Annotated in this window: 45 protein-coding genes, 1 pseudogene and 1 riboswitch (1 of these 47 only partly in view); of the genes and pseudogenes, 31 read left to right on the top strand and 15 right to left on the bottom strand. The window is 62.2% G+C overall.

Going from position 1 to position 43,948, the window contains the following annotated elements:
• The 4 genes from P3T43_RS17405 to P3T43_RS17420 all read right to left on the bottom strand — a co-directional run.
• Window positions 1–535, bottom strand: partial view of a hypothetical protein gene (locus P3T43_RS17405; RefSeq protein ID WP_429282277.1) — the 5' portion only. Its footprint begins 677 nt before the window's first position; the window shows 535 of its 1,212 coding nt (coding positions 1–535); it begins with the start codon at window positions 533–535; its stop codon lies off the left edge, out of view.
• A gap of 189 nt (window positions 536–724) precedes the next feature.
• A complete protein-coding gene (locus tag P3T43_RS17410; RefSeq protein WP_429282278.1) occupies window positions 725–1,300 on the bottom strand; it encodes a recombinase family protein in 576 nt (191 codons plus the stop codon).
• A gap of 616 nt (window positions 1,301–1,916) precedes the next feature.
• Complete coding sequence (locus P3T43_RS17415) at window positions 1,917–3,101, bottom strand: type I restriction endonuclease (protein ID WP_429282279.1); 1,185 nt, start codon at window positions 3,099–3,101, stop codon at window positions 1,917–1,919.
• A gap of 379 nt (window positions 3,102–3,480) precedes the next feature.
• Entirely contained in the window at window positions 3,481–3,843 is a 363-nt protein-coding gene (locus P3T43_RS17420; protein WP_429282280.1) for a hypothetical protein, read from the bottom strand.
• 458 nt (window positions 3,844–4,301) lie between these two features.
• Here P3T43_RS17420 and P3T43_RS17425 point away from each other — a divergent pair, with 458 nt between their 5' ends.
• On the top strand, window positions 4,302–4,625 hold the full coding sequence (locus P3T43_RS17425) for a hypothetical protein (protein ID WP_429282281.1): 324 nt from the start codon (window positions 4,302–4,304) through the stop codon (window positions 4,623–4,625).
• 131 nt (window positions 4,626–4,756) lie between these two features.
• On the opposite strand, the gene P3T43_RS17430 is transcribed toward P3T43_RS17425, so the two are convergent.
• A complete protein-coding gene (locus P3T43_RS17430; protein WP_429282282.1) occupies window positions 4,757–5,974 on the bottom strand; it encodes a sensor histidine kinase in 1,218 nt (405 codons plus the stop codon).
• A 200-nt stretch (window positions 5,975–6,174) separates the two neighbouring features.
• On the opposite strand from P3T43_RS17430, the gene P3T43_RS17435 reads away from it, so the two are divergent.
• The 4 genes from P3T43_RS17435 (at window position 6,175) to P3T43_RS17450 (ending at window position 8,155) form a co-directional block, all read left to right on the top strand.
• On the top strand, window positions 6,175–6,621 hold the full coding sequence (locus tag P3T43_RS17435; RefSeq protein ID WP_429282283.1) for a response regulator: 447 nt from the start codon (window positions 6,175–6,177) through the stop codon (window positions 6,619–6,621).
• Window positions 6,622–6,835: 214 nt separating this feature from the next.
• Window positions 6,836–7,219, top strand: coding sequence for a response regulator (locus P3T43_RS17440; protein WP_429282321.1), 384 nt, complete (start codon window positions 6,836–6,838; stop codon window positions 7,217–7,219).
• Between the two features lie 33 nt (window positions 7,220–7,252).
• Window positions 7,253–7,624, top strand: a complete 372-nt coding sequence (locus P3T43_RS17445) for a response regulator (RefSeq protein ID WP_429282284.1) — start codon at window positions 7,253–7,255, stop codon at window positions 7,622–7,624.
• Between the two features lie 93 nt (window positions 7,625–7,717).
• Window positions 7,718–8,155, top strand: coding sequence for a response regulator (locus P3T43_RS17450; RefSeq protein ID WP_429282285.1), 438 nt, complete (start codon window positions 7,718–7,720; stop codon window positions 8,153–8,155).
• Window positions 8,156–8,230: 75 nt separating this feature from the next.
• Here P3T43_RS17450 and P3T43_RS17455 read toward each other — a convergent pair whose 3' ends face one another.
• Window positions 8,231–8,674, bottom strand: a complete 444-nt coding sequence (locus P3T43_RS17455; protein ID WP_429282286.1) for a MarR family winged helix-turn-helix transcriptional regulator — start codon at window positions 8,672–8,674, stop codon at window positions 8,231–8,233.
• Between the two features lie 182 nt (window positions 8,675–8,856).
• Between P3T43_RS17455 and P3T43_RS17460 the strand changes: the two genes are divergently transcribed.
• Complete coding sequence (locus P3T43_RS17460; RefSeq protein WP_429282287.1) at window positions 8,857–10,395, top strand: DHA2 family efflux MFS transporter permease subunit; 1,539 nt, start codon at window positions 8,857–8,859, stop codon at window positions 10,393–10,395.
• Between the two features lie 28 nt (window positions 10,396–10,423).
• On the opposite strand, the gene P3T43_RS17465 is transcribed toward P3T43_RS17460, so the two are convergent.
• Window positions 10,424–11,164 carry a FadR/GntR family transcriptional regulator gene (locus P3T43_RS17465; protein WP_429282288.1) on the bottom strand — a complete coding sequence of 247 codons (741 nt, stop codon included), beginning with the start codon at window positions 11,162–11,164 and terminating at the stop codon, window positions 10,424–10,426.
• Between the two features lie 183 nt (window positions 11,165–11,347).
• Here P3T43_RS17465 and dgoD point away from each other — a divergent pair, with 183 nt between their 5' ends.
• The 4 genes from dgoD to P3T43_RS17485 all read left to right on the top strand — a co-directional run bounded on the left by dgoD (window position 11,348) and on the right by P3T43_RS17485 (window position 14,781).
• Complete coding sequence (gene dgoD, locus P3T43_RS17470; RefSeq protein ID WP_429282289.1) at window positions 11,348–12,496, top strand: galactonate dehydratase; 1,149 nt, start codon at window positions 11,348–11,350, stop codon at window positions 12,494–12,496.
• Window positions 12,497–12,657: 161 nt separating this feature from the next.
• On the top strand, window positions 12,658–13,893 hold the full coding sequence (locus P3T43_RS17475; RefSeq protein WP_429282322.1) for an MFS transporter: 1,236 nt from the start codon (window positions 12,658–12,660) through the stop codon (window positions 13,891–13,893).
• A gap of 232 nt (window positions 13,894–14,125) precedes the next feature.
• Window positions 14,126–14,428: a hypothetical protein gene (locus P3T43_RS17480; protein WP_429282290.1), complete on the top strand. Its 303-nt coding sequence runs from the start codon at window positions 14,126–14,128 to the stop codon at window positions 14,426–14,428.
• Between the two features lie 119 nt (window positions 14,429–14,547).
• Window positions 14,548–14,781, top strand: a complete 234-nt coding sequence (locus P3T43_RS17485) for a YodC family protein (RefSeq protein ID WP_429282291.1) — start codon at window positions 14,548–14,550, stop codon at window positions 14,779–14,781.
• 140 nt (window positions 14,782–14,921) lie between these two features.
• Here P3T43_RS17485 and P3T43_RS17490 read toward each other — a convergent pair whose 3' ends face one another.
• Window positions 14,922–15,851, bottom strand: coding sequence for a CopD family protein (locus P3T43_RS17490; RefSeq protein ID WP_429282292.1), 930 nt, complete (start codon window positions 15,849–15,851; stop codon window positions 14,922–14,924).
• Between the two features lie 453 nt (window positions 15,852–16,304).
• Here P3T43_RS17490 and P3T43_RS17495 point away from each other — a divergent pair, with 453 nt between their 5' ends.
• The 4 genes from P3T43_RS17495 to P3T43_RS17510 all read left to right on the top strand — a co-directional run bounded on the left by P3T43_RS17495 (window position 16,305) and on the right by P3T43_RS17510 (window position 20,869).
• Window positions 16,305–17,036: a c-type cytochrome gene (locus P3T43_RS17495; protein WP_429282293.1), complete on the top strand. Its 732-nt coding sequence runs from the start codon at window positions 16,305–16,307 to the stop codon at window positions 17,034–17,036.
• A gap of 21 nt (window positions 17,037–17,057) precedes the next feature.
• Entirely contained in the window at window positions 17,058–18,356 is a 1,299-nt protein-coding gene (locus P3T43_RS17500; RefSeq protein ID WP_429282294.1) for a c-type cytochrome, read from the top strand.
• Window positions 18,357–18,478: 122 nt separating this feature from the next.
• The gene (gene trhA / locus P3T43_RS17505) at window positions 18,479–19,099 is read left to right on the top strand and encodes a PAQR family membrane homeostasis protein TrhA (protein ID WP_429282295.1); all 621 of its coding nucleotides are present in this window, start codon (window positions 18,479–18,481) and stop codon (window positions 19,097–19,099) included.
• Between the two features lie 183 nt (window positions 19,100–19,282).
• The gene (locus P3T43_RS17510; protein WP_429282296.1) at window positions 19,283–20,869 is read left to right on the top strand and encodes a DEAD/DEAH box helicase; all 1,587 of its coding nucleotides are present in this window, start codon (window positions 19,283–19,285) and stop codon (window positions 20,867–20,869) included.
• A gap of 37 nt (window positions 20,870–20,906) precedes the next feature.
• On the opposite strand, the gene P3T43_RS17515 is transcribed toward P3T43_RS17510, so the two are convergent.
• From P3T43_RS17515 to P3T43_RS17525, 3 genes are all read right to left on the bottom strand, one after another.
• On the bottom strand, window positions 20,907–21,431 hold the full coding sequence (locus P3T43_RS17515) for a hypothetical protein (RefSeq protein WP_429282297.1): 525 nt from the start codon (window positions 21,429–21,431) through the stop codon (window positions 20,907–20,909).
• Between the two features lie 158 nt (window positions 21,432–21,589).
• Window positions 21,590–22,417, bottom strand: a complete 828-nt coding sequence (locus P3T43_RS17520; RefSeq protein WP_429282298.1) for a ferritin-like domain-containing protein — start codon at window positions 22,415–22,417, stop codon at window positions 21,590–21,592.
• Between the two features lie 285 nt (window positions 22,418–22,702).
• Window positions 22,703–24,340 carry a gamma-glutamyltransferase family protein gene (locus P3T43_RS17525; protein WP_429282299.1) on the bottom strand — a complete coding sequence of 546 codons (1,638 nt, stop codon included), beginning with the start codon at window positions 24,338–24,340 and terminating at the stop codon, window positions 22,703–22,705.
• Between the two features lie 322 nt (window positions 24,341–24,662).
• Between P3T43_RS17525 and P3T43_RS17530 the strand changes: the two genes are divergently transcribed.
• The 3 genes from P3T43_RS17530 (at window position 24,663) to P3T43_RS17540 (ending at window position 26,503) form a co-directional block, all read left to right on the top strand.
• Window positions 24,663–25,442, top strand: a complete 780-nt coding sequence (locus tag P3T43_RS17530; protein ID WP_429282300.1) for a DeoR/GlpR family DNA-binding transcription regulator — start codon at window positions 24,663–24,665, stop codon at window positions 25,440–25,442.
• Between the two features lie 347 nt (window positions 25,443–25,789).
• Window positions 25,790–25,987 carry a hypothetical protein gene (locus P3T43_RS17535; protein ID WP_429282301.1) on the top strand — a complete coding sequence of 66 codons (198 nt, stop codon included), beginning with the start codon at window positions 25,790–25,792 and terminating at the stop codon, window positions 25,985–25,987.
• A 141-nt stretch (window positions 25,988–26,128) separates the two neighbouring features.
• Window positions 26,129–26,503 carry a TetR-like C-terminal domain-containing protein gene (locus P3T43_RS17540; RefSeq protein WP_429282323.1) on the top strand — a complete coding sequence of 125 codons (375 nt, stop codon included), beginning with the start codon at window positions 26,129–26,131 and terminating at the stop codon, window positions 26,501–26,503.
• Here P3T43_RS17540 and P3T43_RS17545 read toward each other — a convergent pair.
• Window positions 26,500–26,874: a hypothetical protein gene (locus P3T43_RS17545; RefSeq protein ID WP_429282302.1), complete on the bottom strand. Its 375-nt coding sequence runs from the start codon at window positions 26,872–26,874 to the stop codon at window positions 26,500–26,502. The genes P3T43_RS17540 and P3T43_RS17545 overlap by 4 nt on opposite strands.
• 178 nt (window positions 26,875–27,052) lie before the next feature.
• Here P3T43_RS17545 and glpD point away from each other — a divergent pair, with 178 nt between their 5' ends.
• The 4 genes from glpD (at window position 27,053) to P3T43_RS17565 (ending at window position 32,068) form a co-directional block, all read left to right on the top strand.
• Complete coding sequence (glpD, locus tag P3T43_RS17550; RefSeq protein ID WP_429282303.1) at window positions 27,053–28,612, top strand: glycerol-3-phosphate dehydrogenase; 1,560 nt, start codon at window positions 27,053–27,055, stop codon at window positions 28,610–28,612.
• A 320-nt stretch (window positions 28,613–28,932) separates the two neighbouring features.
• Window positions 28,933–30,432 carry a glycerol kinase GlpK gene (gene glpK, locus P3T43_RS17555; RefSeq protein ID WP_429282304.1) on the top strand — a complete coding sequence of 500 codons (1,500 nt, stop codon included), beginning with the start codon at window positions 28,933–28,935 and terminating at the stop codon, window positions 30,430–30,432.
• 124 nt (window positions 30,433–30,556) lie between these two features.
• A complete protein-coding gene (locus P3T43_RS17560) occupies window positions 30,557–31,264 on the top strand; it encodes an MIP/aquaporin family protein (protein WP_074300737.1) in 708 nt (235 codons plus the stop codon).
• 117 nt (window positions 31,265–31,381) lie between these two features.
• Window positions 31,382–32,068: an HAD family hydrolase gene (locus P3T43_RS17565; RefSeq protein WP_429282324.1), complete on the top strand. Its 687-nt coding sequence runs from the start codon at window positions 31,382–31,384 to the stop codon at window positions 32,066–32,068.
• Between the two features lie 88 nt (window positions 32,069–32,156).
• Here the strand turns inward: P3T43_RS17565 and ribB are convergent, their stop codons facing one another.
• The 3 genes from ribB to P3T43_RS17580 form a co-directional block, all read right to left on the bottom strand.
• Window positions 32,157–32,876, bottom strand: coding sequence for a 3,4-dihydroxy-2-butanone-4-phosphate synthase (gene ribB, locus P3T43_RS17570; RefSeq protein ID WP_429282305.1), 720 nt, complete (start codon window positions 32,874–32,876; stop codon window positions 32,157–32,159).
• Between the two features lie 143 nt (window positions 32,877–33,019).
• Window positions 33,020–33,209, bottom strand: a riboswitch (FMN riboswitch).
• A 107-nt stretch (window positions 33,210–33,316) separates the two neighbouring features.
• The gene (locus P3T43_RS17575) at window positions 33,317–34,000 is read right to left on the bottom strand and encodes a helix-turn-helix domain-containing protein (RefSeq protein ID WP_429282306.1); all 684 of its coding nucleotides are present in this window, start codon (window positions 33,998–34,000) and stop codon (window positions 33,317–33,319) included.
• Window positions 34,001–34,145: 145 nt separating this feature from the next.
• Window positions 34,146–35,318 (bottom strand): MFS transporter, encoded by a 1,173-nt coding sequence (locus P3T43_RS17580; protein ID WP_429282307.1) that lies wholly within the window; start codon window positions 35,316–35,318, stop codon window positions 34,146–34,148.
• Window positions 35,319–35,476: 158 nt separating this feature from the next.
• On the opposite strand from P3T43_RS17580, the gene P3T43_RS17585 reads away from it, so the two are divergent.
• From P3T43_RS17585 to P3T43_RS17630, 10 genes and pseudogenes are all read left to right on the top strand, one after another.
• A complete protein-coding gene (locus P3T43_RS17585; RefSeq protein WP_429282308.1) occupies window positions 35,477–36,448 on the top strand; it encodes a LysR family transcriptional regulator in 972 nt (323 codons plus the stop codon).
• Between the two features lie 152 nt (window positions 36,449–36,600).
• Window positions 36,601–37,974 (top strand): tRNA (N6-isopentenyl adenosine(37)-C2)-methylthiotransferase MiaB, encoded by a 1,374-nt coding sequence (gene miaB, locus P3T43_RS17590; RefSeq protein ID WP_429282309.1) that lies wholly within the window; start codon window positions 36,601–36,603, stop codon window positions 37,972–37,974.
• Window positions 37,975–38,008: 34 nt separating this feature from the next.
• Window positions 38,009–39,070 (top strand): PhoH family protein, encoded by a 1,062-nt coding sequence (locus P3T43_RS17595; protein ID WP_429282310.1) that lies wholly within the window; start codon window positions 38,009–38,011, stop codon window positions 39,068–39,070.
• A 36-nt stretch (window positions 39,071–39,106) separates the two neighbouring features.
• Window positions 39,107–39,568, top strand: a complete 462-nt coding sequence (gene ybeY / locus P3T43_RS17600; RefSeq protein WP_429282311.1) for an rRNA maturation RNase YbeY — start codon at window positions 39,107–39,109, stop codon at window positions 39,566–39,568.
• Window positions 39,569–39,593: 25 nt separating this feature from the next.
• Window positions 39,594–40,265: a gamma-glutamylcyclotransferase gene (locus tag P3T43_RS17605; RefSeq protein ID WP_429282312.1), complete on the top strand. Its 672-nt coding sequence runs from the start codon at window positions 39,594–39,596 to the stop codon at window positions 40,263–40,265.
• A 255-nt stretch (window positions 40,266–40,520) separates the two neighbouring features.
• Window positions 40,521–41,417: an HlyC/CorC family transporter gene (locus P3T43_RS17610; RefSeq protein WP_429282313.1), complete on the top strand. Its 897-nt coding sequence runs from the start codon at window positions 40,521–40,523 to the stop codon at window positions 41,415–41,417.
• A gap of 34 nt (window positions 41,418–41,451) precedes the next feature.
• A complete protein-coding gene (lnt, locus tag P3T43_RS17615; RefSeq protein WP_429282314.1) occupies window positions 41,452–43,122 on the top strand; it encodes an apolipoprotein N-acyltransferase in 1,671 nt (556 codons plus the stop codon).
• A gap of 89 nt (window positions 43,123–43,211) precedes the next feature.
• Window positions 43,212–43,529: pseudogene (locus P3T43_RS17620) on the top strand (helix-turn-helix domain-containing protein); the annotation flags it as partial.
• 80 nt (window positions 43,530–43,609) lie between these two features.
• The gene (locus P3T43_RS17625) at window positions 43,610–43,762 is read left to right on the top strand and encodes a hypothetical protein (RefSeq protein ID WP_429282315.1); all 153 of its coding nucleotides are present in this window, start codon (window positions 43,610–43,612) and stop codon (window positions 43,760–43,762) included.
• Window positions 43,763–43,798: 36 nt separating this feature from the next.
• Entirely contained in the window at window positions 43,799–43,846 is a 48-nt protein-coding gene (locus tag P3T43_RS17630) for a hypothetical protein (protein ID WP_429282325.1), read from the top strand.
• The last annotated feature ends 102 nt before the right edge of the window (window positions 43,847–43,948 follow it).

Genomic DNA, 43,948 nt, shown 5'->3' on the forward strand with positions numbered 1-43,948 from the left:
TACTAGCCGCGCTTGGGCTAAATTTGATTGCTGATCGCTCAGCCACTTCGTTATAGATCGCTCTCGTTTGCTTGACGATTTTTCTGTATTGCTTTTGAATGTCTTTTGGCTGCAGCGGTGCAAACGAGGGCATGTGATGCGCTGATAATGCTGTGTATTTTTCCCCATCTGCCTCGTTGCCAAGTATGTTGTGAATAAAGGCGAGCGACGAAAAGTAGATTGCCAGAACACGTTGAATGTCCGAGTTCTGTTCGCACTGGATAATAAGCTTGCCTGTTAGTGATTGTCGTTCGAGTGCAGCATCAAATTGCGCTTCTGAACAGGGCGTCATGATCAATTTGTTGATTATGTATCCTATCAATGCGTCATCCTCTACCCGCTTCCCATATATAAGAAAATTCCCATTCATTGTTCTTATCTTTCGATCTAGAAATACGATGCAAATGCTTCGTAAGTCGTTCGCTTTTTTTCCAACCTTGACTCGCGCAAGATTCCAGACTTTATAGAGCCATCCGGCAATCTGGATGCGGACCATCTGGAATCGTGGTGTAGGGGCTGTGTTCATGTCGCTTTGGGGTGAGCGTAGAGCGGTGCGCATAGGATACTATGCAGCATAAGGCCAGCGCGACGCCCTCGGCAGCCACTTCTTCGGTCTGCCGAGCCACTCGTCAAGATACAAAAATGGCGCAGCGCAACCGATCGGGCATGAATAAAGGCACTTGCATTAACTTCCCGCATGCGTTTGTTTTTCCGTGGAATTGGCGAGGATCCGGTAGACGGACGCCACGCCAATCCCCAGCCGGGTAGCGACGTCCTTGCGAGTAAGTCCCTCTGCAATCAGTCGCGTCACGTCTTTTGCCTTCGCTTGGGCGGTAGGTTTGCGCCCCTTGTATCGCCCTGCTGCTTTAGCGGCAGCGATCCCATCAAGCTGACGCTCCAGCATCATTTCCCGTTCGAACTGCGCAATCGCCCCGAGCATGTTCAACATCAGGGTTCCGGTCGGTGAGCTGCTATCGAGGCCCATGGACAGAATCTTCAAGGTGACGTCCTTGGTCTTCAACACCTCCACAAGCTCGCACAGATGGGTCATCGAGCGAGCCAAGCGGTCCAGCTTGGTCACAACGAACGTGTCCCCGTCTCGAACGAATTCAAGCGCTGTAGCGAGCTGCAGGCGACTCTTGAGAGCACTAACCTGCTCACGGTAGACCCGCTCACAACCAGCGGCCTCTAACGCTCGTATTTGCGCTTCAAATCCGGCAACCTGCTCGCGAGTCGACGTGCGTGCGTAGCCAACGATCATGTAAACCTCCCGATGATGTGTAAGAGGTTGTGATCGTAGGACTACCAAATAAGCAGGCCAAGGCTACTGATAGCCTTTCCGGGGTTTCCGCAACACTCTCACTGGAGCAGGGCTTAACGATAGATTGAGGCTAGAGTGAATCCTCTAAAATACTTCTCGCGTAAGTGATAGTTACTCCGGGACATGGCGTTGAGCTTTCATTGCGTCGCATGTTATAACGTTGCGTCGCGCTTTATCGGCATCCATACGTTCGGGCGCGGCTGCAGTTCAACTGCATCGGGATAGAAGGAATCTGACGCAATCCCAACGGCGGAGCTGGCTCGAAAGGGTCGCCGCAGGCCGTGTCAGTGAGAGCGATCGACGGGCGCCGGACCTCAGTCCACTCGACCGCTCAACACACAGCTGTGGCTATGACTGAGGAAGAACGGAACCTATACCGAAGGCTTGCCTTCGGGTCGGTCAGGCGCACCATCTAACCCCAACGCTCTCGCCTGGGGTTAGGGGGAGCTTTGCACCTCACCTACCCGAAGGATTTAAATGCATTAAACACAAGAGGAGAAAGAAGCAGACTGCAAGTCGGATCGTCACGAGCGAAGGTCTTCGCAGAGCGCGTCACTTATTCACCCAAATTGACGGCTAGATCAGAGCCGAATCGCAAGCCGACTACGTCGCATGCCATTTCGATAATTCGGCTGATCGTAGCGCGGCTGTGATTCGTGCTTACCCACCAACCGGTTTTCAACTTGATTGAATGCTCCCGGCAAAGGTCTGGACGCCCCGGGTAAAGTTCGTCCGCCGTGCGCGCCAGATATCGACGAGTCCGCCCGTGCTTCGGCAACGCCGCGAACCTTTCGGCAAATGACACGTCCTTCAGCACCATTGCCTCGAATACCTGAACCATCACGTCGCACGCGTTTCGGCCTGGATAGTGCCGCCCATCAAGCACAAAACCGACGGAGGACGAAGGCGATGCGGGTTGACGAGTTACTCGGTTGCCTGAAGCGCTCGTAGTCGGCGGGGCAAAAGCCAGTGTTTTGGTCGATTTTTGAGGAAACGAAGGCTGCTCACGAACTGCCCCGATCTCCCTTCGCGGCGCTGCGCTCGCTAACCGTTGCTTCAGCCACTTTGCCACGGTATCCGGGTCGGGTTTGAACCCACAAAGATTCTCCACACGGTCAGCGACTATTTCCAGAAGCAATTCATCTTCGTCGGACACGAGTCGTTCCCATGCGTCCGGCAGTGCGGCGACGATCTGCCGCTCCTTGGCAACGTTGCGGTAGTCTTCTCTCGCTGCATCTAGAGCCGCCCCGGAGGCGACGAATTCGTGTTTCAAGTAGCGTTCGAGCCGAGCTACGCATGTCGGAATGTCACGCTCGACTATGTCCAACTTATATACGCGCCGCTCCCCATAATCTCCCTGTTCACCGGGCAAGAAGAAGTTCCACTCTTGTCCATCCGTCAGGATTGCCATCGGAACTCCAACGTGGAACGCATATTCGAATAGCTGACGCTCCGCTCGATCGCTCTGCCCGATCTGCTTGACCTCGATGAACGCAATCGGTCTTCCGGCTGGATGACAAAGCGCGTAGTCAACGCGGCGACCGGACAGTGAATATTCTGGACATACCACGCGAGTATCGTATGTCTGCCACGAAAGCGAATTTAACAATCGAAGGACTATGCCTTGGGAAACTGACGCCTCGTTAGTGAATCTCCCTGCTTTGATGCCGCTGCGAACGTCCTCGATATCGTTTGCCAACCCCATTTGCGCATCCCCGTCATGAGCGTAATCGCTACGCAACGAGCGCTCCCGATGTTCGTCTGAAAACGCTCTCGCGACATAGCGGACCAAGCCGCCCCACTCTTATTGGACGCGGTTGAACCGAAATGATCCCGCCATGATACCGGCGGAGCGCTCTCGCCGGGATCATTTCGCGCATCGATCCGTGCTCGGTTGTGCAGTGAAATCAGCTGTAGTCTGGTCCCGGGGAATTGATGTGACCACCCGACCAAGAACGCGTGGATTTCTTTGGTCACAACCGAGCTTGACGCCGTCGTGGAACTATCCTTGGAGAACGGATGTCCTAGACCCCGCCTAGAGCGGTGGTGGCATAGGCTGTCTCAATTGGGTGAAAAAACCTGCACTCCTTATAGCTCCGCTTCCCTTTCAACGCTAGGTTTTATTGCCGGACCTCGTCCTCGGTCATGTAGTTACCCGGACTGCGACGTGCAGCGTGCTCTATGTTGTCTATGCACTTGCCGAATGCAACCATGTGAGCGTCTCGCTGATCAGCGGCCTCGTCGTGGCCATAGTCGTATGCGAACTCCATAATTCCACCAATGCCACTCTGTTTGATCTCTTCATCGAGTGGGCTTGGGTTATAGGTGCCGCGATTCTGGTAGCCAGTTTCGGCCAAGTTACCAGCTGCGCGACAAAGCTCCAGCTTTCGCGACTCTTGAGCGGTATCGAACGCATGCGCAACTGAGCCGGTGCCGATAAGCATCGAAAGAGCGACCACTTTACTGACCATTGGTTTTTTCATTATGTCCTTTCATCACAGAACCGGCGGAGCGCCATTGCTCCGCGATCGAGAGTCTAGGACGCCAATGCAGTTTTGTCGGCAATGACGATGTCAGCTAATATGAACCAACATCCATTCACAAAGGTGCAGCACATTCGCCACCGGCGCGTCAGCAAGACACAGTCGACGTCTTTTAAATCAAAGGCTTAGCGATGAACCGGGCTCGATTCTGTCGAATCCCTGATTCGCCACCAGTTTCAAGAGAAAGCCGCTGTTCCGAAAGGACAGCGGCTTTTTTGTTTTCCCCGCCGGCAACCCGTTCATGGTCCATCTCATGAACCGGCAACCCGCGCTTCTTCAAGAACCGTTCCGGTATCGATTACCGCCGTCTGATGTAGACCGGCCGGCTCGCTTCAAAGTGAACCTTCGCCCCGCCCCATCTGTCGACTATGAACACCTTACTTGGATAAAACCCACGAATGAAGAATCTCGCCGCCACTGCCGTTCTCTCCCTCGCCGCCCTATCCGCCTACGCGGCGCCGGACATGCAATGGAAAGAGACCTCGACTACATTCGCGACCCTGATCCAGAGTGGCTACAAACTTGTTGCGGTGGACCACGCCGCGTCATCAGGCAGTCCGAGCCAACTGACTACCGTCTACTACCTGCAAAAGGATGCGAGCGTGTTTGCCTGCCATGAGACCCACCCTGTCGTGGATGCAAAAACAGGTTCGGCAAGCGGCGAGTTCCCATGTTCAGAGCTGGTACAGCCGTATGACTCGACGGTGCCGCCCCAGCAGTAACCGCATCGAGAACAGACATTCATACCCCGAGCCGTCCTACCTCAATAACGGCGCCGCAAGTTCGAATCCATTTCGGATTCCTATCCACGATGCTGCCGTCATCCAGTTAAGCGGGAAGCGTTTTTCGCCCCCTATCTAGCCACTCCAGGCTCACGCGGAAAGCGAATCTCAAACGTCGTACCGCTGCCTTCACGCGACTCGAAGCGGATCTGCCCATGCAGAACCCGGCAGAGTTCCTTGACGATCGCAAGACCCAGCCCGGTTCCCGGTATATCGTCGCCAGCCGCGCGCTCGAACTCATCGAACACCCGCTCCGCATCGGAAGCCGCAATCCCGGTACCGGTATCGGAGACGCGCATCGACCACTCGTCGTCTCCCGCACTGCTGATGGCCAACTCGATTTCGCCCGCGTCCGTGTACTTGGTCGCGTTCGACAGCAGATTGAGCGCAACCTGCTTCACCTTGAGGCGATTCGAGGTCACCGAGACGAGGCGGGTGTCGAAATCCGCTTTCAGACGCAAGCCCTTCGCTTCGATAGCGGGCCGGCACGAAGTGACCAGTTCATCGAACAGCGTCTTCACATCGAACGGCTCCACTACCGGCGACGTGTTATCGCCCAGCACGACCGAATACTCCACCATCTGATCGACCAGTTGCTTCATATCCGTGGCCTGCCGGTTTGCCAGCGTCAACGCGGTCTCCGCCTTGGCCGGCGCACGTGCGACCAGCGCCAAAGCCACCGAGAACGCATTCAGGAAATTGCGCAGGTCATGCACGACGCTGCGGGTGATCTGCATGCGCGACTCATGGAGATCGCTGACGAGGCGTTGGTTCAGCTTCAATTCGTGATTGGCGCGTTCGAGCTTGCCGGTGTACTCGTCGATTTTCCGGTCGCGCTCGCTCACCACCTCGCGTATCGACGTCAAGGTGACAAAGCTCAGCGCTTCGGCAATCAGACGCCGCGCCCGTTTCTCGTGGCGACGCGTGAACCCGCTTTCGTTGTCGGCGAATGCGTCGAGGGCGTCGGCCAACGTCTGATGAAACAGATCGAGCTCACGCACCAGTTCCTCGATCCGGTAACCCTGCCGCCAGCGCACCAGCCCGTGCATGCGCGCGTTGCGCTCGATGGCCGGTTCGACCTGCTCGAGATCCTCCGCGTCGAGCGCCGCGCACAGTCCATGGAGAATCTCCGGGAGATGATCCGCGAGCTGCTCGTACGTGAGCTTGTCGGCCTCGATCAGGTCTTCGTCGCCGAAAACCTGTCTCATCCATTGCCCGGTCAAACGGACCTGCTCATTGCGGAGAAAATCGGCGAACCCGCGCAGGGGCCCTTTGGGTGTGTCGGTCATAACGGCCACTTTGTGAGTAACGTTTTTACAACAGGGATCGACATTGCGCGTATCGAATACAGCCCGCGCCGCCCGAAAATCACGCCTCCGTCCGGCAATCCGCGAGCCATCCGGTCGGGCCAGGCTCTCGCACAATCCTGTGCAGCATGGGTTCGGCAGCCACTCGCAGGTCTCGCGGGGGCCGCCCGAAAGACGTCATTATGGTCGAACCCATCGCAGTGGAACGGCTTTTGCATGTCATTAACGGTTGGACGACGCTTACGAACTGGCCATTGCAAATGCACTCGATTCTGCTTGTGGATGACGAACCGGAAATTCTCGCGGCCTGGCAGATCATTCTGCTCGACGCAGGTTATACGGTCTGTTGTGCACGCAACGGTTTCGAAGCGCTGGAGCGTCTAAAGCAAAACGTCCCGGATCTGGTAATCACGGACTGGATGATGCCCTTGATGGGCGGCGCCGAATTATGCCGCCAACTGAAGGCCCACCCCGATCTCGCCCGCGTACCGATCCTCGTCCATTCAGCCGCGCCGCCCTGTGCCGAAGAGGTGCAAACGTGGAATGCCTGCCTGCAAAAGCCCGCGCCGATGACAATGTTTCTGACTACGATCGAACAACTCTGCAAAGGTAACCGATCTCCAGTTTGAGCGCTTACGCGCCCCTGAATCGGCCCGGTACGCTGTGCGCGGCCAGCACCAGACGGCGAAGTGCCGGACGTTCTAGACACCGTCCTGCGCGTTCGTGCCGTCGTGGCATGCGGCTTGCTGCCCCTGCGATATGCCCGCTTACGGCCCTGCACTACGAGGTGTTCACGAATTGAGCCAAGTCCAGTCCCTCTGTCAAACCTGGAGCGCACGCAAGATTCGCGTGCTGAATGCGCATCCTCGCGTGCTGGTGGTCGACGACAACGCTAACGCCGCCGAAGCGCTTGCGACCTATCTATCGTACGAAGGCGTGGAAACGCGCACCGCCATCGGCTGCGGCGAAGCGCTGCGCTGCGTACGGGACTGGGTTCCGGATGTAGTCGTGCTCGACATCATGATGCCCGAGCGCGACGGCTTCGAAACCGCGCAGGCATTGCGCGCGTATCTGCCTACGAAGAATCTCGCCATCGTGGCCTTCACATCGCTCGACGACGACCATGTCCGCGAAACCGGCACCGCGCGCCATAACTTCGACGGTTACTGCCGTAAAGGCACACCGCCGGTCGCACTCCTCGCACTGATGCAAAAACTCTGGCGCTAGCGCCTCTCCATCCGACTGATCTACTCCTACGGAATGACGCAAATCATCAAACAGATCCTCCTCGTCGACGATCAGGCCGATGCCATTGACGCCCTCGCCATGTTGCTGGAGATGGACGGGCATACTGTCCGGACCGCGTATAGCGGCGCGGACGCGTTGGCCACGATTGAAAATTTTGTCCCGGACCTCGCGTTGATCGACGTCTCCATGCCGGACATGAGCGGCATGCAACTCGCACGCCTCCTGCGCAGCAACGCGGCTCTCGCCAAGACCCGCCTGATCGCGCTGACCGGCTACGCAAGCGAGGCCGACAGGCAAGCCGCCACGGAAGCCGGTTTCGACGGTCACGTGGCCAAACCGGTGTCGGGAGATCAATTGGCACGCCTGATTGCGCAGACGGACTGACGATCAGCGCGCCGCAAGCGGACGGTCCGCCTGGCGGCATGGTTGTTGCGGAATCGCGGGTAGACACCCCGGTAGGCATCCCAGGTCGCAATCATGTCCACTATCCTGCTCGTCGACGACGAGATCGATTCGCTCTGGCTGTTCAGGCTCGTGCTGCAAGAGCGCGGCTATCACGTGATCGTCGCGGCAGACGGCAACGCAGCACTCGTGCAGGCGAGCCGATATCTCCCTGATCTGATCGTCACCGACTGGAATATGCCCGGCACCGACGGCGTGGAATTGTGCCAGCGGCTGAAATGCTATCCGGCGCTCGCCCAGATTCCGGTGGTGATGGCGTCGGGCCGGACGCCGCCCGCGGAACAATCGGCGCTCTGGAATGTGTTCATGAGCAAGCCGGTCGAACTTGAAAAGCTGGAGTCCGTCATCGATTCATTACTGATGAAGCGTCTGGCGGCTCCCCGACACGGAACGAACGTGCCTGCGCCGCCGGCTGCACGGTGGCTGCCCGTCCCGCGCAAACTCTGGATGTAGCAGGGACGCTTCCCTCCTGCGTGGACGAACGCGCAAGAAATTAGTCCGCCGCCCGCACCGCGCCCGCCCTCTCTCTCAGCGATCCACAATCTTGCTGAGATTGCCTCGCACCCGTTGCAGCAAGGCGATCAACTGTTTCGCCTCGTCGTCAGTGAAGCCGCTCAAGCCCTCCGCGGCCACTTCGTCACCGACCTTGCGCGCCTTGCCGAGCGCGCGCTCCGCTTTGGGCGTCATGCGCACCTGCCGCTCGCGGCGGTCCTCCGGATTACTTCCGCGCTCGATCCACCCGCCTTCCTCCATGCGGTCCAGCAGACGTCCGGCCGAAATCGGCGCGACTTCCAGCAGGTCCGCCAGACGCGCCTGATTGACGTCGCCGTAGTGCGCGAGATAAGCCAGCACGCGACATTGCGCGCGCGTCAAAGCGACCGTTGATCTGGCGAGATCGTCGAAGCGCTTGCCGGTCAGGCGGCCCACGTCCGAAATCAGGAAGCCGAAGCGCTCTTCGAATTGGGTTGTCATCGGGTGATTATACGAAAGCCCTTGCTAAGCAGGCACCGAACAAAAGCCGCGACCCACGCCAGTTCACCTTGCGTCGTACCCGTACAGTTCCTGGTATTCGCGCGGCGCCGTCATCTATATACTAAGCATGCTTATTATCCATTCAGACCACAATTCCCACTCGCCGCCTGCGCGGTTTGCCCATGTCGTCGCCCTCAATGTCCGGGAATTCCGCTGTCGCGCTGAACCGGCCCATGATCACCGTGTCGATCATGCTCGCCACCTTGATGCAGACGCTCGACAGCACCATCGCGAACGTGGCGCTGCCGCACATGCAGGGCACACTGTCCGCGTCGCAGGACGAAATCACCTGGGTGTTGACGTCGTATATCGTCGCCGCCGCGATCGCCACGCCGCTCACCGGCTGGCTGTCCGACCGTGTCAGCGTCAAGCGGCTGCTGGCGTTTTCAATTGCCGGCTTCACCATCGCCTCGGCACTGTGCGGTCTGTCTGAAACGCTGACCCAGATCGTCGCGTCGCGCCTGTTGCAGGGGATTTTTGGAGCGTCGCTGGTGCCGCTGTCCCAGTCCATCCTGCTCGACATCAATCCGCGCGAGAAGCAGGGCCAGGCCATGGCCGTGTGGGGCATGGGCGTGATGGTCGGGCCGATTCTCGGGCCGACGCTCGGAGGCTGGCTCACTGACAGCTATAACTGGCGCTGGGTGTTCTTCATCAACCTGCCGATCGGCGCGTTCGCGCTCTTCGGGGTCCTGACGTTTCTGCCGAGCAAGGCACCGCGTCATGACGTCAAGTTCGACGCCTTCGGTTTTGCGACGCTGGCTCTGGCGATCGGCGCATTGCAGGCCATGCTCGACCGCGGCGAGCAGCTCGACTGGTTCGGCTCGAACGAGATCGTGATCGAGGCGCTGCTGGCGTCCATCAGCTTCGCGTTCTTTCTCGCGCATACGGCGACGGTCGGCAAGCTCTCGTTCTTCAAATACGAGCTGCTGAAAGACCCTAATTTCGCCACCGGCACGTTCTTCATCTTCGTGATCGGCGCGGTGATGTACGCGACGCGGGCGCTCCTGCCGCCGATGTTGCAGACCCTGATGAACTATCCTGTCGCGACGACCGGTCTGGTCACGGCACCCAGCGGCGCCGGCACGATGATCGCCATGCTGTGCGCGGGACGTCTGCTGAAGCACATCGACGCACGCCTGATGTTGCTCGCGGGGTTCCTGATCTCCGCATTCGCCCTGTGGCAGATGATGAACTACACGATCGTGCTGTCCGCCTCGGATATCGTGTGGCCGGGCGTGATCCAGGGCTTCGGACTCGGTCTTGTCTTCGTGCCGCTGAGCGCATTGACGTTTTCCACCCTCTCGCCCGCGCTGCGCGCCGACGGCACCGCAACCTACAGCCTGATGCGCAATATCGGCAGCAGTATCGGCATTTCTATCGTGCAGACGCTCATGACGCGCGGCACCCAGGTCGCCCATGCGGACCTGGCCGCGAACGTCAATATTTTCAATCCGCTCATGCAGCCCATGCTGGAGCACGGATCGCGCTACGACATCGCGGTGATGAACGCTTCCATCACTCAACAGGCTGCGATGATCGCGTATCTCAACGACTTCAAGCTGATGTTCGTGGCCACGCTGCTGGTGGTGCCGCTGTTGCTGTTGATTCGTCCGTCGCACAAAGCGCCGGACGCTTCGGTCGCCCACGCGGCGATGGACTAGCCGGATAGCCCGCCGGCACACCGCGCGGTCAGCTTTCGATCCGCCGCCGCGTCACGCCGAGCAAGCCGGCCATGGCTTGCTGCGCGCCTGCCGCGTCGCGGGCGCGGATGGCTTCGAACACCGCCGTATGTTCGGCGAGCGATGCGTTGTAGACCTCCGCGCGCCGCGCGTTGAGGCGCAACTGGGCTTCGAGCGTGCGCTCGATCAACGTGCCCAGCGGAATCAGCAATTCGTTGCTGCACGCCGTCAGCACGCTCAGATGAAAGCGCAGATCGGCACGCACCCACTCGTCGACATTGCGCGCCGCCACCATCGCCGCATGCGCCGCTTCGAGCGCGGCGAACGTCTCGCTGCCATGCGAGGCCGCCGCCAGTCCCGCCGCGTACGGCTCGATCATCTCGCGCATTTCCTGCAGCTTGAGGGCGAAGGCCATCGGTTCGGCCACGCGCGAGTACCAGTCAAGCACGTCCACATCGAGCAGGTTCCATGCTTCGCGCGAACGCACCCGCGTGCCGACCCGTGGACGCGACTCGATCAACCCCTTGGATGTCAGCGTGCGTAGCGCCTCCCTGAGCACGGTGCGGCTCACGCCGAAGGTCTCCATGAGTTCGGCTTCGCGCGGCAGGATAGTCTCCGGCGCGTAGTCGCCGCGCAGAATGGCGGTGGCCAGCAGATGGGCGACGCGCCCGTGCAGATCGTGCTGAATAAGTGCTCTCCCCGCCGTCTTCCGGCGCTCTTCATTGTCGAAACGACCGCGATTATCCGGCATCCCGGTCACAACTCCTATCCGGAGTTCGTCATGCGATCCATCACCAATAGTACTATTAATAGTATTTAAAGGCGATTTTGTTGTAGCATGTGTCTCCTCAGATATCGCGCCGCTGGATGCATTCGCGTCCTGCGGCATCCGCCACTCAAGGAATGGCCTCGCAGGGTCAAGGAGAGACGCACCATGAAAATCACCAAGCTCGAAACCTTCATCGTTCCGCCGCGCTGGTGTTTCCTCAAGATTGAAACCGACGAGGGCATCGTCGGCTGGGGCGAGCCGGTCGTCGAAGGCCGCGCGCATACGGTCGCGGCGGCGGTCGAAGAGCTGTCCGACTATCTGATCGGCAAAGACCCGCTGCTGATCGAAGACCACTGGCAGGTGATGTACCGCGCGGGCTTCTATCGCGGCGGCCCGATCACGATGAGCGCGATTGCCGGGGTCGACCAGGCGCTGTGGGACATCAAGGGCAAGCATCATGGCGTGCCCGTCCATGCGCTGCTGGGCGGGCAGGTGCGTGACCGGATCAAGGTGTATTCGTGGATTGGCGGCGACCGTCCGAGCGACGTCGCCAACAATGCGCGCGCCGTGGTGGAGCGCGGCTTCAAGGCGGTGAAGATGAACGGCTCGGAAGAGCTGCAGATCATCGATACCTTCGACAAGGTGCAGGGGGTCATCAACAACGTCGCGGCCGTGCGTGAAGCGGTTGGACCGAATATCGGCATTGGCGTGGACTTCCACGGCCGCGTGCACAAGCCGATGGCCAAGGTGCTCGCCAAGGAACTCGATCCGTACAAGCTGCTCTTCATCGAAGAGCCGGTGCTGTCGGAGAACGCCGAGGCGCTGCGCGACATCGTCAATCAGACCAATACGCCAATCGCCCTGGGCGAGCGCCTGTATTCGCGCTGGGACTTCAAGCACATCCTCGCGGGTGGCTACGTCGACATCATCCAGCCGGACGCCTCCCACGCGGGCGGTATTACCGAGTGCCGCAAGATCGCGTCGATGGCTGAAGCCTACGACGTGGCGCTCGCGCTGCACTGCCCGCTCGGCCCGATTGCATTGGCGACCTGCCTGCAGATCGACGCCGTCAGCTACAACGCGTTCATCCAGGAACAGAGCCTGGGCATCCACTACAACCAGGGCAACGACCTGCTCGACTACATCAAGAACCCCGAAGTCTTCAAATACGAAGACGGCTTCGTGTCGATTCCGCAAGGCCCGGGGCTTGGCATCGAAGTCAACGAGGAGAAAGTTCGCGAAATGGCGAAGATCGGCCATCGCTGGCGCAATCCGGTGTGGCGCCATACGGACGGCAGCGTCGCCGAATGGTAAATCTGTGATGAAACGCCGCCTGCGGGCGGCGTTTTTGCGTCGGGCTGAAGCGTCACGCCTGGCGCGCAAGCCTGTCGCGCAACACAAAGCAGGAGTGGTGAGTGCAGACAAGTACGTTTGAAGTACAAGGCGCAACCGGCAAACGCCACCGCCTGCTGGTCATGTTGTTCATCACCGTCGTCGTCACCTATCTGGACCGCAGCAACCTGTCGATTGCCGCCACCGCCATCGCGCAGGACCTGCAACTCGATCCGGCCCACATGGGTCTGGTGTTTTCCGCCTTCGGCTGGTCGTACGCGTTGCTGCAGATTCCCGGCGGCATGCTGGTGGACCGGACGCGACCGCGCCGGATGATGGCGCTGATCATTGGACTGTGGTCGCTGGCCACTCTCCTGCAAGGTTTTGCCAGCGCCTTTGTGCTGCTGCTGTCCTTGCGCGTGTTGCTCGGCGTGCTCGAAGCGCCGGCCTATCCGACGCTCAACCGGATCGTCACCACATGGTTCCCCGATAGCGAGCGAGCCCGCGCCATTGCCGTCTATACCTCCGGGCAGTACGTGGGCCTCGCCTTCCTGACGCCTGCGCTCGTCCTCACCCAGCAGCATTTCGGCTGGCATGGCGTGTTTATCCTCACGGGCTTGATCGGCGTGGTGTGGGCGCTGGTCTGGTACGCGCTGTATCGCGAGCCGTCCGAGGCGGCGGGCATCAACCAGGCGGAACTCGACACGATTCGCCGCGGCGGCGGCCTCGTCGAACTCAGTACGAACCGCGCGGCGTCTCAAATACGCTACAGTGCCGCCGACTGGCGCGCCGTGCTCGGCAACCGCAAGCTCTGGGGCATTTACATCGGCCAGATCGCCGTGACCTCGACGCTTTGGTTCTTTCTGACGTGGTTTCCCACCTACCTCGTCAAGTACCGCCACATGGACTTTCTGAAGGCCGGCTTCATGGCGGCCGTGCCGTTTCTGGCCGCTTTTGTCGGCATTCTGGCCTCAGGACTGATCTCCGATACGATGATCCGGCGCGGCGTCTCAGCGACGGTCGCGCGCAAAGTGCCGATCGTCACAGGGCTGCTGCTGTCTACGGCCATCGTGGGCGCCAACTTTGTCGACAGTCCCTCGATGGTGATCCTGTTCATGGCCATCGCGTTTTTCGGCAGCGGCTTTTCGTCGATCACCTGGGTGCTTGTTTCGTCCATGGCGAAAGAAGAACTGCTCGGTCTCACGGGCGGCATGTTCAACCTGATGGGCAACCTGTCGTCGATCTGCGTACCCATCGTGATCGGCCTGCTGGTCAAGGGCAACGACTTCGCGCCGGCCCTCGTGTTCATGAGCTCGGTCGGCGTGGTGGGCGCGTTGTCGTATCTGTTTCTGGTCGGCCGGATCGAACGGATCCGCTAGGCCAGCGAGATTTATCCGCGGATGTTACGGCCCGTCGAGGCTCTCGCGTCTCAGTTACGTAACATCCCGGACCGAATCCGCCGAAAAACGCTGTTCCGGCATCCTCCGCATCCCTCGCATCACGTCTGAAAGCCTTACCAGACAAGGCTTTCAGCGTACCACTCAGGCACTCGCCATTTGCTTGGCCCAGTCTTTGCTTCTACGCATACAAAAGACGATGCGAGAGGCAATCATGGGCGAATTTCTCCCTGACTATCTGATCCGCGAACAGGCGGCCGTTGGCGCGCTGGTGGTGTTCGGCGTACTGCGCGTGATCGGTGCGGTGATGGCGTTTCAACGCGGCTGGCGCATCTCCACGGTGGAGAAGTGTTTCCTCGCGGCCGCCGTGATTTATTGCGCACCGCAACTGTTCGACCTGCTGACCCAGTTGTACGGCTCGCACGCCGCTGCCGCCGAGTTCGAAGGCAAGGTCAGCGGCTGCGCGATCGCGCTGTTTTGCGCGCCGATCCTTGGCCACAAGCTGGGCTTCGAATAAATCGCGCGAAGCGGGTGGAGTGCTTTTGACGGCTTTCGACTGCGTCTGATTGCGCCTGACTGCGCGGGCGCTTCAGGCGGCCGGACGCGCCGGGCGAGCCACGCAAACGAATTGGATAGATGACCGAACGGATGGATACGATGTTTCTGTCAAAACGAACAACATACCGAGGCGGCGACTTGCTGACGCTCAAATCGGGTGGCCGCCAGATGACGGCCACATGGGTCGGCCCGGTGGTGTTTGCGCCGGGGACCTGGCTAATCTGTCAATGGTTCGACGACGGCGGCGAACTACACCAGGAGATGTTTCCTGAAACGATGCTGGAGCGAGTGCCCAACGCACTCGCGGCTTAACGGGCAGTACCCGGGCAACCGGCTCCTGCCGGGCGACCGCGTGTGTTCGCGCTGCACAGTCATGCTGTGCAGCGCTTTTTTGCGTGGCAACGAGGGGGCGGGTGCGGTCGGGCGTTCGCCGCTCGTCTCAAGCCGCGCACTCAGCCGAGCGCGACGTACGCCGGCACGCTGTGCGACAGCGCGGCGGCCGCAATGAACACGCCAATCATCGCCAGCGCTTCGAGGTAGAGCACGTTGGTGAAGGTGTGCGCGTCCATGGTCGACGCGGTGCGGCGTAGGCGCGGCAGCGCCAGGAAACGGTTCAACCCGCCGAGCACCACCGCCAGCGCAACCAGCGCAAGCTTGAGGATCAGCACGTGTCCCCACGTGCTGATCTGGATCGCCTCGAACGAGCCGCCCGAACCCCGCACTGCGTTGAAGATCCCCGTCAGCAGCACCGCCAGCACCGCGACCAGCGACACGTTCGAAACCTGCATGGCCGTGCGGATCAGGATGCCGCGCGCGGTCGACGTGCCGAGCGCCGGCAGCACCGTGAAGCCGGCCGTCACGACGAGCCCGCCCCACACGCTGATGGCCAGCACGTGCAAGGTGTGCACACCGATCGCGGCGGACGCCGGGCCGGCATCGGCCGCATGTCCGAGCGATGCCTTGCCCGCGCCGATCGCGATCACCGCCAGCCACAGCAGCGCATTGCGCGCGGTGCTCCCATGAGACGACATCGCGGTCAGCAGCAACACCAGCGCGCCGACGAAGGCCACGCTCCACGCATAGCCGACATGCGTCTGCGCGAGCACCGTCGGGATGACGCCGAACGCCTGCGGCAAGGTGCTGCCGCTCATCGCCGCGGCCTGATACAGCAGCCAGCCGAGATCGGCGAGCACCAGCACGACAGTGGCCGTGAGCATCGAGCGTTGCGCACGCAACCATGCGGGCCGCGCAGGCGCGGCCTTAGCCTGGGCATCTTTGGCGAGCCACGCGCCAAGCAGCGCCGAACCGACGGCAAACGCAAATGCGACATTCATGAGCGCGGCCATGGCGACCTGCCCGATCCACAATCCGTCGACTCTCATTGGACAGTGAACGCCTGAATGCCTTGCGTACGATGACCGGCGGTCGCGGCCGCGGTCCACTGGAAGGTATAGCGTCCCGCAGCGAGTGGCTGCGGCGTTGAACGGGAGAAATCGGATAGCTTCATGAAAGGCGGTTGATTGTTGAAAGAACGGAGATGAGAGTTGCGCGCGGCGCAGCAAGACACCGGCGCCCCGGGAGTGTACGCTTCGATGGTCCACGTGCGCGCCGGTTCAATCCGATTGTCCGTCTACGGCATTCAGGACCGACCCGGGACGCATCTGGGACATGCTCGAACACACTGTGCGAAACTGTCACATCGGCGTTTACGAGGGGAACCATGCAGCCTGTGGCAAATAGTCACCATCAGTCAGCGATGATAGAATGCTGCGTCGCCGCAGCCCCCGTTGCCCTCAAGCCGAGCCGCTCGAAGTTCGGTCGGGTCCCCGAATTTGATGGAGTTACGCGTGTCTTCTAGACGCATTTTCCGCCCGCTGCTTGCCCTGCTGCTGATCTCAGCCGCAGGCGTCTTTAGCACTGCGAAAGCGCAGACTCAACCCAAGACTCCGGACACCATGGAAGCGCGCGTGCAGGCTTGCGCGGCCTGCCACGGCACGCACGGTCAGGGCACGGACAACGATTACTTCCCACGCCTCGCGGGCAAGCCGGCTGACTACCTGTACAACCAGCTCAAGAATTTCCGCGAAGGGCGTCGCAAGTACCCGCCCATGAACTACCTCGTCACGTATCTCTCGGACGACTACCTTCATCAGATCGCGGCGTACTTCTCGCAGCAGCGCCCGCCCTACCCGCCGCCGGCCAAGCCGACGGTGTCGGCGGATACGCTGGCGCGCGGCCAGGACATCGTGCTGCATGGCGACGCATCGAAGCAGGTTCCGGCTTGCGCCGCTTGCCACGGCAAGTCGCTGACCGGCATGGAACCGGCGATCCCGGGGCTCGTCGGTCTGCATGCTGATTACATCAGCGCGCAGCTCGGCGGCTGGCGTTCGGGTTCACGGCACGCCATCGCCCCTGACTGCATGCACACCATCGCCACCCGCTTGACCGATGACGACGTGAATGCCGTCGCTTCATGGTTGTCCACCCAGACGGCTCCGCAGAATCCGGTGCCGGCTCCGGCCCGTTCGATGAAGACTCCGCTTGCCTGCGGCAGCGAACCGCAATAAGGCACCGGGAGAGATGACCAAATGAAACGCAAGTCTTTGTTCGCCCTTTCGGCAGTTGTCGTAGCTGCGGCTGCTGCCCTCGTTCCCGTCCTGTGGTCGGGCGGCGACCACCTGCATAACGGCAGCGCCATGGCGGCCACGCCCGCGGACCAGGCTGCCCTGATCCAGCGGGGCGAGTACCTCGCCCGCGCCGGCGACTGTATTGCCTGCCACACGGTGCGCGGCGGCAAGGAATTCGCCGGCGGCCTGCCCATGCTTACGCCGTTCGGCACGATGTTCACGCCGAACATCACGCCTGACGACCAGTACGGCATCGGCAAGTGGACCCAGGACGACTTCTACCGCGCCCTGCACACCGGCCGCTCGAAGGACGGCAGCCTGCTCTACCCGGGCTTCCCCTTCACGAGCTATACGAAGGTCACGCGCGCCGATTCGGATGCGATCTACGCGTACCTGCGCTCGGTCACGCCGGTCAATGTGCCGAGCCGTCCGCACGAACTGAAATTCCCGTTCAACAACCGCAACCTGCTGATCGGCTGGCGCACGCTGTTCTTCCGTGAAGGCGAGTACAAGGCGGATCCGACCAAATCGGTCGAATGGAACCGTGGCGCGTACCTGATCGAAGGCCTCGGCCACTGCGGCATGTGCCACACCTCGATCAACGCCATGGGCGGCCCGGTGAACTCCGCAGCCTTCGCGGGCGGCCTGATACCGTTGCAGAACTGGTACGCGCCGTCGCTCACGTCGAACAAGGAAGCGGGTCTCGGCGACTGGGACATCAAGGACATCCAGGATCTGCTGAAGAATGGCGTGTCGCAACGCGGCGCGGTGTTCGGTCCGATGGCCGAAGTGGTTCACAACAGCCTGCAGTACATGTCGGATGACGACATCCAGGCCATGGCCACGTATCTGAAGACCATTCCGCAGAAGAGCGAAGCGCCGGAAAACCTGCAGCTGGAAACCTCGGCCCAGTTCGGCACGGAACTGCTGCAGCAAGGTCAGAAGATTTACTCGGACAACTGCGCGAAGTGCCATGAAGCGAACGGTCTCGGCCAACCGCCGAACTTCCCGCCGCTGGCCAACAACCAGTCTATCCAGATGCCGTCGGCGGTGAATCCGATCCGCATGGTGTTGAATGGCGGCTATCCGCCGAGCACGGATGGCAATCCGAAGCCGTACGGCATGCCGCCGTTCGCTCAATCGCTGTCGAACCAGGAAGTCGCAGCAGTGGTAACCTACATCCGTATGTCGTGGGGTAACCACGGTTCAGCCGTGTCGCCGCAACAGGTGGCCGATCTGCGGTCTGCACCGCTCGACTGAGCGACGCAAGCGGTAAGGAGGGCGCGGCCTGCGGAAATCGCGGCCGCGCCCTTCGCTTTTCAGGACCAGGGCCGGATAGGGTCGTGCACAATGGCGCCCCTCGACCGGTAGGAGAAAATGTCGTGCATGTCGGTGAGCGTTTTAACAGCATTACCCACCTCGTCGGCGCGGTGCTGTCGGTGGCGGGGCTGGCTACGCTCGTGACGATGGGCGCGCTGCAAGGCGATCCGTACAAGGTCGTCAGTTTCAGCATTTACGGCGCGATGCTGCTCGTGCTGTATGCTATCTCCACCCTTTACCACAGCGTGCGTAGCCCGCGCGTGAAAGCGGTCCTGCAGAAATGCGATCATTCGGCGATCTACCTGCTGATCGCCGGCAGCTACACCCCGTTCACGCTCGTCACCTTGCGCGGTCCGTGGGGCTGGTCCCTGTTCGGGGTAAGCTGGGGGCTTGCGGTGCTGGGTATCGTGCAGGAACTGACGCTCGGGCGCCGCACCCGTAGCGTATCGATGGTGCTGTATGTCTTGATGGGATGGCTTGCGCTCGTTGCCGTCCGCCCGCTGGTCGAAGCTTTACCGGCCGCAGGCACCGCATGGCTCGTGGCCGGCGGGATCATCTACAGCGTCGGCATCTACTTCTTCATCAACGACGAGCGCATCCGGCACGGACATGGTATCTGGCACCTGTTCGTACTGGCGGGCAGTCTGTGTCAATTCGTCAGTGTTGCGCGCTACGTCGCGTAACACCCCACGACGGCGAAGTGCAACTTAAAGCCAGTCAACGTGTCTTGATAGCGCGTTGAAGCATTCGGCACGCGCTGGCGTGTGCCGCCGATTTCCCTGCGACCGGACCTGGGCTTTGGCCTCGAATGCGCGCCTTTGGGCTGCGCATTCGCCGTTCGCGATACTGCATTGCAAAGAGCTTTTATGTCTTTTGATTCCCTCGGCTTGTCCGAACCGCTGGTCCGGGCTGTCAACGAACTCGGCTACATCTCCCCTACTCCCATCCAGTTGCAGGCGATTCCGGCCGTGCTGAACGGCGGCGATCTGCTCGCCGGCGCGCAGACCGGCACCGGCAAGACGGCCGGCTTCACGCTGCCGATCCTGCAACGCCTCGACACCATGCCGCCGGTGACGACCGCCGCGGGCAAGCGCGTGGTCCGCGCGCTGATCCTCACGCCCACGCGTGAACTCGCCGCGCAGGTCGAGGAAAGCGTGCGCGCTTACGGCAAGTATCTGAAGCTGAAGTCCACGGTGATGTTCGGTGGCGTCGGCATCAATCCGCAGATCGACGCGCTGCGCCGCGGCATCGATATCGTGGTCGCCACGCCCGGGCGTCTGCTCGATCACATGCAGCAGAAGACCATCGACCTGTCGCATCTCGAGATCCTCGTGCTCGATGAAGCCGACCGCATGCTCGACATGGGCTTCATCCACGACATCAAGCGCGTGCTCGCCAAGCTGCCGCCGAAGCGTCAGAACCTGCTGTTCTCCGCGACCTTCTCCGACGAGATCAAGGCGCTCGCCGACAACCTGCTCGATTCGCCGGCGCTGATCGAAGTCGCGCGCCGCAATACGACGGCTGAACTGGTGGCGCAGAAGATTCACCCGGTGGACCGCGACAAGAAGCGCGAACTGCTCACGCACCTGATCAAGGAACACAACTGGTTCCAGGTGCTGGTGTTCACGCGCACCAAGCACGGTGCGAATCGTCTCGCCGAGCAACTGACCAAGGACGGCATCAGCGCGCTCGCGATCCACGGCAACAAGAGCCAGTCCGCCCGCACGCGCGCATTGGCCGAGTTCAAGACCAACACGCTGCAGGTGCTGGTGGCGACCGATATCGCCGCGCGCGGGATCGACATCGACCAGTTGCCGCACGTGGTCAATTACGATCTGCCGAACGTGCCGGAAGACTATGTGCACCGTATCGGCCGTACCGGTCGCGCGGGCGCGTCGGGCGAAGCGGTGTCGCTGGTGTGCGTCGACGAACTGCAGTTGTTGAAGGACATCGAGAAGCTCATCAAACGCGCCGTGCCGCAGGAAGTAATCGCCGGCTTCGAACCGGATCCGAACGCGAAGCCGGAGCCGATCCTGCGCCGTGGTCAGGGTGGCGGCGGTGGCGGTGGTCGTCAGCCGCGTCAGGGGCAGGGCGCGCCAAAGGGCGACGGCGGCCGGCGTGACGGCGGCTCCGGCAAGCCGGGCCAGCGCTCGGGACAGCGTCCGGCGGGCAGCCAGCAGCAAGCGAAGCCGCAAGGCGCGAAACCGGCGGGCTCGCCCACGCAACCGCAGGTGCGCAAGGACCATCCGCGTCACGAGACGACGCGTCACCACGGCAAGCCGGGACCCGCTACGCATGACGGCGGCGGTGCCACGCATGCGCCGCGCAAACCGCAAGGTCAGGGCAAGCCGCAAGGCAGCAACCCGGGCGCCCTGCTAAGCGGCGCCAAGCCGCGCGGCGACGCTCCGCGCAGTTCGCAGCCGCCGCGTAACGGCGGGCAGCGCGGACGTTGATCCGGCAATCGTAACGTCCCAGGCCTGAGCCTTCGCTTCAGCGCCGGGCCGCCGCGGCGGCCTGCTTCAGGTGCTCGATCTGCAGTTCCCACCGATCGAGCACCGCCGCTCCCCCCTCTTCCCGTTCGAACGTAATGCCGCCCGTCAGGCGCGCATACGGCACCCGTTGCGCTTCGCCGGTATCGATCGCGCCAATGAAGTGGGCAAGCTCACTGTCGGCGCCTGGCGCTGCAGCCAGCGGCTCGAACTGCAACTGCACCTGATAAAACGCCTCCTCACAGACGAAGCTCAGCGCCGCACGGCCGCTGCGCGCCAGCACACCCGCCGCCCGCGACGACGGCCAGAGCGCGACGCACAGCGTGCGCGAGTCGGGCGCGTACAGTTCGCCCGCGCCCAGCAGCGAGGTCCGCACGTGCCCATTGCTGACGTCGCTCGTCAGAAGTGACGCCGTGAAACCCGTTTTGCTCGCGAGCGACGTGCCGTCGAATAACGCGCGTGGCGCAGCCGGCCACTCGTCGAACACGAGTTGTTCGAGCGAGCGTCGGGATACAGAATCGGTCATCGCCTGACTCCGGTTCAACCATCGTTTTGAATCGAACTGCGAAATAACGAATGGCCCGCACGGGCGGGCCATTCGTTCAAACCGTTCGCGGAAAGTCAGCGGACTGAAAACGCTCAGGAGACTTTAACAAGCACGCCGCGAACCCTCAGCCCCAACCCTCAACGAAAGAATACATGCTGCGTGATCTTGGCGAGCGGGTAATGCACGCCGGGTTGAATCCGCGCCGGCAGATCGAGCGGCTTGAGCAGCATCTTCACGCACATGTCGGCCGACAGATTGCGCCGCACCAGCGCATTGATGCGCGCCGCACGCTCGCGGTTATAAGCCGAATCGTGCACGCGCTCCGGATAGCGAATCGCGAACACATGGCGCAGCGCGATCTCCGAGTCTTCGTTCTTGATTTCCAGCACGCGGCGCATGAGCGCGCCCAGCACCGCAAGCCGGCCATTGCCCTCGATCTTGTTGTACTTCTTGAAGAACGCGAAAAAGTGCTTGTAATGACGGACTTCGTCGGTGCGAATGTTGTCGGTGATTTCTTTGAGCACCGGTTCATCCGAACACTCGCCGATTGCGCGATACAACGTCGCGGTACCCGTTTCGACGACGCAGCGCGCCACCATTTCAAGCGCACGGGTTTTTTCGAAATCTTCGAAGGAACAGGTCTTCGCGTACTCCTCGAAGAAATTGGCGAAGGCGGTGTCCCAATCGAACTCGGGCCACACATGGGCGATATAGGTCTTCAGGGCCCGGCCGTGCTGCATCTCTTCCGGTTCCCATTCGTTATTGAGCCACGCCGAGACTTCCGGGTCGCCGTTGAAGAAGGTACTCAGGTTGCTAGTGTAGAGATCGGTACCGCTTTCAATGAACGAAGCGGCGCACAGCAGCAGCAGCAGGTCTTCGTTGGCCACCGCCCGTTGCCGGTCAACCCGGTTGAGGTCGATGTCCTCGATCCGCCAGGGCATCACATGGTTACGCTCAGTGTGCATTTGTTCCTTGCTCCGAAAGCTATACCGACTCGTGGAGCGTGCCTGGAGCACTCAGGTTCGCCCGGCTGCGTTCTCGTCGATACAGCGCCTTGATTAGAGTTAACCCCGTGTATGTTGCATCTTAGCTGGTGTTCTGCAACTCTGCAGGCATCACAGCACAGACCATACCCACGCGCGGCAGTTCCTGCCGCGCAATAGCCGGAATGTTTCAGATCAATGCGAAACGGATACAGTGCACTGATGAGCAATCAGATGTGCAAGCCGCAGCTGGCTGAAACCCGTTGCTCAAAACCCCGCAGCAAGACCATCGCGCCGGCTGTCGCTCGCCGCCACGTAACCGCGTTCCGGCTCGTTGCGATCAAGCTTCCAGATGTACTGACCCGAGCCGAAGTCCATATACGGATCGTCGACCGACTTGATCGTATGACCGAGGTTTTCAAGCGCGCGCGCCGTGTTCGCGTCGAACGTGGCTTCGATGTCGAGCGTGAAATCGCGGTTGACCTTCCAGCGCGGCGCATCGCACGCGGCCTGCGGCTGCTGGCCGTAATCGAGCATGCGTACGACTGATTGCAGATGGCCTTGCGGCTGCATGTCGCCGCCCATCACGCCGAAGCTCATCACCGCTTCCTGTTTGCCGTCGACCTGCTGCGTGAGGAAGGCCGGAATAATCGTATGAAACGGCCGCTTGCCGCCTGCCACGACGTTCGGCGATTTCGGATCCATCGAGAAGCCACAGCCGCGATTCTGCATTGAGATGCCGCTGTCCGGCACGACGATGCCCGAACCGAAACCCATGTAGTTCGACTGGATGAAGCTCACCATCATGCCGCGCTCGTCGGCCACCGACATGTAGATCGTGCCGCCCGCTTTCGGCATGCCGAAGTCGAAATGCGTGGCGCGCAACGGATCGATCCGCTTCGCGCGCTCGGTGAGGTAAGTATCGTCGAGCATCTGCTCGGGCGTGACGTCCATCGAACGCGGGTCGGCTACGTAGCGGTAGACATCGGCAAACGCGAGCTTCATCGCTTCGATCTGCAGATGCTGCGATTCGACGTTATCGAGCGCGAGCGATCCCATATCGAACTTCTCCAGGATGCCGAGCGCGATCAGCGCGGCGATGCCCTGCCCGTTCGGCGGAATCTCGTGCACCGTGTAGCCGCGATAATCCTTGGCGATCGGTTCGACCCAATCCGCGCGGTAATGGCGCAGATCGTCCAGCGTCATGGCGCCTCCGCCTTCACGCGCGAACGCCGCGATCTGCTCGGCGATTTCGCCTTCGTAGTAGGCTCGCGGACCCAGTTCGGCCAGCTTGCGCAGAGTCTTCGCATGGCCGGTGAAGCGCACCAGTTCGCTGACTTCCGGTGCCCGGCCGCGCGGCATGAAAGTTTCGGCGAAGCCCGCCACATCCTTCAGCTCGGGCACGGCTGCGGCCCACTTGTAGGCGACGATGCTCGCCACCGCATGGCCACGCTCGGCGATTTCGATGGCCGGTTCCATCAGGTCGGCAAACGGCAGCGAACCGAATTTCTGATGCAACGCCTCCCAGCCCGCAATCACGCCCGGCACGGTCACAGTATCCCAACCGCGCTTAGGCTGTTTTGCGAGCCCATGCTCTTCGCCGTACTTGCGCTTGAAGTAGTCCACGTTCCAGGCGGCCGGCGACACGCCCGACGCATTCAGACCATGCAGCCTCGCGCCATCCCATACGAGCGCAAACGCGTCGCCGCCGAGGCCGCACGACACCGGCTCGACCACCGTAATGGCCGCGGCCGCCGCAATCGCCGCATCGACGGCATTACCGCCCTTCCACAGCATGCGCAAGCCAGCCTGGGCCGCGAGCGGATGCGAAGTCGAAACGATATTGCGGGCGAAGACGGGCAGACGCGGAGTCGGGTAAGGGTTTTGCCAGTTGAAACGGGTCATGTCGAAGACTCTCGGAAAGCGCGGTCCGGCATCGTGCAGTGTGCAATGCATCCGCCAGGACCATTAGAAAACCATCACGGGACGAACCGTCGATTGCAGCGCGAACCGTCCGAAAAAACAAATTCATTTATGAAATGAATCAATGCAGACAGTATCTCAATTGATGGGCCGGATGCGCATGCAGGTCGGCCGCGATCTTATGCATGTCGCCTACGCTGGCGGACATCGCGCGAGTTGGTCTTACAATAGCTCACCGTACAACGCTCGTTTCTGGCGCTCGCCGCCGCACCCGGCGCCGACGCAACCACTTGACCCGAGACACATGACCCGAGACCCCCGCCTGACCCTCAACGCACGTCAACAGGAACTGCTCGAGTGGGTGCAACGCGACGGCTTCGTGACCGTGGACGACCTGGCTGCTCACTTCGACGTCACTCCGCAAACGATCCGGCGCGACGTCAACTGGCTGGCCGACATGAACCTGCTGCGCCGTTATCACGGCGGCGCCAGCCTGCCGACCAGTTCCGAGAACGTCTCGTACACCGCGCGGCAACGCATGTTCCATGACGAGAAACGGCGCATTGCGACGCTCGTCGCCACGCATATTCCCGATCAGGCGTCGCTGTTCATCAACCTGGGCACCACCACCGAAGAAGTCGCGCGTGCGCTGAACCGGCATCGCGGACTGCGTGTCATCACCAACAACCTGAACGTCGCCAGCATGATGAGCGGCTATCCGGACTGCGAAGTGCTGGTGACGGGTGGCATCGTGCGACCGTGGGACAAGGGGATCGTCGGCGAACTGGCGATCGAATTCATTCGCCAGTTCAAGGTGGATTTCGCGATCATCGGCACCTCGAGCATCGAAACCGACGGCACGCTGCGCGACTTCGACACCCGCGAGGTGCGGGTTGCCGAGGCGATCATCGAACATGCGCGTACGGTGTTCCTTGCCACGGATCATTCGAAGTTTGGGCGTCCGGCGCTGGTTCGCCAGGGCCACCTGAACCAGATCGACGCGCTCTTTACCGACGCCCCGCCGCCCGTCGACATGGTTGAAACGCTGGCAACGGCCGGCACCCAGGTTTATATCGCCGAGTGACAGGACGGCGCAGCGAGGGTGCGCGTGGCGGCCTTCGCTGCCCTCGACGCCAAACCACCCCAACGCTTTGCTGCACTGCACGCAAAACCTCGCGTGAAATCAAGGATTTACCCGCTGATCCAAACCGCCTCTGCGGGGTGCCATTGTCAAATGGAAAATTTTCGGGGAACGGTTTGGGATTCAGTGTGCGGTTGACTACACTCCAGTTCCCCGACGCCATTTTCACTGCGCGCCGGTCCGAATAGCGGGTACCCCGCCCGATCCTGTCGCGGATTCCGCTGCGCCTGCCGCCCCGCTGGCCAGCTGCCAACAAGGCCATCCGCGCAAAGCCTGACATGGAGAGAACGATGCTGAGTCCGCATGAATTCGCCACGTTGTTGCTCGTCAAGGATGCACCCAATCAGGTCGATATGGAACGAGAGGAGCTGGATGCGCTGTTCGAACGCCAGCTCGTTCAACTCGAAAAACTCGCCTCCGGCCTCAAGCAATGGCGCCTCACGGACATAGGCGATTCGGCGATCCGGGCCATCAAGCGTCTTTCCTAGTTCACTGTCGTGCCCCGGCGCATGACGTCAGCCCGATGATTCAACGCGCGCTCGTCCGCATGGAGTGAGCGCGCGTCTTCGCGCCAGCGTACGCCGCATCGAGCCACTTTCTCTGCGCTTCACCCCAGCCAGGGCAGCGCGCTGAGCGACGCCTACGTCGCGTTCGCCCTCGATGAACCGCATGTGTATCGTCTGATGTTCGATGTGCCTGAAACGAACAGCGCCGCACATCCGGAACTTGCGACCGCCTCGCATCGTGCGTGGCGATTGCTGGGGGCCCATTTCGAGCCGCTCGTGGCGGCGGGACGACTCGAGGGGGATCCACGGCTGATTGCCTACGCCTACTGGGCCAGTCTGCATGGCTTTGCGATGTTGGCGCTTGCAAACCAGCTGCCACTGCCAGAAGGACAACAGAGCGCGGTGAAAGACGGAGCGCAGCCTACTCCGACGCGCGAAGCCGTGCTGGCGCAGCTTCGCTCGATGCTATGGCGCGGCGCGTTGGCGCAAACGGCTTAACCACTACGCAGCGTCGGATCCACCGCCGCCCGCCAGCTCAACGCGCGGGCCCGCTGATCCAGGAAATACGCCACCCACTGATTACGCGCCTGCGGATCGCTGCTGGTGCCAAGCGTCGAGTAATGCTGCGCAATCGATGCCTGGAACGCGCAGTAATCGGCCGTCGACACCTTGCCCCGGCGGCTGGCGATATATGCGTCGTAGAACGTCGTATAGACCGACTGCGCGTCGTTGCCGTAGTCCACCGGCGCGGCGCTGCACATCTGCTGCAATGCCGCGAACGACGGTGCGCCAAAGCTGCCGTCCAGGCTCGGCGTACTCACGCATCCCGCCAGCAACGCCGCCGCGCCCATGACCCAGAGTCCCCGCATGTTTCACCTCGATATGGCTATTGCCGTGAGTATCGTCGGTGATGCGCCGTTGCGCTACACCCCGAGTCTAATGTTCATACAACTCGAACTTTACTTTTTCGATATTGTTCATTAAAGTTCGCAAACGAACACTATCGGTTCGATAGGTTTTCTTTACATGACGTAGGGGACACAGCAGGTGACGCAAGGCTCCAGATACGATTTGCTCGTCGTGGGCGGCGGGATCAACGGCGCAGGCATCGCTCGCGATGCCGCGGGGCGCGGCCTGTCCGTGCTGCTCTGCGAACAGGACGATCTCGCGGCGCATACGTCGTCGGCCAGCACGAAACTCATTCATGGCGGCCTGCGCTATCTCGAGTACCGCGAGTTCGGACTCGTGCGCAAAGCGCTGCAGGAACGCGAAACGCTGTTGCGCGCAGCGCCGCACATCATGTGGCCGCTGCGCTTCGTGATGCCCCACATGCCGAACCTGCGCCCCGCGTGGATGATCCGCGCCGGGCTGTTCCTCTACGATCACCTCGCACGCCGCGAGTTGCTGCCGGGCTCGCGCGGTATCGACATGCGCCGCCATCCGGCCGGCGCGCCGCTGATCGAATCGATCAAGCGCGGCTTCGTCTATTCCGATGGCTGGGTCAACGACGCCCGGCTCGTCGTCCTGAATGCGCTCGACGCCGAAGAGCACGGCGCAACCGTGCTCACGCGTACCAAACTGGTCAACGCAGTGCGCGCCGGCGGCGAATGGCATGCGCAACTGCGCCGCGCCGACGGTAGCCCACTCGACGTGCGGGCCGGTTCAATTGCCAACGCAGCCGGCCCGTGGGTGGGCGAGCTGCTGCACGGCGCGCTGGGTCGCGACGCGAACCATAGCGTGCGGCTGGTCAAAGGCAGCCACATCGTCGTGCCGCGCCTGTTCGAACACGATCACGCCTATATCTTCCAGAATCCGGACAAGCGGATCATCTTCGCGATCCCGTACGAGCACGACTACACGCTGATCGGCACCACGGATATCGAATATCGCGGCGACCCCGCACAGGTCGCGATCAATGCCGACGAAACGCAATACCTGTGCGATTCGATCAACCGCTATTTCAAGCAGCAGATCACGCCGTCCGATGTGCGCTGGACCTATTCGGGCGTCCGTCCGCTGCTCGAGGAAGAAGGCGCGGACAACCCGTCCGCCGTCACGCGCGATTACCGCCTCGAACTCGACGCGCCTGCCGGCGAAGCACCGCTGCTATCGGTGTTCGGCGGCAAGATCACGACCTTTCGAAAGCTCGCGGAAGAAGCCGTCGACGAACTCGGCCGCGCGCTGCACAATCCGGCTCCGGCCTGGACTGCCGGCGCACCACTGCCCGGCGGCGATATTCCGCAAGCGAATTTCGAACGATTCCTTACCCAGTTCAAGCAGCAACACGCCTGGCTGCCAGCTGATCTCGCACACCGCTATGCGCGGGCGTACGGCACGCGGGCGAAGCACGTAACGGATGAAGCGAAGTCGCTCGCCGAACTGGGTCGCGCCTTCGCGCCCGGACTTTACGAGTCAGAACTGCGTTATCTGCGCGATACCGAATGGGCCCGCAGCGCGCAAGACGTCTTGTGGCGTCGCTCGAAGCTCGGTCTGCATGTCGAGCCCGGCACGCTTGCGAGCGTCACGCGTGACATCGACGACTGGTTCGCCCGCTCGCCCGTCGAGCGCAGCCCGTCGAAGCAAGTCACGACGAGTCAGCACGCATAGGCGCATAGAGGCAGGCATTAGCGCGATCGAACACGGCCAGACAAGCTTGAGCACGTGAGTACGCAGTCGCACCAGGGAAGCAGTAGCAGTACGGAAGCAGTAGCATCAGAAGCATCAGCAATCAGTACAACCAGGCAGTGAATAGCACATCACGTCCGGCGTAGACGTGAGCAATACAAGGCACAGATAACACCGCATTCCAGAGCACCGCATGGCAACTGGAATGCACGAAGTCGTAGCAGTTGCAGCATCCGGAACCGAAAGTCGTTCCCGTTGCCGGATCGCCGATCCGGTAAATCTAAAAACATGGAGAAGAGACAATGCAGGGTCAGTACATCCTCGCGCTTGATCAAGGCACCACCAGTTCACGCGCGATGCTTTTCGACCGTCAGGGCAACGTTATCTCGACGGCCCAGAAGGAATTCCAGCAAATCTATCCGCGTCCGGGCTGGGTCGAACATGACCCGCAGGAAATCTGGTCGACCCAGGCGGGCGTCGCGGCCGAAGCCGTCACGCGCGCGGGCTTGAATGGCACGTCGATCGCTGCCATCGGCATCACGAACCAGCGCGAAACCACCATCGTGTGGGACCGCGAAACCGGCCAGCCCATCTATAACGCCATCGTCTGGCAGGACCGCCGCACGGCCGATTTCTGCGACGAACTGAAAGCGCAGGGGCTGGAAGAGAAAGTCCGCGCCAAAACCGGTCTGCCGATCGACTCGTATTTCTCGGCTACCAAGATCCGCTGGATTCTCGACAACGTCGAGGGTGCGCGCGACAAGGCGAAGCAAGGCCGTCTCGCGTTCGGCACCGTGGATAGCTGGCTGGTGTGGAACTTCACCCAGCACGGTCTGCACGTCACCGACGTCACCAACGCGTCGCGCACCATGCTCTTCAACATCCACACGCTGCAGTGGGACGACGAACTGCTGCAGGCGCTCGACATTCCGCGCAGCATGCTGCCGGAAGTGCGTGCGTCATCGGAAGTCTACGGGCCGACCAGGACCACCGTGTTCGCCTCGAAGATCCCGCTCGCCGGTATCGCAGGCGACCAGCATGCCGCGTTGTTCGGCCAGATGTGCACGAAGTCGGGCATGGTGAAAAACACCTACGGCACGGGCTGCTTCCTCGTCATGAACACCGGCGACAAGCCGATCGAATCGAAGAACAACCTCATCACGACGATCGCCTGGCAGATCGGCGATCAGGTCAACTACGCGCTCGAAGGCAGCATCTTCATCGGCGGCGCCGTGGTGCAATGGCTGCGCGATGGACTGGGCATCATCAGGAATGCTGCGGATATCGAAGCACTCGCGCGCACTGTGCCGCATGGCGACGGCGTGTATCTGGTGCCGGCTTTCGCAGGCCTCGGCGCACCGCATTGGAATGCGCGTGCACGTGGCACGATGTTCGGTGTCACGCGCGGCACGACCTCCGCGCATATCGCCCGCGCCGCGCTCGATTCGATCGCCTACCAGTCGCTCGATGTGCTGAAGGCAATGGAAGCCGACTCGGGCATCCGCATCGGCGAGTTGCGCGTCGACGGCGGCGCCTGCGCTAACAATCTGTTGATGCAGTTTCAGGCCGACATGCTCGGCGTCGACGCGGTCCGCCCGAAGATCAGCGAAACGACCGCACTGGGTGCCGCGTATCTGGCCGGTCTCGCGGTGGGCTACTGGAAGGACGTGAACGAACTGCAGAGCCAGTGGGCGCTGGATCGCCGCTTCACGCCGGATATGGAGCCGGGCGAAGTCGAGCGCAATCTGGCCGGCTGGCAGCGTGCGGTCCGTGCGGCGAAGGCCTGGGCCGATACGCCCTGATCACTCTGACGCACCGACTGCACCGGGTGCACGCCTGCGAGCGTGCATCCATTGACACAAACTAGAGGCCAAAAAGCCGCGTCCGAGGCGGCTTTCCTGACAAATATATTTTGGATAACCAATCATGTCACCTTACATTGCCGAATTCATCGGCACAGCGATGCTCGTCCTGCTGGGCAACGGGGCCGTCGCCAACGTGTTGCTCGCCCGCACCAAAGGCAAGGGCGCCGATCTGATCGTCATCGTGATGGGCTGGGCGATGGCGGTCTTCATCGCGGTCTTCATGACGGCCTCGTTCAGCGGCGCGCACCTGAATCCGGTCGTGACGATCAGCCTCGCGCTGGCCGGCAAGTTTGCGTGGAGCAAGGTAGGCGGCTATATCGCGGCACAGATGCTCGGCGGCATGGCCGGCGCCGGTCTCGTGTGGATGGCTTACCGCCAGCACTTCGAGAAGGAAACGGACGCCGACATCAAGCTGGGCGTGTTCTGCACGGCCCCGGCAATTCGCAGCGCCCCGCATAACTTCCTCACCGAAATGATCTGTACGTTCGTGCTGATTCTCGGCGTGCTGTATCTGGCTTCGCCGCAAGTCGGGCTGGGCGCGCTGGATGCGCTGCCGGTCGGTCTGCTGGTGCTCGGCATCGGCATTTCGCTCGGCGGCCCGACCGGCTACGCCATGAGCCCGGCGCGCGATCTGTCGCCGCGTCTGATGCACGCGCTGCTGCCGATCCCCGGCAAGCGCGACAGCGACTGGCGCTACGCATGGGTTCCGGTGATGGGGCCGCTCGCAGGCGGTGCGGCTGCCGCATGGATCTACCTGCACGTTCATTGATACGCACGTCAACGGGGAGCGAAACGCCGCGCAGACGCCAGCAAAGCACGTATCATGGTGCTTTCAAGTTTGCGCGCGGGCCTCGCGGCCCAGGCGCCTCTCGCTCCCTGTTCCGGCATGATCGACCATCTCATCTGTGACTGCGACGGCGTTCTCGTTGACAGTGAAGTAATCGCCGACCACGTACTCTTCGAAACGCTTTCGGCCACCTTTCCTGGCCTCGACTTCACCAGTGCGGTGAAGACCGCGTTCGGCCAGCAGACCTCCCGCTTTCTCGCCAGTATCGAAGCGTCGTTCGACATCAAACTGCCCGCGGATTTTCTCGAAACGGTCGAACACAACGTCGAACTCGCGCTCGGCTCCAGGCTCACCGCGGTAGGCGGCGTGCGCGAGGCGCTGCAGCGCGTGCCGTTGCCGGCTGCGGTCGTATCGAATAGCCGCATGAAGCGCGTGCAGGCTTCCGTGCGGCGTGCCGGGCTCCAGCAGGTGTTCGGCGAACGTGTCTTCAGCGCCGAACAGGTGTCTCGACCCAAGCCCTATCCCGATGTCTATCTGTTCGCCGCGCAGCAGCTTGGTGTTGACCCGGCCAGGTGTCTGGTGGTGGAAGACAGCGTCGCCGGGCTCAACGCCGCGCGTGCGGCCGGCATGAAGACGATCGCCTTCGTCGGCGCGAGTCATATTCCGGATGGTTATGCGGATGCGCTGCGCAAGATGGGCATGACGCGCATCATGGAGCATATGGATGAACTGCCGGCGCTCGTCGAAGCAGGCGTGCGCGGCGAGTTCGGAGACGTGCAGTCGTAAGGGCGGCGCTCGTCGCGCGCCAAACCCCACATCAAAACTTGGATTGCGTGCAGAACCCGCGCTGAGCGTGCGCGGGTTCTGCCTTGCGTCACACTTCGTCCACGCAAACCTCACGGGCGGCCGCCAGCGCCTCACGAAATTCCACCAGTTCGGCGATCGTCAGCATCGGCAGATTGTGTTGCGCGGCGAAACGCTCGACATCCGCGCCGCGCGTCATCGTGCCGTCTGCGTTCATCAGTTCGCACAGCACGCCCGCAGGCTCGAGGCCGGCGAGCACCGCCAGATCGACGGTCCCCTCCGTGTGGCCGCGCCTTGCCAGCACGCCGCCGGGCATTGCCCGCAGCGGGAACACGTGACCCGGGCTGACGATATCGGTCGGCTTGGCTTTCCGCGCAATCGCAGCGCGAATCGTCGTCACGCGGTCTGCGGCGCTGACGCCGGTCGTCACACCTTCACGCGCTTCGATGGATACGGTAAACGCCGTGCCATGGCGGCTCTCGTTGTTGACGGCCATCGGCGGCAATTGCAGCGCGCGGATCTTGTCGTCGGGCAGGCACAGGCAGACGATGCCGCTGCATTCGCGGATCAGCAACGCCATTGTCTCGTTGGTGAGACGTTCGGCGGAGACGATCAGATCGGCTTCGTTCTCGCGGTCGTGGTCATCCTGCAGGACTACAGCGCGACCATCGCGCATGGCTTGCAAGGCAGCGGCGATGCGCGGCGGAAGCGCTTCGGTGGCGAGCTGGGGGAGATCGGCGAACGCGTCTTCCGCGATCGTCGTAGGGGCAGGAAAAGTAGCAAAGGACATGTGAAACGCTCTCGCAAAAGTTGGGCGAAAAACGTTTCAGGGCATTGCAAACAGGCAGCACTCGCCCCGGCGGACGTCCAATTCGAACGCCCACGCTCCGCCCAGACATACGGGCAGCGCAGCGGGGACTGACATGACTATCTGCACATCTTCTTCCATCCGGACTATGACCGTCGGCTCTGGCATCGCACCAGATCTGCTGACCCCATGTTGCCTGCGCCTCCGGTGTTCCGAAGGCGTTGACGACGCGGGCGCTCGCGGGCTCGCTGGCAAGTGCGATTGCACTGCCCGCATACCGCCGGTGGGGAATTTCACCCCGCCCTGAAGACGCACTGATTGCCGGAATTTCCGGCAGGAGAAGCATACAACAGCTACGTCCGGTCTGCAGCGTAGCGGATACGGGTTAGAAAGAGGCCTCGCTGGGCACCGCGTTCACGCCGTTAAAGCGGCGTGGCGTGACGCGCAGGATCGTGCGGCACATCCCAGCGCGGCGGTGTTTCCGCATTCAGCGTCACGCTAAACGCACGGACTTCGGTGTCGCCGGGATTGCGCAGGCTATGCGGCTGGTCGGCGTCGAAGACAATGGCGTCGCCGGTCGCCAGCAACTGGCGCTGATCGTGCACGCTGACTTCCAGCGTGCCTTCGCTCACCACCAGATTGATCGTGGTACCCGGCGCGCGACGCACACCCGGCTCGGTGTGCAACGGTGCAATCCGTAGCTCATGAAATTCGGCGGTCGCCGGCTCCGCATCGGGATACAGCGGCCGGGCGGAATAGCGGCCGTTCGAGCTGACGAGGCGGGTAGCCCGGTCAGCCGGCAGATGCTCGAAACCATTGTTGGCGTGCCGGCGCAGAAACGCCGCCACGGAGACCTTCAAGGCCGCCGCGACCTTGCACAACACCTTGATCGACGGCACGCTGCGCGCCGATTCGATCTGCGCCAGCATGGCGCGGGACACGCCCGAGGCGCGCGCCAGTGCGTCGAGCGACAGTTGCCGTTCGGCCCGCAAACGGGCGAGATTGACGCCAACCAGATGTTCCAACGCATCGAAGGGTTCCGCGGCCCGCGGCCCTTCGGGACCGTCAATCGCGGGATCGCGAACCAGCGCAAGCGGGGAATGCATGAGTGCCTCCAGTAGCGCCGCCACATGGCGCACAAAGGGTTAGTGGAGGCAAGATAGCACTGCGATTCATTACGCCCAACGAAGTTATCTTCACACTGTTATCAGTATTGCGGAGGGCGATTCTGGCAAAGCTTGTGCGGTTTTTTCATATCGCCTCGCCGAGCGCGCCCTTGCGGACCGGCGCATCCATGCGCGCCGCCATCCACGTCAACAACAGCGCTGCGATGGACACCGCCGCCGCCACCCACGGCAGCGCGTCGAGCCCCATGCCGTGGCCGATGGCCATTCCGCCGAGCCACGCGCCTCCCGCATTGCCGAGATTGAAAGCGCCGATGTTCAGCGTCGACGCCAGATTCGGCGCGGCCGTCGCCTTTTCGACCACGCGCATCTGCAACGGGGGCACCGTCGCGAACGCGGCGATTCCCCAGACGAAAATCGTCACCGCTGCGGCCACCTGCGAATGACTGGTGCGCGTGAAGATTGCCATTACCACGGCAAGCGCCAGCAGAATGCCCATCAATGACGGCATCAGCGCGCGGTCCGCAAGCTTGCCGCCGACCGTGTTGCCGATCGTCAGACCCACGCCGAACAGCACGAGAACCAGCGTGACGCCGCGCGGCGAGAAGCCGCTCACCTGTTCGAGGATCGGCGCGATGTAGGTGAACACGACGAACACGCCGCCGAAACCCACGATGGTCATCGCCAGCGCCATCCAGACCTGCGGATCCTTGAGCACGCGTACTTCGTGGGCGAGGCCGGCCGGTCCCGTGTCGTGTCTGTTCGGCACCAGTGCCGCGATCCCGGCCAGCGAGGCCACCCCAAGCGCGGCCACGACCCAGAACGCCATGCGCCAGCCGAATTGCTGGCCGATAAAAGTGCCGAACGGCACGCCCAGCACGTTGGCGAGCGTGAGCCCGGTGAACATCAGCGCAATCGCGCTGGCGCGCTTTTCCTGCGGCACCAGCGACGCAGCAACCACCGCGCCGATGCCGAAGAACGAGCCGTGCGCAAACGACGTCACGACGCGCGCGATCATCAGCACCGAGTAGTCCGAGGCCACCGCGCACAGCACGTTACCGACGATAAACACGCCCATCAGCAACTGCAGCGCCAGCTTGCGCGGCATCTTGCTCGTCACCACGGCAAGCAGCGGCGCGCCGACCGCCACGCCCAGGGCGTACCCGCTGACCAGCAAACCAGCGGACGGAATCGACACCGCCAGGTCGCGCGCGACTTCGGGCAGCAAGCCCATGATGACGAATTCGGTGGTGCCGATGGCGAAGGCGCTGATGGCTAGCGCAAGAAGCGGAATGGGCATGGCAAAACTCGGGTTGCGTGGTGGAGATCGAACGTGGTCCCTGCAAGCCGGCGTTTCACACCGGCGAGGGAATTTCAGTAGGCGCATTCTCGCGGCCACGCACCAATTTGAGAATAGGCGTAGCATTTGAATCATTTTCAAATTATTTCGAATAATCGATGGATAACCTCGGCGACATCCGCCTCTTCGTCGAAGCGGCGCAGTTAGGCAGCCTGTCGGCAGCAGGCCGCAAGCTGGGGCTCACGCCGGCCGCGGCCAGCGCCCGTTTGAGCAAGCTTGAAACCGGCCTGAAATCGCGTTTGTTCGAGCGCACCACCCGCCAGTTGCGCCTCACCGACGAAGGCCGTCTGTACCTGAACTGCTGCCGCCAGGCGCTGACCGCGCTCGACGATGCCGAAGCCTTGCTGCAGGCGGGTCAGAACGTGGTGCGCGGCAAGGTGCGCATTTCGGCGACGTCGGACTTCGGGCGCAATCTGCTGATGCACTGGCTCGACGAGTTCAACGTCCTGTACCCCGAGGTGACGTTCGCGTTGACGCTGTCGGATTCGCTGTCGAACCTCGTCCAGGAAGACATCGACCTCGCGATCCGCTTCGGCGTGCCGCAGGACAGTTCGCTGATTGCCCGGCCACTGGCGCCCAACCGGCGCGTGGTGTGCGCCTCGCCCGAGTACATCGCGCGGCATGGCGAGCCGAAGGACCCGCTCGATCTGGCGCGCTTTGACTGCATCGTGCTGGGCACGGCATCCGGCCCTGCCAACGAATGGCGCTTCACCCGCGGCGACGAAGTCCAGCACTACACCGTGCCGCTGGAGCGCGCCCGTGAAACCAACGACGGCGCGGTCGCCCGCGTATGGGCACTGCGCGGCTACGGCGTCGTGGTGAAATCCATGTGGGATGTGGAAGCGGATCTGCGTTCAGACGGCCTGAAGGTCCTGCTGCCCGACTGGCGCTATCCGGATGCGCCGCTGCACGCGCTGTATCACCGCAACCGCTTCATGGCGCCGCGCGTGCGCGTGCTGCTGGATGTCCTCGCCGAACGTTTCGCGCAGGTGTCCGATGAACTGGAGAGCCTGCTCGGCCTGCCCGTGCCGCGGCCGCCGAATAAATCCGCACGTGGTGAAGGGCTATAATATTGAGTTACGCTGCAAACGTGTCGCAGACATGCCGCCACGGCGCCCTCCGGCCGCTGGCGTGGCATCGCGCCTTTGGCCCGCACACGTTTTCGCCTCTCTTCACTCTTTAACGACGCCCCCAGATAAACCACTGCGACCGGCGAAAATCGATGACCAAGAAAGTTTATGTAAAGACCCACGGCTGCCAGATGAACGAGTACGACTCCGACAAAATGGTCGACGTGCTCGGTGCGGCTGAGGGCCTCGTCAAGACCGACACCCCGGAAGACGCGGACATCATTCTTTTCAACACCTGCTCGGTGCGTGAAAAAGCGCAAGAAAAAGTCTTCTCCGAACTCGGCCGTGCGCGCGAGCTGAAAGAAGCGAATCCGAACCTGATTATCGGCGTGGGTGGCTGCGTGGCGAGCCAGGAAGGCGCGTCCATCATCGCCCGTGCGCCGTACGTGGATGTGGTGTTCGGCCCGCAAACCCTGCACCGTCTGCCGCAGATGATCGACAAGCGCCGCGAAAGCGGCCGCCCCCAGGTCGACATTTCGTTCCCCGAAATCGAAAAGTTCGACCACCTGCCGCCCGCGCGCGTCGATGGTCCGAGCGCGTTCGTGTCGATCATGGAAGGCTGCAGCAAGTACTGCAGCTACTGCGTCGTGCCGTACACGCGCGGCGAAGAAGTGTCGCGTCCGCTCGACGACGTGCTGACCGAAATCGCCGGCCTCGCCGACCAGGGCGTGCGCGAAGTCACGCTGCTCGGCCAGAACGTGAATGCCTACCGTGGCGGCCTGACGCTCGGCTCGTCCGAGATCGCCGACTTTGCGACGCTGATCGAATACGTCGCGGATATCCCCGGCATCGAACGGATCCGCTACACCACGTCGCATCCGAAGGAATTTACCCAGCGCCTGATCGATACGTACGCCAAGGTGCCGAAGCTCGTCAGCCATCTGCACCTGCCGGTGCAGCACGGTTCCGACCGCATTCTGATGGCGATGAAGCGCGGCTACACCGTGCTCGAATACAAGTCGGTCATCCGCAAGCTGCGGGCGATTCGTCCGGACCTGTCACTGTCCACGGACATGATCGTCGGCTTCCCCGGCGAGACCGAGGAAGACTTCGACAAGATGATGACGCTCATCCACGAGATGAAGTACGACACCAGCTTCTCGTTCATCTACAGCCCGCGGCCCGGCACACCGGCCGCGAACCTGCCCGACGACACGCCGCGTGAAGTGAAGCTCAAACGCCTGCAACATCTGCAGGCGACTATCGAGGAAAACGTCGCCCGCATCAGCGCGTCGATGGTCGGCAAGGTCGAGCGCATTCTGGTCGAACGGCCGGCGCGCAAGGACCCCAACGAACTCGCCGGGCGCACCGAAAACAACCGCGTGGTGAATTTCCCGGTGCCGGCGGCATCGCATGCGCGATTGATCGGACAAATGGTGGACGTGAAAATCGTTCAGGCGTACCCGCATTCGCTGCGTGGCGAACTCGTGCTGGTGCACGACGACGCGCCCGCCACCACCCATTAAGCGTACTGACTACCGACAGGATCGATCCACCGCCTTGAAGACCGCTCAGCAGCATCTGGAATTCACCGCACCGCACGAAGACAACGCGCGGCTCGCCAACCTCTGCGGACCGCTCGACGAAAACCTGCGGCAGATCGAGCAGGCGCTCGATGTCACGCTGCAACGTCGCGGACACCGCATCTCGATCCGCGGGCGCGGCGCCAAGCTGGCGCTCACTGCCCTCGAAAACTTCTACAACAACGCGCGCGATCCGCTGTCGGTCGACGACATCCAGCTTGCGCTGGTCGAGGCACGCCATCCGGCACGCGGCCGGACCAACGGCGCGGAGAGCCCGGACGCGCGCTTTCGTCACGACCCGGATCATCCGTTCGACGAACCCGCCGACAGCGGCGACGAAGACCTCGAAGCGCTCGGCCCGAAGCTGTACACGCGGCGCGCCGATCTGCGCGGCCGCACGCCGGCGCAGCGCGAATACCTGAAGCAGATCATCGCGCACGATGTGACCTTCGGCATCGGCCCGGCGGGTACCGGCAAGACATATCTTGCGGTGGCCTGTGCGGTGGATGCGCTGGAGCGCGATCAGGTCAAACGCATCGTGCTGACGCGTCCGGCAGTGGAAGCCGGCGAACGGCTCGGCTTTCTGCCGGGCGACCTCGCGCAGAAGGTCGACCCGTATCTGCGGCCTTTGTACGACGCGCTCTACGACCTGCTCGGCTTCGACAAAACCGCCAAGATGTTCGAGCGGCAGATGATCGAAATCGCGCCGCTCGCCTACATGCGCGGGCGCACGCTGAATCATGCGTTCATCATTCTGGACGAGGCGCAGAACACCACGCCCGAGCAGATGAAAATGTTCCTGACGCGGATCGGCTTTGGCTCGAAGGCCGTGGTGACGGGCGACACGACCCAGGTCGATTTGCCGCGCGGCCACAAGAGCGGCTTGATCGAAGCGCAGCAGGTACTGTCGAACGTACGTGGCATTGCCCTGACGCACTTCACCAGCGCCGACGTGGTGCGGCATCCGCTGGTGGCGCGTATTGTCGAGGCTTACGACGCGCACTCGCAGAAGAACGCCAATCCGGGCGATGCGCGCTGAATCCGCCACGCCCAGAACGCTACGACACCCAGACGCATGAGCCGCACCCCGAAACTGACCCTGAACCTGCAATTCCCCGCCGCCAAGGCGTGGCCGGAGCACAAGGCGATCCTGCCGCGTGCTACGGTCGCGAGCTGGATCAAGGCGGCGCTCTTTGCCGACGCGGAACTGACCGTGCGCCTCGTCGACGCGGAAGAAGGCCGCACGCTGAACCGCACCTATCGCGGCAAGGACTACTCCACCAACGTGCTCACCTTCGCCTATGCCGAGTCGGAAGACGATCCGGTGACGGGCGATCTGATCCTGTGTTGCCCCGTGGTCGAGAAGGAAGCCGCCGGGCAGGGCAAGCCGCTCGTCGAGCACTACGCGCATCTGGTGGTGCATGGCACGCTGCATGCGCAAGGCTACGATCACGAGGTCGAAGAGGAAGCGCAGGAAATGGAAGCGATCGAAACCGAGATCCTCGCCAAACTCGGCTTCCCCGACCCCTACCAATAAACGCCTGATCGCCGCCGGCACGAACGTGAGCGCCCTCTACCCCGAATCCGACGACCGCCCGCCCTGCCCCGGCTATCCGCCGGCGCTCGGCGAGTCGCGGCTCCTGACGGACGACGAATTGCGCGCCTCGCTGGACTGCACGTTGCGCGACTGGGACCGGTCCAGCGATCTGTGGCTGTTCGGCTATGGCTCGTTGATCTGGAATCCCGGAATGCCGACGCTCGAGGCCACGCGCTCCAAAGTGCATGGTTATCACCGCGGACTGTACCTATGGTCGCGGGTGAACCGCGGCACGCCGGAGCAGCCGGGCCTGGTGCTGGCGCTCGATCGTGGCGGCTCGTGCGTCGGCATTGCCTTCCGGCTCGCCGCCGAAGGGGCGATGCCGCATCTCGAAGCGCTCTGGCGCCGCGAGATGGCGATGGGTTCGTATCGGCCGGCGTGGCTGCCGTGCAATCTTGCCGATGGCCGGCGCGTCGACGCCCTCGCCTTCGTGATGCGTCGCGATGTGCCGAGCTACACCGGCAAGCTGACCGACGACATCGTACAAGCCGTGTTCGGCTGTGCCAGCGGGCGCTACGGCACGACCATCGACTACGTGAGCCGCACCGTCACCGCGCTACGCGAGAGCGGCATGCCGGACCGCGCGCTCGAAGCGTTGCTGGCGCGTTGTCGCGAAGCGCAAAGCGACGGCGGCTAGCCGGCGAGCGTCCCAGATGCGTCGCAGCGCGTCGCTTTTCGTCGCCACCACGAGCCTTACGCACAGCTTTCCCGCGCCGATTTTTGCTCGAATGGGCATCCGCTGGCGTTATCCGTTAGGATTGACCCAAGCGCCCGAGCACGCGGCGCGGCCGACTCATTCGCCGCCGAGCCCGGCAGGACACGGTCCTGCCATCTCCGTGGTGTATCCTTAATGCTCTGCAACAGCGCGCCCAGTCTCGCCGGGCGCATCACCATGAACGACACGTATCCCAGTCGACACCGAACTAGCGACAAACCTCAGGAAAAACGCTCCCTGCTTGAGCGTCTGACCGATTTCATCTCGCCCGAGCCCGACTCCCGCGGCGAACTTCTGGAAATTCTGCAGGATGCCCACGAGCGCAACCTGATCGACGCCGATTCGCTGTCGATGATCGAAGGGGTCTTCCAGGTCTCCGAACTGTGTGCGCGCGACATCATGATCCCGCGCGCCCAGATGGACGCGATCAACATCGCGGAAACGCCGGCCGAATTCATTCCTTACGTGCTGGAGAAAGCGCACTCGCGCTATCCGGTGTACGAAGGCAATCGCGACAACATCATCGGCGTGCTGCTCGCCAAAGATCTGCTGCGCTACTACGCGGAAGAGGAATTCGACGTGCGCGGCATGCTGCGCCCCGCGGTCTTCATTCCGGAGTCCAAGCGCCTGAACGTGCTGCTGCATGACTTTCGCGTGAATCACAATCACATTGCGATCGTCGTCGACGAATACGGCGGCGTCGCCGGTCTTATCACGATTGAAGACGTGCTGGAACAGATCGTCGGCGATATCGAGGACGAATACGATTTCGACGAGGAAAGCGGCAACATCATCGCCTCGCCGGATGGCCGCTACCGCGTGCGTGCGTTGACCGAAATCGAGCAGTTCAACGAAGCATTCGGCACGCAGTATTCGGACGAGGAAGTCGACACCATCGGCGGGCTCGTCACGCATCATTTCGGACGCGTGCCGCATCGTGGCGAAAAGGTTCGCATCGACGATCTGATCTTCGAGATCCTGCGCGGCGACGCGCGGCAGATCCACATGCTGCTGGTGCGACGCGATCCACTCGCGGGCCAGCGCGAGCGTGAAGCGCAGCACGTGCAGACCTGAACTCTTCTCTTTCTTCAATACCGACCGCGCAATAATGGCCGACCCGATCACTTCCCGTCTGCGCCGTAGCGTGGCGTCCGCCGTCGCGCAAGCGCCCGGCCGGGCGTTGCCGCGGTGGCACTACCTCGTCGCACTCCTCGCGGGTGCGGCGAACACGCTCTCGTTCGCGCCTACGCCGCATGGCGGCTGGCTCGAAGTGGCGATCTTCGCGTTCTTCTTTGCGTGGCTCACGCGCACGACCGGATGGAAAAGTGCCGCGTTGACGGGCGGTGCGTTCGGCTTCGGCAACTTCGTCACAGGTGTGTGGTGGCTGTACGTCAGCATGCACGACTACGGCGGGATGGCCGCGCCGTTGGCGGGCGCGGCCGTGGCGCTGTTTTCGCTGTATCTCGCCGTGTATCCAGCGTTGGCTGCGGGAGTGTGGTCTTTCTGTGCCGGGCACGCGCGCATCAGTGCGCTCGACGATCAGCCGTTTTCTCCGACGTGGCATGGGGCGTTTGCGTTCGCCAGTGCGTGGGCGGTCAGCGAATGGCTGCGGGGCTATGTGTTCACGGGATTTCCGTGGCTCGCCAGCGGTTACGCGCAGGTGGACGGGCCGCTCGCCGGCTTTGCGCCAATTGCCGGCGTGTATGGTGTGGGCTGGATGCTGGCGCTGGTGGCGGCGTTGATTGTGCAGGCGCTGGTGCGCATGCGCGAGCCTGCGGAGCTGCGCAAAGGCGCCACGCGCGCGGCCCGCGTCGCGCCGGCGGCGGCCGTCGCGGTGGCGCTCCTCGTAGCTGGCTTGTTGCTGCCGTTGGCCACGTGGACCGTGCCCGCCAATGCGCCGCTCAACGTCCGCCTGCTGCAAGGCAACGTCAAGCAGGAGATGAAATTCGAAGAGGCCGGCATGGTGGCCGCCATCAACGAATACCAGCAGATGATTACGGCCAAGCCCGCGGATCTGGTGGTCACGCCGGAGACGGCCATTCCGGTCGTTATTCAGGAGCTGCCGATGTCGTTTGACACGGCGGTTCGCAACTTTGTCGATACCACCGGCACTTCGGTTATTTTCGGCGCAATCGGCGGGACCATCACGCCCGAAGGCCGGCTGGTCGACTATACGAATAGCCTGTTCGGGATCACGCCGGGATCACGTGAGCTTTACCGCTACGACAAGCACCACCTGGTGCCGTTCGGCGAATTCATCCCGTGGGGCTTCCGCTGGTTCGTCGCGTTGATGAATATTCCGCTCGGCGACTTCGCACGTGGCGCGCCGGTGCAGAAGCCGTTCCTTGTGCATAACCAGCCGGTTGCGGTCGATATCTGCTACGAGGATATTTTCGGCGAAGAGATTGCACGTTCGATTCGTGAGAGCGATACGCCAGCGGGTGTGCTGGTCAACTCGACCAACCTAGCGTGGTTCGGCGATACGATCGCGCTGGATCAGCATCTGCAGATTGCGCGGATGCGCTCACTGGAGACGGGGCGGCCGATGCTGCGGGCGACGAACACTGGGACCACTGCGGCAATCGATGCACGCGGCAATGTGATTGCGCGGCTTGCGCCTTATACGGTTGGATCGATCGATGTCACGGTGCAAGGGACATCAGGGAATACGCCGTATGTGACGAGTGGGAATAACACCGTGCTGGCGGTGTCGCTGTTCTTGCTGGCGTTTGGGTTTGCGTTTGGGCCGGGGGCGCGTAGAAGGAATGGTGAGGGTTGAGGGGGTTCGCGTCCGTGTTGCGTGGGCGCTTGTCTCGCGAGATGTATCTTTTCTCGCTCTGAGAAAGGGGGGCTACCGCACGACTCGCCACCCTGCGCAAGCAGAAGGGCCTGACACAGCAGGCACTGTCCGACGCCATCGGCCTGCACATCACCCAGATCAAGCGCTATGAAGCCGGTACCTCGCAACCGTCCCTGGAGGCTATCAGGAAGATTGCCAGGACCTTGCGTGTAACCACCGATTCCCTGATTTTTGAGGAAGAGGAGCTTGAGGCCGACGCCGATCTGGCCATGCAGTTCCAGGCCATCGCCAGCATGCCCAGGAAGCAGCAGTCCGTTATCAAGCAACTGCTCGAAGGCATGATCATCAAGTACGAGGCTGAACGATGGTCGTCCAGACTGAAGTGATGTAAACGCAGCGCGGGCGATGAGTGCGTCAACACTCACCGCCCGCTGACCACCACCGACTCTTCACAGGAGAGTCGATCATGGCTGACGCCAATCATAAAGCACCACCGCCGCCCGTCACCGAACGGTCTGTCACCATCCAGGAATCCTGGCGCTACCAGAAACCGGCACGCCCGCCCTTCCATATGCGCAAGGAGCCGCCCGCCTTTCCGTGGATGAAACTCTCCGGATGATGGATCGCGACCGCCGGTTTCGAGCCCGGACAGCGCGTGCGTATCACCGCCGAGCACCAGCGGCTTATCATTACGCCGCTATAAATGCAGAGTAAGCGTCATTCGAAGGCCATATCGACATCGACGTTGAGAGTGTCCAAAGTGATGTCCATCACTTCGAGTAGTGGGGACCACTTTGATGACAGA

Origin of the sequence: Paraburkholderia sp. GAS41 (assembly GCF_050436545.1) — a bacterium.
In the GTDB taxonomy this organism is placed as follows: domain Bacteria; phylum Pseudomonadota; class Gammaproteobacteria; order Burkholderiales; family Burkholderiaceae; genus Paraburkholderia.

Bases quoted from the DNA above. Each gene is read 5' to 3' on its own strand.
- P3T43_RS17410 (WP_429282278.1), bottom strand. From the start codon at position 1,300: ATGATCGTTGGCTACGCACGCACGTCGACTCGCGAGCAGGTTGCCGGA.
- P3T43_RS17420 (WP_429282280.1), bottom strand. From the start codon at position 3,843: ATGAAAAAACCAATGGTCAGTAAAGTGGTCGCTCTTTCGATGCTTATC.
- P3T43_RS17425 (WP_429282281.1), top strand. From the start codon at position 4,302: ATGAAGAATCTCGCCGCCACTGCCGTTCTCTCCCTCGCCGCCCTATCC.
- P3T43_RS17430 (WP_429282282.1), bottom strand. From the start codon at position 5,974: ATGACCGACACACCCAAAGGGCCCCTGCGCGGGTTCGCCGATTTTCTC.
- P3T43_RS17435 (WP_429282283.1), top strand. From the start codon at position 6,175: ATGGTCGAACCCATCGCAGTGGAACGGCTTTTGCATGTCATTAACGGT.
- P3T43_RS17445 (WP_429282284.1), top strand. From the start codon at position 7,253: ATGACGCAAATCATCAAACAGATCCTCCTCGTCGACGATCAGGCCGAT.
- P3T43_RS17450 (WP_429282285.1), top strand. From the start codon at position 7,718: ATGTCCACTATCCTGCTCGTCGACGACGAGATCGATTCGCTCTGGCTG.
- P3T43_RS17455 (WP_429282286.1), bottom strand. From the start codon at position 8,674: ATGACAACCCAATTCGAAGAGCGCTTCGGCTTCCTGATTTCGGACGTG.
- P3T43_RS17460 (WP_429282287.1), top strand. From the start codon at position 8,857: ATGTCGTCGCCCTCAATGTCCGGGAATTCCGCTGTCGCGCTGAACCGG.
- P3T43_RS17465 (WP_429282288.1), bottom strand. From the start codon at position 11,164: ATGCCGGATAATCGCGGTCGTTTCGACAATGAAGAGCGCCGGAAGACG.
- dgoD (WP_429282289.1), top strand. From the start codon at position 11,348: ATGAAAATCACCAAGCTCGAAACCTTCATCGTTCCGCCGCGCTGGTGT.
- P3T43_RS17475 (WP_429282322.1), top strand. From the start codon at position 12,658: ATGTTGTTCATCACCGTCGTCGTCACCTATCTGGACCGCAGCAACCTG.
- P3T43_RS17480 (WP_429282290.1), top strand. From the start codon at position 14,126: ATGGGCGAATTTCTCCCTGACTATCTGATCCGCGAACAGGCGGCCGTT.
- P3T43_RS17485 (WP_429282291.1), top strand. From the start codon at position 14,548: ATGACCGAACGGATGGATACGATGTTTCTGTCAAAACGAACAACATAC.
- P3T43_RS17490 (WP_429282292.1), bottom strand. From the start codon at position 15,851: ATGAGAGTCGACGGATTGTGGATCGGGCAGGTCGCCATGGCCGCGCTC.
- P3T43_RS17495 (WP_429282293.1), top strand. From the start codon at position 16,305: ATGGAGTTACGCGTGTCTTCTAGACGCATTTTCCGCCCGCTGCTTGCC.
- P3T43_RS17500 (WP_429282294.1), top strand. From the start codon at position 17,058: ATGAAACGCAAGTCTTTGTTCGCCCTTTCGGCAGTTGTCGTAGCTGCG.
- P3T43_RS17510 (WP_429282296.1), top strand. From the start codon at position 19,283: ATGTCTTTTGATTCCCTCGGCTTGTCCGAACCGCTGGTCCGGGCTGTC.
- P3T43_RS17515 (WP_429282297.1), bottom strand. From the start codon at position 21,431: ATGACCGATTCTGTATCCCGACGCTCGCTCGAACAACTCGTGTTCGAC.
- P3T43_RS17520 (WP_429282298.1), bottom strand. From the start codon at position 22,417: ATGCACACTGAGCGTAACCATGTGATGCCCTGGCGGATCGAGGACATC.
- P3T43_RS17525 (WP_429282299.1), bottom strand. From the start codon at position 24,340: ATGACCCGTTTCAACTGGCAAAACCCTTACCCGACTCCGCGTCTGCCC.
- P3T43_RS17530 (WP_429282300.1), top strand. From the start codon at position 24,663: ATGACCCGAGACCCCCGCCTGACCCTCAACGCACGTCAACAGGAACTG.
- P3T43_RS17535 (WP_429282301.1), top strand. From the start codon at position 25,790: ATGCTGAGTCCGCATGAATTCGCCACGTTGTTGCTCGTCAAGGATGCA.
- P3T43_RS17545 (WP_429282302.1), bottom strand. From the start codon at position 26,874: ATGCGGGGACTCTGGGTCATGGGCGCGGCGGCGTTGCTGGCGGGATGC.
- glpK (WP_429282304.1), top strand. From the start codon at position 28,933: ATGCAGGGTCAGTACATCCTCGCGCTTGATCAAGGCACCACCAGTTCA.
- P3T43_RS17560 (WP_074300737.1), top strand. From the start codon at position 30,557: ATGTCACCTTACATTGCCGAATTCATCGGCACAGCGATGCTCGTCCTG.
- P3T43_RS17565 (WP_429282324.1), top strand. From the start codon at position 31,382: ATGATCGACCATCTCATCTGTGACTGCGACGGCGTTCTCGTTGACAGT.
- ribB (WP_429282305.1), bottom strand. From the start codon at position 32,876: ATGTCCTTTGCTACTTTTCCTGCCCCTACGACGATCGCGGAAGACGCG.
- P3T43_RS17575 (WP_429282306.1), bottom strand. From the start codon at position 34,000: ATGCATTCCCCGCTTGCGCTGGTTCGCGATCCCGCGATTGACGGTCCC.
- P3T43_RS17580 (WP_429282307.1), bottom strand. From the start codon at position 35,318: ATGCCCATTCCGCTTCTTGCGCTAGCCATCAGCGCCTTCGCCATCGGC.
- P3T43_RS17585 (WP_429282308.1), top strand. From the start codon at position 35,477: ATGGATAACCTCGGCGACATCCGCCTCTTCGTCGAAGCGGCGCAGTTA.
- miaB (WP_429282309.1), top strand. From the start codon at position 36,601: ATGACCAAGAAAGTTTATGTAAAGACCCACGGCTGCCAGATGAACGAG.
- ybeY (WP_429282311.1), top strand. From the start codon at position 39,107: ATGAGCCGCACCCCGAAACTGACCCTGAACCTGCAATTCCCCGCCGCC.
- P3T43_RS17610 (WP_429282313.1), top strand. From the start codon at position 40,521: ATGAACGACACGTATCCCAGTCGACACCGAACTAGCGACAAACCTCAG.
- lnt (WP_429282314.1), top strand. From the start codon at position 41,452: ATGGCCGACCCGATCACTTCCCGTCTGCGCCGTAGCGTGGCGTCCGCC.
- P3T43_RS17625 (WP_429282315.1), top strand. From the start codon at position 43,610: ATGGCTGACGCCAATCATAAAGCACCACCGCCGCCCGTCACCGAACGG.